The 57671-nt window shown below is 69.1% G+C and carries 49 protein-coding genes (2 of these 49 running past the window's edge); 32 read left to right on the top strand and 17 right to left on the bottom strand.

Annotated elements, in window-relative coordinates; translation table 11 throughout:
* A protein-coding gene (locus RT91_RS12290; protein ID WP_007422239.1) for a DUF1244 domain-containing protein crosses the window boundary here: on the top strand, positions 1-128 show its final stretch. It extends 187 nt beyond the left edge of the window; 128 of the gene's 315 nt are visible here — the last part of the coding sequence; its start codon lies off the left edge, out of view; the stop codon is at positions 126-128.
* Positions 129-185: 57 nt separating this feature from the next.
* A complete protein-coding gene (locus RT91_RS12285) occupies positions 186-461 on the top strand; it encodes a DUF2312 domain-containing protein (RefSeq protein WP_007422238.1) in 276 nt (91 codons plus the stop codon).
* A gap of 49 nt (positions 462-510) precedes the next feature.
* Here RT91_RS12285 and hemB read toward each other — a convergent pair whose 3' ends face one another.
* Positions 511-1506, bottom strand: coding sequence for a porphobilinogen synthase (gene hemB, locus RT91_RS12280; RefSeq protein ID WP_007422237.1), 996 nt, complete (start codon positions 1504-1506; stop codon positions 511-513).
* 81 nt (positions 1507-1587) lie between these two features.
* The gene (locus RT91_RS12275; RefSeq protein ID WP_007422236.1) at positions 1588-2661 is read right to left on the bottom strand and encodes a tartrate dehydrogenase; all 1074 of its coding nucleotides are present in this window, start codon (positions 2659-2661) and stop codon (positions 1588-1590) included.
* Between the two features lie 170 nt (positions 2662-2831).
* Between RT91_RS12275 and RT91_RS12270 the strand changes: the two genes are divergently transcribed.
* From RT91_RS12270 to RT91_RS12260, 3 genes are all read left to right on the top strand, one after another.
* A complete protein-coding gene (locus tag RT91_RS12270; protein ID WP_231295327.1) occupies positions 2832-4109 on the top strand; it encodes a DUF4010 domain-containing protein in 1278 nt (425 codons plus the stop codon).
* Between the two features lie 64 nt (positions 4110-4173).
* Positions 4174-5061: a CHAD domain-containing protein gene (locus RT91_RS12265; protein WP_035187502.1), complete on the top strand. Its 888-nt coding sequence runs from the start codon at positions 4174-4176 to the stop codon at positions 5059-5061.
* Positions 5062-5160: 99 nt separating this feature from the next.
* A complete protein-coding gene (locus RT91_RS12260; RefSeq protein ID WP_035187524.1) occupies positions 5161-7446 on the top strand; it encodes an adenosylcobalamin-dependent ribonucleoside-diphosphate reductase in 2286 nt (761 codons plus the stop codon).
* Between the two features lie 17 nt (positions 7447-7463).
* Here the strand turns inward: RT91_RS12260 and RT91_RS12255 are convergent, their stop codons facing one another.
* Entirely contained in the window at positions 7464-8471 is a 1008-nt protein-coding gene (locus RT91_RS12255; RefSeq protein WP_007422232.1) for a LacI family DNA-binding transcriptional regulator, read from the bottom strand.
* A gap of 195 nt (positions 8472-8666) precedes the next feature.
* Between RT91_RS12255 and ptsP the strand changes: the two genes are divergently transcribed.
* From ptsP to panE, 5 genes are all read left to right on the top strand, one after another.
* Entirely contained in the window at positions 8667-11180 is a 2514-nt protein-coding gene (gene ptsP, locus RT91_RS12250) for a phosphoenolpyruvate--protein phosphotransferase (RefSeq protein ID WP_035187501.1), read from the top strand.
* A complete protein-coding gene (gene pfkB / locus RT91_RS12245) occupies positions 11177-12130 on the top strand; it encodes a 1-phosphofructokinase (RefSeq protein WP_013639243.1) in 954 nt (317 codons plus the stop codon). The genes ptsP and pfkB overlap by 4 nt, the downstream gene beginning before the upstream one ends.
* A complete protein-coding gene (locus RT91_RS12240) occupies positions 12127-13821 on the top strand; it encodes a PTS fructose transporter subunit IIC (RefSeq protein ID WP_035187500.1) in 1695 nt (564 codons plus the stop codon). Before pfkB ends, RT91_RS12240 begins: the two co-directional genes overlap by 4 nt.
* A 70-nt stretch (positions 13822-13891) precedes the next feature.
* Positions 13892-14332, top strand: a complete 441-nt coding sequence (locus RT91_RS12235; RefSeq protein WP_007422228.1) for a PaaI family thioesterase — start codon at positions 13892-13894, stop codon at positions 14330-14332.
* 11 nt (positions 14333-14343) lie between these two features.
* Positions 14344-15261: a 2-dehydropantoate 2-reductase gene (gene panE, locus RT91_RS12230; protein ID WP_035187498.1), complete on the top strand. Its 918-nt coding sequence runs from the start codon at positions 14344-14346 to the stop codon at positions 15259-15261.
* Here the strand turns inward: panE and RT91_RS12225 are convergent.
* From RT91_RS12225 to RT91_RS12210, 4 genes are read right to left on the bottom strand one after another with little or no spacing between them, the layout of a single operon-like run.
* Positions 15234-15857, bottom strand: a complete 624-nt coding sequence (locus RT91_RS12225) for a TIGR04282 family arsenosugar biosynthesis glycosyltransferase (protein WP_240314280.1) — start codon at positions 15855-15857, stop codon at positions 15234-15236. The two genes, panE and RT91_RS12225, sit on opposite strands and share 28 nt — an antisense overlap.
* Positions 15854-17971: an FAD-dependent oxidoreductase gene (locus RT91_RS12220; protein ID WP_035187494.1), complete on the bottom strand. Its 2118-nt coding sequence runs from the start codon at positions 17969-17971 to the stop codon at positions 15854-15856. The genes RT91_RS12225 and RT91_RS12220 overlap by 4 nt, the downstream gene beginning before the upstream one ends.
* 7 nt (positions 17972-17978) lie before the next feature.
* Positions 17979-19718: a radical SAM protein gene (locus RT91_RS12215; protein ID WP_035187492.1), complete on the bottom strand. Its 1740-nt coding sequence runs from the start codon at positions 19716-19718 to the stop codon at positions 17979-17981.
* Between the two features lie 10 nt (positions 19719-19728).
* Positions 19729-21126 carry an MFS transporter gene (locus RT91_RS12210; protein ID WP_011941342.1) on the bottom strand — a complete coding sequence of 466 codons (1398 nt, stop codon included), beginning with the start codon at positions 21124-21126 and terminating at the stop codon, positions 19729-19731.
* Between the two features lie 319 nt (positions 21127-21445).
* Here RT91_RS12210 and RT91_RS12205 point away from each other — a divergent pair, with 319 nt between their 5' ends.
* Positions 21446-22369, top strand: a complete 924-nt coding sequence (locus RT91_RS12205) for a dihydrodipicolinate synthase family protein (protein ID WP_035187491.1) — start codon at positions 21446-21448, stop codon at positions 22367-22369.
* On the top strand, positions 22366-23934 hold the full coding sequence (locus RT91_RS12200; protein ID WP_035187489.1) for an aldehyde dehydrogenase (NADP(+)): 1569 nt from the start codon (positions 22366-22368) through the stop codon (positions 23932-23934). Before RT91_RS12205 ends, RT91_RS12200 begins: the two co-directional genes overlap by 4 nt.
* A gap of 28 nt (positions 23935-23962) precedes the next feature.
* Here the strand turns inward: RT91_RS12200 and RT91_RS12195 are convergent, their stop codons facing one another.
* Complete coding sequence (locus RT91_RS12195; protein ID WP_011941345.1) at positions 23963-24676, bottom strand: ribonuclease activity regulator RraA; 714 nt, start codon at positions 24674-24676, stop codon at positions 23963-23965.
* A 483-nt stretch (positions 24677-25159) separates the two neighbouring features.
* Here RT91_RS12195 and RT91_RS12190 point away from each other — a divergent pair, with 483 nt between their 5' ends.
* The gene (locus RT91_RS12190) at positions 25160-26023 is read left to right on the top strand and encodes a M48 family metalloprotease (protein ID WP_011941346.1); all 864 of its coding nucleotides are present in this window, start codon (positions 25160-25162) and stop codon (positions 26021-26023) included.
* Between the two features lie 81 nt (positions 26024-26104).
* On the opposite strand, the gene RT91_RS12185 is transcribed toward RT91_RS12190, so the two are convergent.
* The 3 genes from RT91_RS12185 to RT91_RS12175 all read right to left on the bottom strand — a co-directional run bounded on the left by RT91_RS12185 (position 26105) and on the right by RT91_RS12175 (position 28998).
* A complete protein-coding gene (locus RT91_RS12185) occupies positions 26105-26635 on the bottom strand; it encodes an Hsp20/alpha crystallin family protein (RefSeq protein ID WP_035187488.1) in 531 nt (176 codons plus the stop codon).
* Between the two features lie 253 nt (positions 26636-26888).
* Complete coding sequence (locus RT91_RS12180; RefSeq protein ID WP_035187486.1) at positions 26889-28178, bottom strand: DUF5666 domain-containing protein; 1290 nt, start codon at positions 28176-28178, stop codon at positions 26889-26891.
* A complete protein-coding gene (locus tag RT91_RS12175; protein WP_007422021.1) occupies positions 28165-28998 on the bottom strand; it encodes a DUF6502 family protein in 834 nt (277 codons plus the stop codon). Before RT91_RS12175 ends, RT91_RS12180 begins: the two co-directional genes overlap by 14 nt.
* 177 nt (positions 28999-29175) lie before the next feature.
* Here RT91_RS12175 and RT91_RS12170 point away from each other — a divergent pair, with 177 nt between their 5' ends.
* The 8 genes from RT91_RS12170 to RT91_RS12135 all read left to right on the top strand — a co-directional run bounded on the left by RT91_RS12170 (position 29176) and on the right by RT91_RS12135 (position 38755).
* Complete coding sequence (locus RT91_RS12170; protein ID WP_011941350.1) at positions 29176-29988, top strand: hypothetical protein; 813 nt, start codon at positions 29176-29178, stop codon at positions 29986-29988.
* A gap of 159 nt (positions 29989-30147) precedes the next feature.
* Positions 30148-31572, top strand: a complete 1425-nt coding sequence (locus RT91_RS12165) for a glycosyltransferase family protein (RefSeq protein ID WP_035187484.1) — start codon at positions 30148-30150, stop codon at positions 31570-31572.
* A complete protein-coding gene (locus RT91_RS12160) occupies positions 31572-32936 on the top strand; it encodes a glycosyltransferase (RefSeq protein WP_035187483.1) in 1365 nt (454 codons plus the stop codon). Before RT91_RS12165 ends, RT91_RS12160 begins: the two co-directional genes overlap by 1 nt.
* Entirely contained in the window at positions 32933-34132 is a 1200-nt protein-coding gene (locus RT91_RS12155; protein WP_035187482.1) for a glycosyltransferase family 4 protein, read from the top strand. Before RT91_RS12160 ends, RT91_RS12155 begins: the two co-directional genes overlap by 4 nt.
* Positions 34129-35937 carry an ABC transporter ATP-binding protein gene (locus RT91_RS12150; RefSeq protein WP_035187481.1) on the top strand — a complete coding sequence of 603 codons (1809 nt, stop codon included), beginning with the start codon at positions 34129-34131 and terminating at the stop codon, positions 35935-35937. The genes RT91_RS12155 and RT91_RS12150 overlap by 4 nt, the downstream gene beginning before the upstream one ends.
* Positions 35934-36776 (top strand): hypothetical protein, encoded by an 843-nt coding sequence (locus tag RT91_RS12145; RefSeq protein WP_035187479.1) that lies wholly within the window; start codon positions 35934-35936, stop codon positions 36774-36776. The genes RT91_RS12150 and RT91_RS12145 overlap by 4 nt, the downstream gene beginning before the upstream one ends.
* Complete coding sequence (locus RT91_RS12140) at positions 36733-37389, top strand: histidine phosphatase family protein (protein ID WP_035187478.1); 657 nt, start codon at positions 36733-36735, stop codon at positions 37387-37389. The genes RT91_RS12145 and RT91_RS12140 overlap by 44 nt, the downstream gene beginning before the upstream one ends.
* Positions 37390-37393: 4 nt before the next feature.
* Positions 37394-38755, top strand: coding sequence for a UDP-glucose/GDP-mannose dehydrogenase family protein (locus tag RT91_RS12135; protein WP_035187476.1), 1362 nt, complete (start codon positions 37394-37396; stop codon positions 38753-38755).
* Here the strand turns inward: RT91_RS12135 and RT91_RS12130 are convergent.
* Together RT91_RS12130 and acnA are read right to left on the bottom strand one after the other, a co-directional pair.
* Positions 38752-39453, bottom strand: coding sequence for an SDR family oxidoreductase (locus RT91_RS12130; RefSeq protein WP_007422012.1), 702 nt, complete (start codon positions 39451-39453; stop codon positions 38752-38754). The two genes, RT91_RS12135 and RT91_RS12130, sit on opposite strands and share 4 nt — an antisense overlap.
* 101 nt (positions 39454-39554) lie before the next feature.
* Positions 39555-42242 (bottom strand): aconitate hydratase AcnA, encoded by a 2688-nt coding sequence (acnA, locus tag RT91_RS12125; RefSeq protein ID WP_035187474.1) that lies wholly within the window; start codon positions 42240-42242, stop codon positions 39555-39557.
* A gap of 117 nt (positions 42243-42359) precedes the next feature.
* On the opposite strand from acnA, the gene ccmA reads away from it, so the two are divergent.
* Positions 42360-42965 carry a heme ABC exporter ATP-binding protein CcmA gene (ccmA, locus tag RT91_RS12120; RefSeq protein WP_138919157.1) on the top strand — a complete coding sequence of 202 codons (606 nt, stop codon included), beginning with the start codon at positions 42360-42362 and terminating at the stop codon, positions 42963-42965.
* The gene (ccmB, locus tag RT91_RS12115; protein WP_011941358.1) at positions 42962-43615 is read left to right on the top strand and encodes a heme exporter protein CcmB; all 654 of its coding nucleotides are present in this window, start codon (positions 42962-42964) and stop codon (positions 43613-43615) included. Before ccmA ends, ccmB begins: the two co-directional genes overlap by 4 nt.
* Here ccmB and RT91_RS12110 read toward each other — a convergent pair.
* Positions 43608-45377 carry an aminopeptidase P family protein gene (locus tag RT91_RS12110; protein ID WP_035187473.1) on the bottom strand — a complete coding sequence of 590 codons (1770 nt, stop codon included), beginning with the start codon at positions 45375-45377 and terminating at the stop codon, positions 43608-43610. The genes ccmB and RT91_RS12110 overlap by 8 nt on opposite strands.
* Before the next feature lie 211 nt (positions 45378-45588).
* Between RT91_RS12110 and RT91_RS12105 the strand changes: the two genes are divergently transcribed.
* Positions 45589-45810 carry a DUF1127 domain-containing protein gene (locus RT91_RS12105; RefSeq protein ID WP_007422007.1) on the top strand — a complete coding sequence of 74 codons (222 nt, stop codon included), beginning with the start codon at positions 45589-45591 and terminating at the stop codon, positions 45808-45810.
* A gap of 45 nt (positions 45811-45855) precedes the next feature.
* On the opposite strand, the gene RT91_RS12100 is transcribed toward RT91_RS12105, so the two are convergent.
* The 3 genes from RT91_RS12100 to metF are packed head-to-tail and all read right to left on the bottom strand — an operon-like array spanning position 45856 to position 49888.
* Positions 45856-46773: a 50S ribosomal protein L11 methyltransferase gene (locus RT91_RS12100; RefSeq protein WP_035187471.1), complete on the bottom strand. Its 918-nt coding sequence runs from the start codon at positions 46771-46773 to the stop codon at positions 45856-45858.
* Positions 46773-48959, bottom strand: coding sequence for an ATP-dependent helicase (locus tag RT91_RS12095; protein ID WP_035187470.1), 2187 nt, complete (start codon positions 48957-48959; stop codon positions 46773-46775). The genes RT91_RS12100 and RT91_RS12095 overlap by 1 nt, the downstream gene beginning before the upstream one ends.
* On the bottom strand, positions 48956-49888 hold the full coding sequence (gene metF / locus RT91_RS12090; RefSeq protein ID WP_007423550.1) for a methylenetetrahydrofolate reductase [NAD(P)H]: 933 nt from the start codon (positions 49886-49888) through the stop codon (positions 48956-48958). Before metF ends, RT91_RS12095 begins: the two co-directional genes overlap by 4 nt.
* A gap of 226 nt (positions 49889-50114) precedes the next feature.
* Here metF and RT91_RS12085 point away from each other — a divergent pair, with 226 nt between their 5' ends.
* The 8 genes from RT91_RS12085 to RT91_RS12050 all read left to right on the top strand — a co-directional run.
* Positions 50115-50915 carry a VacJ family lipoprotein gene (locus RT91_RS12085; RefSeq protein ID WP_007423549.1) on the top strand — a complete coding sequence of 267 codons (801 nt, stop codon included), beginning with the start codon at positions 50115-50117 and terminating at the stop codon, positions 50913-50915.
* 37 nt (positions 50916-50952) lie between these two features.
* Entirely contained in the window at positions 50953-51579 is a 627-nt protein-coding gene (locus tag RT91_RS12080) for a phospholipid-binding protein MlaC (protein ID WP_013639262.1), read from the top strand.
* Between the two features lie 137 nt (positions 51580-51716).
* Positions 51717-52241: a ribosome maturation factor RimP gene (gene rimP, locus RT91_RS12075; protein ID WP_007423547.1), complete on the top strand. Its 525-nt coding sequence runs from the start codon at positions 51717-51719 to the stop codon at positions 52239-52241.
* A gap of 31 nt (positions 52242-52272) precedes the next feature.
* On the top strand, positions 52273-53787 hold the full coding sequence (gene nusA, locus RT91_RS12070; protein WP_035187469.1) for a transcription termination factor NusA: 1515 nt from the start codon (positions 52273-52275) through the stop codon (positions 53785-53787).
* A 70-nt stretch (positions 53788-53857) separates the two neighbouring features.
* Positions 53858-54520, top strand: a complete 663-nt coding sequence (locus RT91_RS12065) for a DUF448 domain-containing protein (protein WP_240314279.1) — start codon at positions 53858-53860, stop codon at positions 54518-54520.
* Positions 54521-54536: 16 nt separating this feature from the next.
* Positions 54537-57200 (top strand): translation initiation factor IF-2, encoded by a 2664-nt coding sequence (gene infB / locus RT91_RS12060; protein ID WP_011941367.1) that lies wholly within the window; start codon positions 54537-54539, stop codon positions 57198-57200.
* Positions 57170-57592 carry a 30S ribosome-binding factor RbfA gene (gene rbfA, locus RT91_RS12055; protein WP_011941368.1) on the top strand — a complete coding sequence of 141 codons (423 nt, stop codon included), beginning with the start codon at positions 57170-57172 and terminating at the stop codon, positions 57590-57592. Before infB ends, rbfA begins: the two co-directional genes overlap by 31 nt.
* Positions 57589-57671, top strand: partial view of an L-threonylcarbamoyladenylate synthase gene (locus RT91_RS12050; protein WP_035187468.1) — the start only. It continues 886 nt past the right edge of the window; the window shows 83 of its 969 coding nt (coding positions 1-83); the start codon lies at positions 57589-57591; the stop codon falls past the right edge of the window. The genes rbfA and RT91_RS12050 overlap by 4 nt, the downstream gene beginning before the upstream one ends.

Below are 57671 nucleotides of genomic sequence, written 5' to 3'. Positions count from 1 at the left end.
TGAGCGATCCGGATGCGCGCGAAATCGTGTACGGCATGCCCTACAAGGAATGGCAGGCGCGCCACCAGACCCCGGCCAGCGACGCGCAGAAGGCGGCCTTCGAGGTCGCGAGCCGGCAGGGGCATTGACCGGCGCGGGCGCGCGCTCTATCCCGCGCGTCCGACCGATCCGACGGAGGAGCACAGATGGCGTTCGATGCGGCAGAGACCCAGGAAGACAATGCGAGCCACGGCAATATCGCGGCCGACCGGCTGCGCAGCATCGTCGAGCGCATCGAGCGGCTCGAGGAGGAGCGCAAGGCGCTGGGCTCGGACATCAAGGACATCTATGCCGAGGCGAAATCGGCCGGCTTCGATGTCAAGGTGCTGCGTCAGCTCATCCGCCTGCGCAAGCAGGAGCCGGCCGAGGTCGAGGAGCAGGAAATGCTGATCGACGTCTATCGCCGCGCGCTCGGCATGTGAGTTGAGGGGGCGGCGCGCACCTGGCGCCGCCCGACCTGTGATCGCCGGCTCAGCCCCGGCGCAGCAGGGTTGCCGCTTCCACCGCGAAATAGGTGAGCACCCCGGCGGCGCCGGCGCGGCGGAAGCCCATCAGCGTTTCGAGAATGCCGCGCTCGCGGTCGAGCAGCCCGTGTTCCATCGCGGTGGCGAGCATTGCGTATTCGCCGCTCACCTGATAGGCGAAGGTCGGCACCGCGAAGCGCTCGTGCACGCGGCGGATGATGTCGAGATAGGGCATGCCCGGCTTGACCATCACCATGTCGGCGCCCTCGTCGATGTCCATCGCCACCTCGCGCAGCGCCTCGTCGGTGTTGGCGGGGTCCATTTGGTAGGTCTTCTTGTCGCCCTTCAGCGCCGCGTTGGAGCCGAGCGCCTCGCGGAACGGGCCGTAGAAGGCGGAGGCGTATTTGGCGGCGTAGCTCATGATCCGCGTGTCGATCAGCCCCTCGGAATCGAGGGCGGCGCGGATGCTGCCGATCCGCCCGTCCATCATGTCCGAGGGCGCGATCACGTCGATCCCGGCGAGCGCCTGGTTCACCGCCTGGCGTTCGAGGATCTCGACCGATTCGTCGTTGGCGACATAGCCTTCGCGCAGCACGCCGTCATGCCCGTGATCGGTATAGGGATCGAGCGCCACATCGCCGATCAGGCCGAGCTCGGGGAATTCGCGCTTGAGCAGCCGGGCGGCCTGGCAGATCAGGTTGTCCGGGTTCAGCGCCTCGGTGCCCTCGGGGTTCTTGAGCTCGGGCGGGGTGGCGGGAAACAGGGCGATGGCCGGAATGCCGAGCCGCGCCGCCGGCTCGACATGGGCGGCGAGGCGGTCGAGCCCGACCCGCACGACACCCGGCATGGTGGCGACCGGCGTCGGCTCGCCATCGCCGGCGCGGACGAAGATCGGCCAGATCAGATTGTCCACCGACAGCGTGGTCTCGGCGACCATGCGCCGCGTCCAGCCATCGCGGCGGTTGCGGCGCAGGCGGGTGGTCGGAAAGCTGCCGGTGATCATTGCTGCTCCTCGTGCTCGTTACACACGTAGTCGAATTGCGCATGGAAGGGGCCGGCGCAAGGGGCGCAGGCTGCGCTGCGCCTATGCGTTGCCGCCCTCGATCGCGTCGATCACCGCCGCCGTTACCTCGGCCGTGGTGGCATCGCCGCCGAGATCGCGGGTGCGGATGCCGGCCGCCGTCACCCGTTCCACCGCCGCCATCAGCCGCCGCGCCGCATCCGCCTCGCCGAGATGCTCCAGCATCTGCGACGCCGTCCAGAACGCGCCGACCGGATTGGCGATGCCCTTGCCGGTGATGTCGAAGGCGGAGCCGTGGATCGGCTCGAACATCGAGGGGTAGTTCCGCTCCGGGTTGACGTTCGCCGTCGGTGCAATGCCGATCGAGCCGGCGAGTGCGGCGGCGAGGTCGGAGAGGATGTCGGCGTGCAGGTTGGTCGCCACCACCGTGTCGATGCTCGCCGGGGCGTGCACCATGCGGACGGTCATCGCATCGACCAGCATCTTGTCCCACGTCACCTCCGGGAAATCGCGCGCTGTCTCGGCGGCGACCTCGTCCCACAGCACCATGCCGTGGCGCTGCGCGTTCGACTTGGTGACGACGGTGAGGTGCCTGCGCGGGCGCGACGCGGCGAGGGCGAAGGCGAAGCGCATGATCCGCGCGACGCCGGCGCGCGTGAAGATCGCCACCTCGGTCGCGACCTCCTCGGCGTGGCCGCGATGCGAGCGGCCGCCCTGGCCGGCATATTCGCCCTCGCTGTTCTCGCGCACGATCACCCAGTCGAGATCCGCCGGGGCGCAGGCGCGCAGCGGCGAGTCGAGGCCGCGCAGCACCCGGGTCGGGCGGACATTGGCATACTGGTCGAACCCCTGGCAGATCGCGAGGCGCAGACCCCAGAGGGTGACATGGTCGGGGATGTCCGGCGCGCCGACCGCGCCGAAATAGATTGCGTCGAAGGCCTTCAGCCGTTCCAGCGCGCCGTCCGGCATCATCACCCCGTGGCGGCGGTAGTAATCCGAGCCGTAGTCGAACGCCGTGACGTCGAGCGCGAAGCCGCCGTCGCGGCGGGCGAGGGCGTCGAGCACGTCGAGCCCGGCACCGATCACTTCGGGGCCGATGCCGTCGCCGGGAATCGAGGCGATCCGGTAGGTCTTCATGGGCGCTTGCTCCTCTGCCCGTGGGTGAACCGTTGCGCGCCGGGCCGGCTTGCCCGAAGGGCGGGCGCGGCGCATCGTCGGCTGCGGTAACATGTCTCGCGCCGGGGCAAAACCGGTGGCAGCGGAGGGCGTGCGGCGATGACGCGGGCAGGATGAAGACGGATGCGGGCATGATCGCCCTCGGGCATACGGGGTTTGCCGCCTGGCTCATCCTTGTCGGGCTCGGCTTCTTCTTCGGTCTGGCCTACGAGGATTTCAACGCCCGCGCTGGCAGAAGCAGGCCGGGCGGGGTGCGCAGCTTCCCGTTGCTGGCGCTGGCTGGCGGCGTGCTCTACGCGCTCGACCCCGCGCCGCCGCTGCTGCTCGGCGTCGGGCTCGCCGTGCTCGGTCTCTGGCTTGGCCTCTATTACTGGCGCGGCATGGAGGAACTCGCCCCGGACGGCTCGCGCAATGTCGGGCTGATGGCACCGCTGTCGAACGTGCTCGCCTTCCTGATCGGCCCGCTGGCGCTGGCCGGGCCGTTCTGGATGGCGGTGGGGCTTACCGTCGCGGCGACGCTGCTGCTGACGGCGCGCGAGACGCTGCATTCGCTGGCGCGCGGGATCGACCTCGCCGAGATCGTCAATGCCGGGCGATTCCTGCTGATCACCGGCCTCGTGCTGCCGCTGCTGCCCGACCGGCCGGTGACGACGATCACCAGCGTGACCCCGTACGAGGCGTGGCTCGCGATGGTGGCGGTCTCGTCAATTTCCTATGCCAGCTATCTGCTGCGCCGCTATGTGGTGCCGCGCGGCTCGGGGCTCTTGGTCGCCTTTCTCGGCGGCATCTATTCCTCGACCGTGACCACCGTGGTGCTCGCCCGCCGCGCCGCCGCCGAGGCGGCGGCGGTGGTCGAGGCGCAGAGCGGCATCGTGCTGGCGAATGCGGTGATGTATCCGCGCCTGCTCGTGGTGATCCTGCTGTTCGATCCGGCGATGGCGCTATCGCTCGCGCCGTGGATGCTCGGGGTGGGCGCGCTCGGCGGGCTGATCGCACTCGTCTGGTATCGCCTGCGCAACCACGCGGCGACGGCGCCGCCGGCGATCGCCGATGTCTCCAACCCGCTCGGCCTCGGCACGGCGGCGACGTTCGGGGTGCTGTTCGTCGTCGTTTCCATCCTCGCCTCGGTGACGATGCGGGCCTATGGCAGTTCCGGCCTCTACACCCTGGCCGGGATCGTCGGCGTGACCGACATCAACCCGTTCATCATCAGCCTCGCGACGCATGGCGCGGGCGCGGCGCCGGACCCGGTGGAGATGGAAGCCGTGCTGATCGCGACCGGCTCGAACCACATCTTCCAGGCGATCTATGCCAGCGCCTATTCCCGCTTCAGGACCGGCGCGCCGCTGGTGGCGTTCATGGTGCTGATGGCGGCGGCGAGCCTCGGCGCGGCCATTCTGGTGCATTGACGCCGTTTATCGCCCGGGCGCAGGGTGTGGTGAGGCGTTCCAACCGCGACCGCGGAGGGATGTGATGGCTGAGAGCGGAACCCGGCATGCCGCCGCGGCGGCAAAGGCGCATCCGCCGCGGCTGCGGACGCGCACGGCCTGGCGGCGGATCATTGCCGCGCGTTGCGCCGAGCTCGGCCGGGACGATGTGGACGATGTCGAATCGGTGCACCGGCGCCGGGTGGCGATCCGTCGGCTGCGCAGCGTGCTCGCTCTTTTCGCCCCCTGTCTCGACCGCGCCGAACGGCGGCGGTTCGACGCCGCGCTGCGCGAACTCGGCCGAGCATACAGCCCGGCGCGGGACTGGGACGTGGCGTGCCTGAGATCCTTCCCCGCGGCGATGAAGGGGGAGGTGGACGTGGCGGCGGCGGCGGCGGTGCTCGCGGCGTCGGACGCGGCGCGGCGACAGGCGCATGAGCGTCTGGCAGCGAGCGGGGCGGCGTCGGAATGCGCGGATCTCGCCCGGGACATCGCGCGCTGGGCAGCCGGGCCGTCCATCATCGCGCCGGACGCGACGAGCCGGCCGATCGACGTGCTGGCGCCTGAACTGCTCCGCCGGCTCGACCGGCGGGTGCGACGGCGCGGGCGGCGGATCGCCCGCCTGTCGGACAAGGAGTTGCACGCGCTGCGCAAGGCGCTGAAGCGGGCGAACTACGCCGCCGAGGCGCTGGAGGGTGTGGCGCCCGGCCTCGCACTCGGGGATTTCCGCACCGCCGCCGCCGCGGTGCTCGACCAGCTCGGCCGGTTCAACGATGCCGGGGTCGCGCATGACCTTGCGGAAGAGCTTGCGGCTGACGATGTGCCTGTGGCGTCCCTTGTGCGGCGCTGGGCGACACGCCGCGCGCGGAAGGCGAAACGCCGTCTGGAACCGGCATGGCGGGACTATCGCGCCGCCTCCCGTCCCTGGAAGTGAGCCGCGCCGAGGTGGCGGTGGGGGGCGCAGCACTGGTATGATGCGCCGGCCCGAGTCGGCGCCGCTTGCGCGCCCGAACGCCAGATCGGAGTGATCGACATGGATATCCCGGCAGACTTTTCCGCTTCCCTTTCCTCCGTGATCGACACGATGGCGCCGATCTCGGCGCAGATCTGGGATGCGAAATACCGGCTGAAGGACGAGGCCGGCGAGCCGGTCGACCGCACCGTCGAGGACACATGGCGGCGTGTCGCCCGCGCCCTGGCGGAAACCGAGCGCGAGCCCTCAAGCTGGGAGGCGCCGTTCTACGAGGCGCTGCGCGATTTCCGCTTCGTCCCCGCCGGGCGGATCATTTCCGGCGCCGGCACGGCGCGGCGGGTAACGCTGTTCAACTGCTTCGTGATGGGCGACATCGAGGACGATCTCGGCCGGATCTTCGCCCATCTGCGCGAGGCGGCGCTGACCATGCAACAGGGCGGCGGCATCGGCTACGATTTCTCCTCGATCCGGCCCAAGGGCGCTGCGGTGCGCGGGGTCGGCGCCGATGCGTCGGGTCCGCTCTCGTTCATGGATGTGTGGGATTCGATGTGCCGCACCATCATGTCCGCCGGGGCGCGGCGCGGCGCGATGATGGCGACGATGCGCTGCGACCACCCCGATATCGAGGCCTTCATTGCCGCCAAGCGCGAGCCTGGGCGGCTGCGCAACTTCAACCTCTCGGTGCTCGTCACCGATGATTTCATGCGCGCGGTCGAGGTGGATGCGGCGTGGGATCTCGTGTTCGAGGGCAAGGTCTATCGCACGCTGCAGGCGCGGGCGCTGTGGGAGGCGATCACCCGCGCGACTTATGATTACGCCGAGCCGGGCGTGATCTTCATCGACCGGATCAACAAGCGCAACAACCTCTATTACTGCGAGACGATCCACGCGACCAATCCCTGCGGCGAGCAGCCGCTGCCGCCCTATGGCGCCTGCCTGCTCGGCTCGATCAACCTCGCGCGGCTGGTGCGCGATCCGTTCGGCCCCGGCGCGCGGATCGACGAGGCGGAGCTTGCCGAACTCGTCACCATTGCGGTCCGCATGCTGGACGACACGATCGACGCCTCCGGCTTCCCGCTGGAGGCGCAGCGCGAGGAGGCGGTGGCCAAGCGGCGCGTCGGCCTCGGCATGACCGGGCTCGCCGATGCGCTGATGATGTGCGGCCTGCGCTACGGCACGCCGGAGGCCGCCGCGCGGGCCGGCGACTGGGCGCGGCAGATCGAGCGCGCCGCCTATCTCGCCTCCGCCGCACTCGCCGCCGAGAAGGGCGCGTTCCCGCTCTACGACGCCGCGCAATACCTCGCCGGCGAGACCATCGCCGGGCTCGACGAGGATGTCCGCGCCGCCATCGCCGCGCACGGAATCCGCAACGCGCTGCTTACCTCGGTCGCGCCGACGGGGACGATCTCGCTGCTGTCGGACAACGTGTCGAGCGGGGTCGAGCCGGTCTTCGCCCTGGCCTATACCCGCAAGGTGCTGCAACGCGATGGCAGCCGGCGCGAGGAGGAGGTCACCGACTACGCGCTGCGGCTGTTCCGCGCGAAGTTCGGCGAGGGGGCGCCGCTGCCCGCGCATTTCGTCACCGCGCAGGAGCTGACCCCGGCCGAACATGTGCGGATGCAGGCGGCAGTGCAGCGCCATGTCGACAGCGCGATCTCCAAGACGGTGAACGTGCCGGAGGATATTGGCTTCGAGGCGTTCCAGGAGGTCTATCTCGACGCCTACCGCAGCGGCTGCAAGGGTTGCACCACCTATCGGCCGAACGCGGTGACCGGCTCGGTGCTGGAGGTCGCACCACCCGCGGATGCGAAGCCGGCGGTAGCCGCGCCCGCGACCACCGCCGCCGGGCTGCTGGTGCGCGCCGACAAGCTGATCGGTGCCACCTACAAGCTGCGCTGGCCGGATAGCGAGCACGCGATGTACGTCACGATCAACGACATCGAGCAGGACGGGATGCGCCGGCCGTTCGAGGTGTTCGTCAACTCGAAGAATCTCGAACATTACGCCTGGGTGGTGGCGTTGACGCGGATGATCTCGGCGGTGTTCCGCCGGGGCGGCGAGGTCGCTTTCGTGGCCGAGGAGCTGAAGCAGGTGTTCGACCCGCGCGGCGGGCAGTGGAGCGGCGGGCGCTACGTGCCCTCGCTGGTCGCGGCGATCGGCGACGTGATCGAGCGGCACATGGTCGAGACCGGGTTCCTGGTGCCGCCATCGAGCCAGCAGCGCGTGGCGGAAGCGCCGGCCACAACCCCGCTCGGCGCGCTCTGCCCGAAATGCAGCCAGCCCGGGCTGGTGCGCGAGGCGGGCTGCCTGAGCTGCCTGCATTGCGGCTGGTCGAAATGCGGCTGACGGGCCGGGCGTAAGCCTTATTCGGCGGCTTCGTCCAGAGCGCGGCGGGCGGTTGAGCCGCGGATGACGCAGCGCCCGCCGAGCACGGTCTTGCGCACCGGGGCTTCGGGCGCATCGAGCCTTTCGAGCAGAAGGCGCATCGCCTCCTCGCCGATCTGTGCCACCGGCTGTTCGATGACGGTGATGCCCGGACCGACGAGGTCGGTCCAGCTTTCATTGTCGAAACCGGCGATCGCGAGATCCTCCGGCATGCGCCGGCCGGTGGCGCGCAGGGCGCGGACCACGCCCATCAGCAGCAGGCCATTGCTGGCGATCACCGCCTCGGGCAGGTTGCCCTTTGCGAACCAGCGGGCGATTTCCTGCTCGGCAGCCTCGATGCTGGGGGCGATGAAGCGCGACGACGGCGAGAGCCCGGCGCGGAGCATCGCCGCCTCGTAGCCGTCGCGCCGTTCCACACCGGTGGTGCTGGCATTGCCGAACAGCCCGGCGATGCGCCGGTAGCCCTGGCCGGCAAGGTGTTCGACCAGCATCGAGCCGGCGGCGAAATTGTCGAGCACCACGGCATCCTGCGCGCTGGCGCGGCCGGCGCGGTCGATCAGCACCATCGGAAAGGATGGGCGCGGACCCTGGTCGAGCCGCTCCACTGAGGCGCGGGTCGGCGCGAAGATCACCCCGGTGACGCGCTCCTGCTCCATGAGCTGGAGATACATCGCTTCCTTCTCGGGGTTCTCGTCGGTATTGCAGAGGATGACGCGCAGGCCGGCGCGGTAGGCGGCGTGCTCGACGGCGCGGGCGACGGCGGTGAAGAAGGGGTTCGAGATATCGGCGACAATCAGCCCGACCGTCTGCGACTCCTGCGAGCGAAGGCGGCGGGCGGACAGGTTGGGCCGGTAGCCGGTGCGGCGCACCGCCTCCTCGACCTTGTCGCGCAGCGCCGCACTGACGGGGCCGCCGCCGAGCGTGCGCGAGACCGTGGCGGGCGAAACCCCTGCGGCACGGGCCACATCCTTGATACTGACGGCCATCGGGGCGTTGTCTTTCGTGCCTGCCAGAGAAAAAATTCTGGAAATCGTTCTCAGAAACTGAGCATGAAACTGGCTGTTTCCGCAAGGAAAAATCAGCAGGGCACTGAAAATTTTTCTGGAATATCCCAGAATTTTGTTGACATAAAAACATGAAAACGTTTTCAGTCCGGCGCGCAGCAAACGAGGAAGCCGTCAATGCCAGTCTCCACGCAGGATGATCTGCTCCGCCGCGACCGGGTCAGGCTCGGCGCCTCGCCCGCCTCGAAGGCAGCGGCGATCGAGGAGGCCGCGCAGTTGCTGATCGCGTCCGGCTGCGTCGAGCCGGGATATGCGCAGAGCATGTTGCGCCGTGAAGCGGTCGCCAACACGTTCCTTGGTCACGGTGTCGTCATTCCGCACGGGATGGGCGAGGACCGGCACATGGTCCGGCGCGACGGCATCGCGGTGGTGCAGGTACCGGGCGGTGTGGAATGGGGGACGGGGCAGATGGCATGGCTCATCGTCGCCATCGCTGCGCGGGGCGACGCGCATATCGCCATCCTGCGCCGCCTTACCGCGCTGATGCAGGACGGAGAAAAACTCGCCGCGCTGGCAGTCGCGGAGGACGTGGACGAGATCGTCGCCGCCCTCGCGGGCGAGGCACCGCGCGCCGCTCCGGCCGCGCCGGCGGCCGATCTGGCGCACCGGTTCGACTTCGTGGTGGACTATCCCGCCGGGCTCCACGCGCGGCCGGCGACTGCCTGGGTGGAGGCGGTGCGGCAGAGCGGCCTCAGAGTACAGGTGCGGCATGGCGACGAGGTGGCGGACGGGCGCAACCTGGTGGCGCTGCTGCAGCTTGGCCTGCGCGCCGGCGACCGTGTGGTGGTTTCCGCCGAGGGGGATGACGCCGCAGCCGGGCTGGCGCGGCTACGCGCGCGGATGGACAGCCTCACCGCGCAGGAAGTGGCGGATGCGGCGAAGGTGGCGGCGCGCGGCACGGACGCGACGCGGGGTTGGACGCCACCCGGCCCTCTCGCGGCAATCGAGGGTATCGGCGCCAGTCCGGGCATCGCCATCGGCCGGCTGCATGTCGTCGCCGGCGGCGCGGTGGAGATTGCCGATGTGCCGGTGTCGCTGGCCGAGGGCGGGGCGCGGCTGGAGGCGGCACTCGCGGCGACGCGCCAGCAGCTTGCCGCCCTGGTCGACGATACCGCCCGCCGGCTCGGCGCCGCGGATGCGGCGATTTTCCGCGCCCAGGCGGAACTGCTGAACGACGGCGACCTGATCACTCTGGCCTGCCAGCTGATGGTCGAGGGGCATGGCCCGGCTTGGGCGTGGAACCAGGCGATCGAGCGGATGGCGGCGAGCCTGTCGGCGCTGGGCAACCCGGTGCTGGCTGGGCGGGCCGCCGATCTGCGGGATGTCGGCCGGCGTGTGCTGGCCTTGCTTGATCCGTCGGCCGTGCCCGGCTCGCTGCGGGATCTGCCGGCGGCCCCGTGCATCGTCGTCGCCGAGGAACTGTCGCCCTCGGACACTGCGGGGCTCGATCTGACGCTTGTGGTCGGGCTGGCGACGGCGCAGGGCGGGCCAACCTCACACACCGCCATCCTCGCCCGCACGCTCGGCCTGCCGGCGCTGGTTGCCGGCGGCGGCGCGCTGCTGGCAGCAGCCTCCGGCCAGATGGCGATTCTCGATGGCGCGGCGGGGCGGCTTTATCTCGATCCGCCGGAGCCGGCGATTGCCTCGGCGATCGCCTGGCGCGAGGCGATGCGCGCCCGGCAGGCGGAGGCGGCGCAGCAGCGCGGCGCGCCGGCGGTGACGCGGGATGGGCACCGCATCGAGATTGCCGCCAATGTCAACCGGCCCGACCAGGTGCGGACAGCCCTCGAGGCCGGCGGCGAGGGCGTCGGGCTGATGCGCACCGAGTTCCTGTTCCTCGAACGCGGCGCGACGCCGGACGAGGACGAGCAGGAGGCGGTCTACCGCGCGATGATCGCGGCGTTGGAAGGACGGCCCCTGATCATCCGCGCGCTCGATATCGGCGGCGACAAGCAGGTGGCGCATCTCGGCCTGCCGCGCGAGGAGAACCCCTTTCTCGGCGTGCGCGGGGCGCGGCTGCTGCTGCGCCGGCCTGACCTTCTGGAGCCGCAGCTGCGGGCGATCTATCGCGCTGCGATGGCGGGCGGGGATGTGTCCGTCATGTTCCCGATGGTGACGTCGGCGAGCGAGATTGTCCGGCTTCGCGCCGCCTGTGAGCGGATCCGCGCCGAGCTTGGCGCGCCGGTGCTGCCGGTGGGGATCATGATCGAGGTGCCCGCGGCGGCGGTCGCGGCGGACCGGCTCGCCGCACAGTGCGATTTCCTTTCGATCGGCACCAACGACCTGACGCAGTACGCGCTCGCAATCGACCGGCAGAACCCCGCGCTCGCCGCCGAGGCGGACAGCCTGCATCCCGCCGTGCTGCGCCTGATCGCGCAGACGGTGGCGGGGGCGGCGAAGCACGGTCGCTGGGTCGGCGTGTGCGGCGGCATTGCAGGTGATCCGTTCGGTGCGGCGCTGCTCGCTGGACTCGGGGTGAACGAGCTGTCGATGACGCCGCGCGACATCGCTGCCGTCAAGGCGCGATTGCGGGGCTCGCGCTTCGACGAGCTGCGGGCGCTGGCGGCGCGCGCGCTCGATGCCGCGACGGCGGACGAGGTGCGCGCGCTGGATGCGGGAGCGCAGCGATGAGCCCGGTGATCACGCTGACGCTGAACCCGGCGATCGATGAGACGATCCTGCTCGACCGGCTGTCCCCCGGCACGGTCCACCGGGCGCGGTCGGTTGCCTTCCATGCCGGGGGCAAGGGCGTGAATGTCGCGAGCTGCCTGGCCGACTGGGGCGGGATTCCGGTCATCGCCGCCGGGCTGCTCGGCCGCGCCAACGAGGCGCCGTTCGCCCGGCTGTTCGCGTTGAAGGCGATCCGCGACGAATGCCTTCGCGTGCCGGGCGAGACGCGCACCAACGTCAAGCTCGCGCATGCAGGCGAGACCACCGACATCAACCTGCCGGGGCTTGAGGTGACGGCGGAGTCGGTGCGCGCGGTCAGGGAACGGCTGCTCGGTCTCGCGGCGCCGGGATCGGTCGTGCTTCTCGCCGGCAGCCTGCCGGCGGGGGTCGACGAGGGGCTTTACGCCGAGTTGACCGCTTCCCTCGCGGCGCGCGGCGCGCGCGTGCTGCTGGACAGTTCCGGCCCGCCACTCGCCCGCGCGCTGGCGGGCGGCACGCCGCCCTGGTGCATCAAGCCGAACCGCGCCGAGCTCGAGGCGCTGGCCGGGCGGCGCCTGCCGGATGCGGTAACGGTGCGCGATGCGGCGCGCGGGCTGCTCGGGCGAGGGGTGGCGCTGGTCGCTGTCTCGCTCGGTGCCGAGGGAGCGCTGTTCGTCACCGGCGAGGACTGCCTGCACGCGGCACTGCCGCCGATGCGGGCCGCCAGCACCGTCGGCGCCGGGGATGCGATGGTCGCCGGGATCATCGCCGGAATTCACGCGGGCGAGGGGATCGAAGGGATCGCCCGGCTGGGGACGGCCTTTGCCGCCGCCAAGCTGCGCGCACCGGGGGCGAACCTGCCGGAGCGCGCCGTGGTCGAGGCGCTGGCCGGCGCGGTGATCATTCAATACGAGGGAGTGAACGCAGCATGAGCGACATCGTCGCGATCATCGCCGGCGGGGAGGGCACCGTCACCCGCGTCCTCGCGGCCGAGGCGCTGCGCCGGGCGGCGCGGGAGGCGGGACACGATATCGAGATCGAGGTGCGGACCGGCGAGGGTGTGCTCGATCCGCTCGCCGCGAGCCGGATCGCTGTGGCAGGGGTAGCGATAGAGGTCGGCGGGAGTGAAGCGGGCGATCCGCGCTTCGCCGGAAAGGCAACGATCCGCGCGACGCTGGTCGACGTGCTGGCGGATGCCGCCGCCGTGCTCGGCCGCGCGGCGGGGACGACGCCGCCCGGCGGGCGGAGGATCGTCGCGATCACCTCCTGCCCGACCGGCATCGCCCATACGTTCATGGCGGCCGAGGGGCTGTTGCAGGCAGCGAAGGCGCTCGGCCACGAGATCCGCGTCGAGACCCAGGGGTCGGTCGGGGCGGGAACGCCATTGACGGAAGACGAGATCGCGGCGGCGGATATCGTTCTGATCGCCGCCGATCGGCAGGTCGATCTCGGGCGGTTCGGCGGCAAGCGCGTGTTCCAGAGCGGCACCAAGCCGGCGATCAACGACGGCAAGGCGCTGATCGCCCGCGCGCTGGACGAGGCGGAATTGCAGGGTGGCACGGCTCGGCCGGCGGCCCGCACCGGCGCGCGGAAGCCGAGGACCGGGCCCTACAAGCACCTGATGACGGGCGTGTCGTTCATGATTCCGTTCGTCACCGCGGGCGGGCTGCTGATCGCGCTGGCCTTCGCCTTCGGCGGCATTCATGCGACCGATGCCGCCCAGGCGCACAGTTTCGCCGGCGCCTTGTTCGAGATCGGTGCGAAATCGGCCTTCACGCTGTTCGTGCCGGTGCTCGGCGGTTACATCGCCTATTCGATCGCCGACCGTCCGGGCCTCGCGCCGGGGATGATTGGCGGGCTGCTCGCCTCGCTGACCGGGGCGGGGTTTCTTGGCGCGATCCTGGCCGGCTTCATCGGCGGCTATGCGACGCGCTGGCTGAACGAGATTCTGCGCCTGCCGCGCGGCCTGCAGGGGCTGAAACCGGTGCTGCTGCTGCCGGTGCTCGGCACGCTCTTCACCGGGCTGCTGATGATCTACGTCATCGGCCGTCCGGTGGCCGAATTGCTCCACCTGATGACGCATGTCCTGCGCTCGATGCAGGGATCGAGCGCGTTGGCGCTCGGCCTGCTTCTTGGCGCGATGATGGCGTTCGACATGGGCGGGCCCGTGAACAAGGCGGCCTATACGTTCTCGGTCGGCCTGCTGTCGGCGCAGGTCTACACGCCGATGGCCGCGGTGATGGCGGCGGGGATGACGCCGCCGCTCGGCATCGCGCTGGCGACCCGGCTGTTCGCCAGCCGGTTCAACACGCTCGAACGTGAGTCGGGACTGTCGACCGGCGTGCTGGGCCTTTCCTTCATCACCGAGGGGGCGATCCCCTACGCGGCCGAGGATCCGTTCCGGGTCATTCCCTGCACCATGACCGGATCGGCGATCGCCGGGGCGATTTCCATGGTGGCCGATGTGAAGCTCCGCGTGCCGCATGGCGGGGTATTCGTGCTGCCGATCCCGAACGCGGTGACGCATCTCGGGCTCTATGTGGTCGCCATCGTCGCCGGATCGATGGTGACGGCGGTGATGCTCGGGCTGGTCAAGAAGCCGGCGGGCGAGGCCGACGGGTAAGCCGCGCGGGATTGCCGCATGCGGCAGCGCGGGGTAGGCATGGCGCTGCCCGCCGAAGACAGGACCGCCCATGCCCGATACGACACCGCCGCTTCCCGGCATCGACCAGCTTCGCGCCCTCATGGAGTCGGACGTCACGCTCGCGATGGGGCGGACGCTCGGGTTCCACCTGGTCGAGATCGGCGAGGGGCGGGTGGTGTTCGAGGGCACGCCGGGGCGCGAGGTATATAATCCGCTCGGCACGGTGCATGGCGGCTATGCCGCGACGTTGCTCGACTCCGCCTGCGGCTGCGCGGTCCATACCATGCTCACCGCCGAGCAGGCCTATTCGACGCTGGAACTCAAGGTGTCCTACCACCGCGCGATGACGGCGGAGACCGGCACGGTGCGGGCGGTCGGCACGGTGATCTCGCTCGGCCGCCGCGCTGGCTTCTCGGAGGCGAGACTGACCGATGCGAGCGGCCGGCTGTACGCCTCGGCCACCTCGACCCTCATCATCATGCAGCGCTGAGGAGCAGCATCATGCGCATTCTCGTTGTCGGCGCCGGAAGCATCGGCGGATATTTCGGCGGGCGGCTGATCGAGGCGGGGGCGGATGTGACGTTTCTCGTCCGCCCGGCGCGGGCCGCGGCGCTGGCGGAGACCGGCCTCGCGATCCGCAGCGCGAAGGGAGATTTCCACGAACCGGCGCCGAAGCTCGTCACCGCCGACCGGCTGGGACCCGCGTTCGACCTCGTGCTGCTGAGCTGCAAGGCCTATGACCTCAAGGAGGCGGTGGCCGCGCTCGCGCCGGCGGTGAGCCAGCGGACGCTGATCCTGCCCCTGCTCAACGGCATGCGGCACCTCGATGTACTGGACGCGCGGTTCGGCGCCGAATCCGTGCTCGGCGGGCAATGCGTGATTTCCTCGGTGCTGGATGCCGCCGGCCGCGTGCTGCACCTGAACGACGCCCATATGCTGACCTTCGGGCCGCGGTCCGCCGGGCAGGAGGCGCGGGCGCGGGCGATCGCCGAGCTGTTCGGCCGGGCGGCCTTCACCACCCGGCTGAGCGACGCGATTATGCAGGACATGTGGGAGAAATGGGTGTTCATTGCCTCGCTCGCCGGCATCACCTGCCTGATGCGCGCCTCGGTCGGCGCCATCGTCGCGGCGGGCGGCGCCGGGATCGCGCTGGACCTGGCCGCCGAATGCGCCGGCATTGCCGCGCGCCACGGGTTCGAACTGCGGCCGGCCGCCGCGGCGCGGCTGAAGGAATGGCTGGCGACAGCGGGATCGCCGATGACCGCCTCGATGCTGCGGGACATGGAGCAGGGCGGGCGGATCGAGGGCGAGCACATCATCGGCGACCTGCTGCGGCGGGGCGAGACGGCGTCGTGCCCGTTGCTGGCGGTCGCCAACACCCATCTGCGCGCCTACGAGATTCGCCGCGCCGGCGCCTGACGGATAGCCCGGCTTGCGGCCGGGCGGGCGTGGACGCCGAACGAATCTGCATCGTCGAGATCGGTGAGCGGGCGCAGCAGGGCGACTCGGTGGCGGGGAAAGTTGCGCAGCGTGTCTGCCAGGGCGTGCGGCGAGGACCAGCGAACGTCGCGGAACAGCGCGGCGGGACGCCGTCCGGCGAGTCCGATCAGCCAGTAGCCGCCATCGGTCGCCGGGCCGAACACGGCCTGCGCGCCGCGGAGCCGGCGCAGCGCGCTCCGCAGGTCGGCGGCGGTGATGCCCGGAATGTCGCTGCCGATGATGATGACGGGCCGGCGCGGGTGGCGGCGGAACACGCGCAGCATCCGCGCGCCGAGATCACCCCGTCCCTGCCCGGTGCGAATGAAGCCGGGGGCGGCGAGGCGCGCGTGGTGGTCCGGGGTGACGGCGAGATGGCGGACGACACCGCGAAGACGCCGCATTTCGCGCAGCAGGCCGGACAGCATGATTCGCGACAGGCGCCAGGCCGCGCGGTCCCCCACCGTGCGGGCGAGCCGCCGCTTGCCGACGCCGAGGCGGGGGATGCGGCTGAAAACGACGATGACGGGGAGGCTCACCCGCGTCGCCATCGGTGGAACCGCTCGAGGATCGCAAGCCCGCGCGCCGAGGCATGCGCCTGCCGCCACTGCCCGGCGACGGCGCGAATCGCCTCCGAACGGGTGGGATAGGGGAAGATCGTGCCCATCAGCTTCTTCAGCCCGAGCCCGTGCTGCATCGCGAGGGTGAAGCCCGTGAGCAGTTCGCCGGCCTGGGGGCCGACGATGGTCGCGCCGAGGATGCGGTCGCTGCCCTTCCTTGTCAGCACGGTGACGAAGCCTTCGGTATCGCCCTCGGCGATGGCGCGGTCGAGCTCGGCGAAATCGTAGCGGGTGATCTCGGCTTCGATGCCCCGCGCCGCCGCCTCGCGCGCGTTCAGCCCGACGCGGGCGATCTCCGGGCTGGTATAGGTCACCGCCGGCACCGCCCGGTAGCTCGGGCGAAACCGCCAGAACGGGGCAAACAGCGCGCCCAGCGCGGCATATCCGCCCTGATACCCGGCCATATGGGTGAACTGGTAGGGCCCGGCGACGTCGCCGCAGGCAAAGATGTTGGGATAGAGCGTGCGCAGCCCGTCATCGGTCTCGATCGTCCTCGCCGGGGTGAGCGGAATGCCGAGTGCCTCCAGCCCGTAGCCGCTCACCCGCGGGCGGCGACCGATGGCAACCAGCAGCCGGTCGAACGGCAGCTCGATGGTCTGGACCCCGCTGGCCGCGACGAGCGCGAACCCCGCCTCCGTGCGCGTCACCGCCTCGGCCCTGTCGCCGGTGCGGATCGCGACGCCATCGCGCGCCAGCGCCGCCGCCATTGCCGCCGAAACCTCGTCGTCCTCGCGCACCAGCAGCCGCTCCGCCATCTCCACCAGCGTCACCGCGCTGCCGAGGCGGGCAAAGGCCTGCGCCATCTCGCAGCCGATCGGCCCGCCGCCGAGAATGACGAGCCGCCGCGGTAGGTCCTCGATATCCCACAGCGTCTCCGAAGTGGCATAGGGCGCCTCGGCAAGGCCGGGAATGGGCGGCACGAAGGGTTCTGCTCCGGCCGCAATCACGATGGCGCGTGTCGTGATCGGCACCCCGTCGACGGCGACGCACCAGGGCGATTCGATCACGGCCCGTCCCCGCCTGACCTCGACGCCGAGCCCCTCGTAGCGGGCGACCGAATCATGCGGCGCGATCCCCGCGATCGCGGCGCGGACATCGGCGATCGCGGCGCGAAAATCCTTGCCCGCGCGCGCGGCGTGGAGCAGCGCCTTGGACGGCACGCAGCCGGAATTGAGGCAGTCCCCGCCCATCTCGCCGGCCTCGACCAGCGTCACCTTTGCCTTCACCGCGCTGGCGACATAGGCGGCGACGAGCCCGCCGGCGCCGGCGCCGATCACCACGAGGTTGCGGTCGAACCGCTTCGGCCGGCGAAACCGCGCATAGAGCCTGCGGGTGGCGAGCGCGTCGCGCAGGCGCGGGGCCGCGGGCGGCAGGGCGGCGAGCAGCAGCAGGCCGATGACGAGGCGCTGCGTGAGGATCGGACCGTGCCCGCCCAGTGTCGCGAGCGAGGCGCCGGCATTCACATAGATCAATGTCGCCGGCAGCATGCCGATCTGGCTCGCGAGGTAGAAGCTGCGCAGCCGCAGGCTTGTCAGCCCCGCAAGCAGGTTGACCGCGAAGAACGGCACCACCGGCGCCAGCCTGAGCGAGACGAGATAGAACGCCCCGTCGCGGGCAATGCCCCGCTCGATCCGCTCGAACAGCGCGGGGAAGCGGGCGAGGGCGAAATCCCGCAGCAGGAAGCGGGCGGCGAGAAACGCAAGACTCGCGCCGATCGACGAGGCGAAGGAGACCAGCACCGCCCCCTCCGCCACGCCGAACAACGCGCCGGCGCCGAGCGTCAGCACCGCCGCCCCCGGCACCGAGAGCGAAGTCGCCGCCACGTAGAGCCCGAAATAGAGGAGGAACCCGGCGAGCGGATGCGCCGCCACCATGCCGCGCAGCCCGGCGAGATCGCCCTCCAGCCGTGCGATGCCCAGTCCCTGGCGCTGCAACGCCACCACCAATGCGACCAGCGCCAGCGCCAGTGCTGCGAAGCCGAGCGCCCGCGCAGTGCCCCGCCGCCCCGCGCGACCGACCGTCGTCGTGCTCATGTCCGTCTTACCTCGCACTCATGCAGGAGGATGCGCCAAACACGCAGAACCGCGCGCAATGCGGATGATCGAGCGTGACCGCCCGCGATGCGTCCTCCAGCGTGGCGCCGAGATCGAAGCGCGCTTCATAGGGCAGCAGCGTGCAGGCGACGATGGAGAGCGCCTCCGCCCCCTTGCGCTGCACCACCATGCGCGCGGTGCGGCACATCGCATCCGCCCCGCGCGGCCGCAGCGCCGCCCAGGCGGAAGCGCTCACGCCCGCCGCCGCCGCCGGCACGTCCATCTCCGGGAACAGCACGAGATGTTCGGGGTCGAACGCGTCGATCTCCCAGCCTTGCGCCGCGAACAGCCGGGCGAACCCCGCCCGCGTCGCCGCCTCGTCCTCCACCGCCGGGTCGAACCGTGCCGCGATCGAGGGCTGGAACCCGGAAGCGAACAGCGCGCCGATCCCCTCCAGCGCCGGCCCCCAGGCGCGTTCGCCGCGCAGCGCCGCGTGGCCGGCCTCGGTATGATGATCGAGCGAGACGCGCAGATGCAAATCCCGCCCCCGCCACCCCGCGATCGCCGCAATGTGGTGGCGCATCGGCGTCATCGCGTTGGTCAGCACCAGCACCCGATAGCCGCGGTCGAGTGCCATGCCGATCAGCGCCTCGATATCCGGGTTCATGAACGGCTCGCCGCCGGTCAACCCGATCTCGCGCAGCTCGGGATGACGGTCCGCCGCCTCGTCCAGCACCCGGCGAAACCCGTCGAGCCGCAGCCAGGCGAGGCGGTCATTGCGCGGCGAGCTTTCGATGTAGCAGCCCTCGCAGGCGAGGTTGCAGAGCGTGCCGGTGTTGAACCAGAGCGTCTCCAGCGCGTCCAGCGCGACCGTGGCATCCGCTGCCGGCGCGCATTCCAGCCGCGTCGCCGTCGCCGCCCGCTCGGCATGCGGCAGGATGTCGAGATTGGGCCAGATCCCGCTCTCCAGCGTGTCGGCATACTCCTCCGGCAGCTTGGCCCGACGCATCGCCGCCGCCGCCGCGTGATGATCGTAGTCGAGCGGATGCAGCACGATCTCCAGCCCGGCGTCGGTGGGGGTAATGATCGAATACCAGCAGCGCGGCGTGCCGTCATTCGCCGGCATGCCGATCGCCCCGGCATTGTGCCAGACCAGATCGCCGATCCGCCGGGTGAAGCCGATGCCGCAATGCCCAGCGATCACCCCGTCGCAGCCGGTGATGCCGATTTCCCCGGCCATCACGAGATCGGGGTCGGAGGCGAAGAGGAAGCGGTTGATCCGGCTCGGCGCGCCATGCACCACCGCCAGACGCCGCCCGCCGATCACGAGGTCGATCCGCCGGGGCAGGGCGGCCATCCAGCGCCGCGTCGCGTCGTCGATCCGCGCATCGGCATAGGCGAACCAGGCGGCGGCGAGCCGGTCACAGGACGAGCCCTCGGTAAAGCCGCAGCCGCAATCGGCAGCCCCCGCGCCGAGCTGCTCCTCGCAATTGCCCATCACCGTCGCGATCCCGTGGTCGCGGATCAGCGCGGCGCAGGCCTGCGGATCGGCGCCATAGGCGACGACGTCGCCGGTGCAGATCATCCGCTCCGGCGGAATCCCGTGCGCCTTTGCCGCCTCCAGCAGCGCCCGCGTCGCCTGCAGATTGCTGTAGCAGCCGCCAAACACCAGCACCGGCCCATCCGCCTCGATCACCGGTACGGTCTCTGGCCCAATCGCCGGCGCGCTTCCCGCCATGTCGAGCATTGCCCGCCCCCTACACGCCGCGCGCCGATGCGGCGCTGAGCTGCTCAAGGGCGAGCCCCCGCGCCTCGATCCCCCCGCGCAGCCGCCAGATCAGGATGGCAACCGCCCCCAGCGCCCAGAAGCCAGCGAGCATGACGAGTGCCGCCGGCATCGAGCGCGCGCCGACATAGCCGACCAGGAAGGGCGAGAGCGCCGCGCCCACCCGCCCCACCGCGACCGAGGCGCCGATCCCCGTCGCCCGCAGCGCGGTCGGGAACAGTTCCGAGAAGGTCGGATAGGCGGCGATCCAGCTTCCCGTCGCCAGCAGGTTCACCAGCGCGAAGCCGAGCATGATCGGCCCGGCACCGAGCCCGGTCACCAGGGCGAACAGCACGAGGCCGAGTGCGGTGGCAAGATAGAACCCGCCGACCGTCCAGCTCCGCCCGATCCGGTCGAGCAGCGACGCCGCGGCGAGCCCGCCCACGGCGGCGCCGACACTGCCGGCGAGGTAGAACAGTGGCAGCCGGTCCGCCGGCAGATGCAGCACCGGCAGCACCACGATCGGCAGGAAGGCGAACAACCCGTAATATCCCGCGGCTTCGGCGAAATCGAGCGCCGCCCCCAGCAGCAACCGGCCCGGATATTGCCGCACCAGCCGGCCGAACTGCCCCGCCTCGCGGCGGATCCGGTGCACGACCGGCACCGCGGACGCCGGCGGCAGCGTCGTCAGCCCCGCCTCGATCCCGGCGACGATGGCGCGCGCATCCTCCGCCCGGTCGGCATCGATCAGCCAGCGCGGGCTCTCGGGCAGATGCCGGCGGAACCATGCCGCCGAAAGGGCGACCACGCCGCCCAGGCCAAACACAACCCGCCAGCCCAGATCCGGCGGCAGGGAAGACAGCACCAGCCAGGCCAGCAAGGCGGCGATGAAACTGCCCAGCGGCCAGAAATTCAGCACGATCGCCGCCGCCCGCCCGCGCGAGCGGCTCGGCACCAGCTCGGCGATCGCTGCGTTGATCGCCGAATATTCCGCGCCGACGCCGATGCCGCCGAGCAGCCGCAGCACCAGCAGGGCGGCGAGATTGGGCGCGAAGGCGGTGGCCAGCGTCGCCACGCCATACAAAACGAGGCTGGCCAGAAACACACGCCGCCGCCCAAGGCGGTCGGACAGCGCGCCAAACCCCGCCGCCCCGATCATCAGCCCGACGAACCATGCCGCGAGAATCACCGACATCGCGTTGCTGCCGAGCCCGAAATGCTGCCGCAACGCCCCCAGCACATTGCCGATCAGCGTCACCTCGAACGCATCCAGCGCCCAGCCGAGGCCGAACAGCAGCACCGCCGTCGTGTGGAAACGGTTCCAGCTCAGCTCCGACAGCGTGTGCAGGAGATGACTGTCCGAGGGAGGGGCGGAAGGGCGCCTGGTCATGAACGATCCTCTGTGCTGACGGGTTCCGGCATCGAGATATCCCGCTTCCGGAGGACGGAATGCCTTCCGGTAAGGTGCCTTACGTCCGCCAGAACACAATGGTTACAGCCTCACGCCTTCATTCTGCCATCCGGCCCTCGGGCCGATGGGCGGAGGGATCGATTCGTAAAATATAAAGATCAATTTGTTGCCTCCCGGAAGGGGCGGGACTAAGGTCTGGCCCGCTTGCCGGGGGATCCGACTGCCGACTTCAGTCCGTTCGTCAACCGGACCGGCGGGGCCGCGGATGGCCCTTGACGCGCCAATGACAGGAGCGCCCATGACATTCGACCGCGATACCTTCCGTGCCCGGCTTGCGGGCATTTCAGGGATTCTGGCCACGCCCTTCGACGGAAATGACCGTCTCGACACCGCCCGGCTCAGGCCGGTGGTGGAACGGGTGGTGGCCGCCGGGGTGCATATCCTCACCGCAAACGGAAATACCGGCGAATTCTACGCGCTAACGACCGATGAGGCCGAGCGCGCGGTGCATGCGGCGGCGGAACTGGTCGCCGGCCGGGTGCCGCTGATCGCGGGCATCGGGCGATCGATCGGCGACGCGCTGGCGCTGACCCGCGCTTCCCGCGCCGCCGGTGCCTCGGCGCTGATGGTTCACCAGCCGCCCGATCCGTTCGTCGCGCCGCGCGGCGTGGTCGAGTATGTGCGCCGGGTTGCCGAGGCCGGGCAGGGGCTGCCGGTGGTGATCTATCTGCGCAATGACGGGATCGGCCTAGATGCGATCGGCGATCTCTGCGCCATCCCCGAGGTCGTCGGCGTGAAATGGGCGACGCCGGCGCCGATGCGCCTGGCCGCGGCGATGAAGCGGGCCGATCCGGCGCTGGTCTGGGTCGGCGGACTAGCGGAGACCTGGGCACCCGCGTTCTACGCGGTCGGCGCGCGGGGCTTCACCTCGGGGCTGATCAATGTCTGGCCGGCGCATTCGCTTGCCATTCATGCCGCGCTGGAAGATGGCGACTATGCGAAGGCGCGCGCGCTAATCGAGGTGATGGAGCCGTTCGAGGCGCTGCGCGCCGAGGAGGGCAACGGCACCAACGTGTCGGTAGTCAAGGCGGCGCTGGCGCTGATGGGTGAGGATTGCGGGGCGGTGCGCCCGCCGGGCGCCTGGCCGCTTGCCGAGCGGCAGCAGGCGGAACTGCATCGGAATCTTGTGACCTGGGGTTTGCTGAAGGAGCACGCGGCATGACAGCGGAAATCGATATTGCGGAAGGGATCACCCTTCTCGGCGCGGGCCTCGTGAAGACGGGGGGTGTCGCGTTTCACGGCAGGACGGCGGCGACCGGCGAGCCACGCGCGCCCGGTTTCGGCGAGGCTGGCGCTGCCGAGGTGGCACTGGCCTGCGCGCGGGCCGAAGCGGCGTCGGTCGCGTTCGCGGACAGCACACCGGAGGCCCGCGCCGCCTTTCTCGAGGCGGCTGCGGCCAACATCATGGCGCTGGGCGACCGGCTGGTGGAGGCGGCCTGTGCCGAAAGCGGGCTGCCGCGCGGGCGGATCGAGGGGGAGCGTGGCCGCACCTGCGGGCAGTTGCGGATGTTCGCCGGCGTGCTGCGCGCCGGGCGCTTCGCCGACCTGCGGATCGATACCGCGCAGCCGGCGCGCCAGCCCCTGCCGCGGCCGGATCTGCGGCTGCGGAACATTCCGCTCGGCCCGGTCGCGGTGTTCGGGGCCAGCAATTTCCCGCTGGCGTTCTCCGTGGCTGGCGGGGATACGGCATCTGCCCTCGCGGCGGGATGCCCGGTGGTGGTGAAGGCGCATCCGGCGCATCCGCTGACCTCGGCGCTGGTGGGGCATGCTGTGGCGGACGCCGTCGCGTCCTGCGGATTGCCGGAGGGCGTGTTCACGGTGCTGTTCGGCGCGGGCAACGAGCTTGGCGGGGCGCTTGTAGCCGATCCACGCATCAAGGCGGTCGGGTTCACCGGCTCGCGCGGCGGCGGGCTCGCTCTCGCGGCGATCGCAGCGCGGCGGAAGGAACCGATTCCGGTGTACGCCGAGATGAGCAGCATCAATCCCGTCCTGCTCATGCCTGGCGCGCTGGCACGGCGCGGTGCAGGGCTCGGCACCGCTTTCGTGGGGTCGCTCACGCTCGGTGCCGGCCAGTTCTGCACCAATCCTGGCCTGCTGCTCGCCATCGAGGGCGAGGGATTGCAGGCCTTTCTCGACGCGGCACGCGCGGGTCTTGCGGCGGCGGCGGCGCAGACCATGCTCACATGCGCCATTCGCAGTGCCTGTGAACGGGGGATCGAGGCGAGGGCCGCTGAGCGCGGCGTGGAAGAGGTGGCGCGCGGGCCGGGCGGGGCGCTGTTCGCCACGGATGCCGCGACATTCCTGGCTACACCCTCGCTCGCCGAGGAGATCTTCGGCGCAGCCGGGATACTCGTCCGCTGCCGCGACGCGGCCGAGCTGCGGCAGGTCATCGTCGGTCTCGAAGGGCAGCTGACCGCGACGCTGCATCTCGAACCCGAGGATCATGCCGCGGCGCGCGACCTGCTGCCGCTGCTGGAGCGCAAGGCCGGGCGCATCCTGGCCAATGGATGGCCGACCGGCGTCGAGGTCTGCGAGGCCATGGTGCATGGCGGACCGTTCCCGGCGACGACCGATTCGCGGACGACATCGGTGGGCTCCAAGGCGATCGAGCGGTTCCTGCGCCCGGTCTGCTACCAGGACCTGCCGGCGGACCTGCTGCCGACGGCGCTGGCGGACGGCAATCCGCTCGCCATGCCGCGGCTTGTCGACGGCGTGATGCGGGATTGAGGCATACCTACCGTCCGCCGGGCCGCGGTCAGCGGCCCGTGCGGGCGCGCCAGGCGGCGAAACGGGTTTCGGTTTCCGGATCGGTCGGCGGATAGAGGCCGAGGATCGTCGCGCCGGCCTTCACCTGCTCGGTCACGAAATCCTCGAAGACCGTCATCTCCGTAGCCTCGTCGGCGAGTTCGTCGGCGAGGTGGGCGGGAATCACGATGGCGCCGTCGGCGTCGCCCACGATCACGTCGCCAGGGAAGACCGGCGCGTCGCCGCAGCTGATCGGGTCGTTGATGGCGATGGCCTGGTGCAGGGTGAGATTGGTCGGCGCGCTGGGACGCACGTGATAGGCAGGGAAGCCGAGCGCGGCGATTTCGGCGCTGTCGCGAAAGCCGCCATCGGTGACGATGCCGGCAGCGCCCCGCTGCATCAGCCTGGTGACGAGAATGCCGCCGGCCGAGGCGGCGCGGGCATCCTTGCGGCTGTCGATCACCATCACCGCGCCGGGCGGGCAGGTCTCGATCGCCTGGCGCTGCTTGTGATCGCGATCGCGGAAGACGGTGATCGGGTTGAGGTCTTCGCGCGCTGGAATGTAGCGCAGGGTAAAGGCCTCTCCGACCATGCTCCGTTCCGGCGGGCTCAGCGGCAGCGCGCCCTGGATGAACTGCTGGCGCAGGCCGCGCTTGTAAAGCGCGGTGGCCAGGGTCGCCGTGCTGACACGGGTGAGTTTTTCGCGCGTATCCGGCTTGAGCATCGGTTCCTCGCTGCCGGCCGGAAGGTGCAGGTTTCCCGGCCCATGTTGCTGGACGACAGCGCCGGCTGGCGGGATTGCCGCCCGCGTGTCGTGGTGGTGGGTGCATAAGACAGTCCGGGATTGACCATGCATGGCGCTGTCGGGTCAATGCGCCGACCGGGAGACCTGATGCGACCATGGCGCGGGCTGCGGTCGATCGTTCGCACTGCCGATCAACGGCAATTGACTCATCTCAATGCCGTGATCCCCTTTGCGGCCTATTATCCCGAATCTGAAATCCATCGGATTTCAGATTCAAAGTGGACACTGGAAAAAACAATAGTTTAGTGGCCTGCTTGTCCCTGAAATTCACCCACGAATTTCAGGGGCAGGACACTAAAGCATCATCCGATCGGATAGAGTCATCTGATCAAATAAAGATGCCATGATTATCAACTTGATAGAGCACTGCTTCGGATTCCCCTGGATGAAAGGCGGCCCGCGATGCCGAACCTGATCCGTACCGGCCTTCTGATGGCGGCATTGACCGCGCTGTTCGTGGCGATCGGCTACTGGATCGGGCGAGGAGCGGGGGCGGCCATCGCGCTCGCATTCGCCGCGGCAGGGAACTTCGTGGCATATTGGGTGTCCGACCGGGCGGTGCTGGCGATGTACGGTGCGCAGCCGGCGAATCAGGCCGCGTTTCCGCGCCTCGTTGCGCAGGTGGATCGGCTGGCGAGCAAGGCGGGACTGCCGCCGCCGCGCGTTTATGTCATCGACAACGATCAGCCGAACGCCTTCGCCACGGGGCGGAACCCGCAACATGCCGCCATAGCCGTCACGACCGGACTGCTCGGGGCGCTGGATGAGGCCGAACTTGCCGGCGTGATCGCCCATGAACTGTCACATATCCGGCACCGCGACACGCTGACGATGACGGTCACGGCGACGCTGGCCGGCGCGATCGGGATGATTTCGAACCTTGCCATTTTCTTCGGCGGCAGCGACGAGCGACGGAGTTCACCCTTCGCCGGCATTGCCGGACTGCTGCTTTTGCTTCTTGCGCCGCTGACAGCCACGCTGGTGCAGCTTGCCATTTCCCGCACCCGCGAATATGCGGCGGATGCCCGCGCCGCTTCTCTCACGGGCCAGCCGCTGGCTCTTGCCCGCGCGCTGATGCGCATCGACGAGATGGCGCGCTGGGTTCCGAATGACGATGCCGAACGCAACCCCGCGACCGCTTCGCTGTTCATCGTCAACCCGCTCTCCGGCACCACGTTCGACACGTTGTTTGCCACCCATCCACCCATCCGCGAGCGCGTGGCCAGGCTGCGGCACATGGCGCAGTTCGACGTTTCGAAGAACTAACGAAGCGTCAATTTGTTGGGGTGAGGGAATTGGTACACGAGGAAGGCGGGCGTGCCGAGCGAGCGGCACGCCCGTGCGGGATCAGCCCGCCTTGATCTCGATCTTGCGCTCGGCGCGGATGGCCTCGGGGCGCTTGGGCAGCGTGATCGTGAGCACGCCGTTCGCAAAGCGTGCCTCGATCTTCGATGCGTCGGCGCCGGCAGGTAGGCTGAAGCGACGCTCGAACTTGCCGTAACGCCGTTCGCAGAGTTGGTAGTCCGCTTCTGAGGTTTCCTGCTCGGTCCGTTTTTCGCCGGTGATCGCGAGCGTGTCGTCGGTGGCCTTGATCTCGACATCCTTTTCCGTCAGTCCGGGCAACTCTGCCGTGATGACGAAGGCTTTTTCCTGTTCGACGATATCCACCGCGGGAGCGCCAAGGCCGCGCGAGAGGAACGGTTCGAAGGGCAGGCTGGTGGGCAGGGCGCGACGCAACAGGCCACCGTCGAAATCTTCGAAGAGCCGGTTCACTTCGCGGCGCAGGGACTCGAACGGGCGCCAGAACTCGGGCGCCGCCTGCGGGCGGCGTTCGGGTTCCGCCGCTTTCGGCCGGGGTTCGACCTGAATACTCGGCATGGCGATTCTCCTTTCCTGAAGACGATTTTTCAAAAACCGTCGACGGCTTGAGACGTTAGCTTTGGCTGGTGCGCCGGCATTGATCTGGGTCAACGATGACGGCGGTGATACCAGGCGCAATGTCTCGTTCGGTCCGATCGGATCGTGGATTTTGCAGCAGATTTCGGAACGTGCGGGACGGGTTCCGGCAAGCTTCTGGCGGCATCGGCCTTTCGGGCGATGCCGCAGGGCTTATCGGATGAACCGCCGTCGCCTACTGGTCGGCCGGCGGTTCGACTTCCGGTGCGTCGATATCCGGCTCGGGTGTTTGCGGGCTTGGCACCTCGATTTCCGGCGCCTCGACCTCCGCGGCTTCGGTATCGGGCGTTTCACCCACCTCTGGGGGTTCGACGTCGCCCGAAGCGTGGGCGGTGCCGGGATTTCCGGCCGGGCCCTCATTCGTGCGGACCTCTGCGGCGGCGGAGGATTTCGTGGTGCTGCCGCTTGGGCCCGCCTTGGTCGCGGGCGGTTCGGATTGCGGCAGCGACGGGACTTCGGGCGTGACTTCCGTGGCCGAGATCTCGCCGTTTTCCGCGATCTCGCCGACGACTTCGACGGGGTAGAGGCCGGAGAGTCGTTGCCGGCCGGCCCGCTCGGTCGCTTCCATTCCGTCGGCGGCCAGCAGCCGGCCGTTGCCGGTCGAGCGGAAATAGTTCCGGACCTCGACCCGCGTTCCCGGCGCGCCGAGCTGGATCGGTCGCGGTTCGAGCGTGGTCAGTACAGGGTGGCCGTTGACGATGATGCCAGAGGCAACGACACGCTCGCCGGCATGGAGCCCAGCGATTTGTGCCGGGTCGGCGCGCAGGGTGAGGCGGCCTATCGTTACGTGGCCTGCCCCGGCAGTGTTCACCGCGGCTTCGAGCCGGAAGGCGTGCGTCGGCGGCAGGACCGTAACCCGGTGTGCAACCCATTCGCCATTCGCCAGGCGCTGTGCCGAGAGTCCGACCACCTGCCCGGGGCGAAGCCGCGGCGGCCGCACGCTGGCGCCGAGGGTGACCGTCTGCCGCAGCACGGTGATGACATGCCCGCCATCCGCCACGTGCGAGACCGGCCCGATGATCGCCTGCCAGGTGGCGATGCTGCGGGCGAACCCGCCATGCGCTCCGATGGCGACGCCGCGCACGAGGGCGATGTCGCCGACCCGCAGGCTCGCCACGGTTGCCGGATGACCGTCGATCGTCACCAGCGTGTCCGCGTCGATCCGGTATTCGCGGCCATTGACGAAGACGCTGCCGAATCGCTGGATGGGGCCATAGCCGACGATCGGGGCGCCGGTGCCGCCGATGCCGCCGGGGGCGCGCTGGATGCCGGTGCCGCCGATGCCGCCGGTCTCCTCGCCGATCCCGGTGCCGCCGATGCCGCCGGTTTCCTGTTCAATGCCGGTGCCGCCGATGCCGCCCGCGCCCTGGGCCCTGGCGACGGGCAGGCCAAGAGAGAGAAGTGCTGCGATCAGCAGGGCGACGACGCGGGGCGCGCGCGCAGTGTGGCTGTCAGGGGCGGTCATCGGCGTCGGTCTCGTAATAATAGACGCCGAGGCGGAGGCGGCGCAGGGCTTCGCGTTCCGGATCACCGCCTGCGGCGTCCGTGCTGGCGAGATTGCCTTCGAGCAGTTGCTCGTTGCACTGGCGCAGCAGCCGGTCCGCCATGTCGGACAACACCGGACGGGCGGCGTTCAGGCGGCTGGCGCCGATGCCGTTATGAAACAGGGCGCGCTCGATGAAGACCGGCGTTTCACCGGCGAGATTATGGAAGGCGCTGCGCATGTGGTCGCCGACATTGGCGCCGAGGAAGAGAAGCTTTTCTCGCGGTTCGGTGGGGGTGAAGGCGGTGCGCAGGAGGCGCAGCCGGTCGTCCGCCAGGCGTTCGACGACGCCGGCGCGTTCAAGTTCCTCGATGACGGTGCGGGCCCGCACATCGACCTTGGCCGCCCGCAGGAGGGCGTCGAAACCGGGGTCGTCCCCCTCGCCGCGGGTCGTCAGGGGCAGGGGCGCGCCGTCCGGGCCGCGGAAGGCGGCGGCCGAGACCCAAGTGCCGACCACACGCGCGGCGGCGTTGACCCCGGCCATCCGGTCGCGCGGTTCGGCCGTGTCGGGGTGCGTGGCGATTTCGCGGAGCCGCTTGACCTCGCGGCGGTTGATACCGGTGACGACGCTGATCTGGCTGTCGGTCGGGGCTTCATCGCCCTCGTGCCCGCGCAGCGCCTCGTCCACATAGACGCGCTTGAGCAGGTCGCGGAACGCGATGTAACCCAGCCCCCGCCGCATGAGATAGGCGACGAGGGGGCGCAGCAGCCGGCGCAGCATGTGTTCGATATCAGATTCCATTCCTGCACGTCCGTCGCATGCCTGTCGGTCAGCGGATCCGGCACCCTGACCCATCAAACTGTGTGATAATATCCCACATAATGCAAGATATGAAAATTGCAATTCCATGACAGCGGCATGGCGCCTTGGATCGCCATATTCCGCTATGTTAATGGAACCGCGTGACAGGGGGGTAGGATGACCACCGGAGCCGGCGTGCGAGCGAAGGGCAGGGGCAGGGGTAGGGGTGTTCTGCTGCCCGCGCTGGCCGCTCTCGCTACGGCACAATGGCCGGTGCTGGTGCATGCGGCATCACCGGCGGGATTCACCATTGGACTCGAGCCGTCCTATTTCACCGGACGTTTCGGCACCAGGCACACGATTCACATCTACGATCTGCCGCTTTCGATCACCTATCGCCATCGGAACCTTCGATTACGGGTCGAGCTTCCCTACATTGCGGTCACCGGCGCCGGTATCGTTGCCGGGCAATCGATCATCGCCAGCACCGGGTCCGGCGCGGTGCGCAGCGGGCCCGGCGACATGTGGCTCAAGGCGGAGTACCGGCTCGATCGGGCGCGGGGTGTCCGGCCATCGTTCGAGCCTTATGTGAAGGTCAAGGTGCCGGTGGCCTCTTATGCCAAGGGGCTCGGCACCGGCCGCTTCGACGAGGAGGCCGGGCTGCGGATGGTCTGGCGGGCGGGTACGCGGGTGTTTCCCTACCTGCAACTGGGGTACCGCATTGTCGGCCGGTTGCCGGCACTTCACCTGCAGAACGTGGTGACGTTCGAGCCTGGCGTGGCCGTGGCGGTGGCGCCGCGCCAGTTCCTCAGCGTGATCGTGATCGGCCACACGCCGATCCAGAAGCGGCGGACTGCGGTGGCTTCTGCCATACTGGCATATAACCTGCGGATGAATTTCCGTTGGGAATTGCAGGTTTATGCGACCCGCGGGCTGACTTCGCAAAGCGCGGCGTTCGGCGCCGGCTTCGGCGTGATGGCGCATTTCTGACGCGTTTTCAATAGCTTGTAAAAGTTCATCGAACGAGGGGCGGAGCTGACGCCTGCACTCGGCGCGACTGGCTGCGCACGATCACGCTTGCTTTACTTCTTGACCGTGGAACTTTCTCCCACAATAATCCGCGCCGAGGCCGTCAGAAAGGAGCCCGAAATGCGTGACGTTCAGGTTGTCGAACTGGACAATGGTCCGGGAGGCGCAGGGGCGGTCTGGCGGCAGGGGTGGATGCCGGGGCGTGATCCGCGGGACGCCGAGGCGGGAGACCGGGATCCGGCGCCTTCCGAGCGCCGTCATCAGGGCAATGCCCGCAGGGCCAGGCTGCGCCCGCTCATTCCGTGTGCCGGACGGGTCGGGCCGGCGGTGGTTTTCCTGTATTCTCACGACACGTTCGGCCTCGGGCATCTGCGGCGGAACCTCGCGATCGCCGAGCGCCTGCTGGAGGCCGGTCAATTCTCGGTCCATCTGCTGACCGGCTCGCCGGTCATCGCCCAGTGGCGGCTGCCCTCGGGACTGCATGTGCATCCGCTGCCGCCGGTGGTGAAGACCGGCGCGGAAACCTATGCGGCCCGCGAAGCCGGGCATAGTTTCGGTCTGGTCAAGGGGTATCGCGCCGCGCTGATCCTCACGCTCGCGCTGCGCTACCGGCCGGATATCTTCCTTGTCGACCACGCGCCGGCGGGGATGAACGGGGAAATCCTGCCCACGCTCGCGATGATGCGCCGCGACCTGCCGGACACGCGGGTGATGCTCGGGCTGCGCGACATTCTCGACAGTCCGGACACGGTGCGCGCCACCTGGGCCGAGCAGGAGATCCTGCCGCTGCTCGAGCAGGCGTATGACGACATCCTCGTCTATGGGTCGCGCAAGCTGTTCGACGTGGTCGATGCCTACGGAATCGCGGGCGAGACGGCTGCGCGGGTGCGCTATTGCGGCCATGTCGTTGCTGCCGATCTGCTGCGGCCGGATGCCGAGGAAGGCACGCCGTGCTGGTCCGCCGCGCGAGCCGCGGGGCGCAAGGTCGTGCTGGTGACGGCGGGTGGCGGCGGCGACGGGTTCGCGCTGATGGAGGCCTATCTGCACGGCCTGTCGCGAATGGCGCCGGGAGCCTGCCATTCGGTGATCGTCACCGGTCCGCTGATGTCGGTCGACCAGCGTGCGGCGCTCACCGCCACGGCGGCGGGGCGGGAGGACATCGATCTCGTCGATTACATCACCGACCCGCTGCCGAGCCTGCGTGCCGCCGATCTCGTGATCGCGATGGCGGGCTACAATACCAGCGCAGAGCCGATCGCCGCGCGCAAGCGGACGATCCTGGTTCCGCGGCCAGCGCCGCGGGCGGAACAACGTCTACGGGCGCATCTGCTGGCCCGTCTCGGCCTTGTGCGCGCCATCGAGCAGGGGCCGGATCTCGCCGACCGTCTCGCGCGGGAGATTCCGGCCGCCCTCGCCGCGCCGCCGCCTTCGTCCGTCGCCTGGGCGCAACTCGACCTCAACGGCGCCGAACGCGTCGCCGCCCATCTTGCAACCGCCATCGAGGCGCGTTCGGCCGCCTCCGGCATTGCCGGGGAGTTTGCCTGATGCCTGCCTTTGCCTATCTCGATATCGCCGGAGAGCCGGACCTCGCGGATGCGCCGATCGCCTATGTCATGAAGCGTTATCCGCGCCTGACCGAGACCTTCATCCTCAACGAGATCCGCGCGATGGAGCGGCTCGGGACGAAGCTGCACATCGTCTCGCTGCTGCCGCCGGAACCACCGCCGCATCATCCGATGGTCGCCGAGGTGGAGGCGCCGCTGCATCCGGTGCCGGCGGCGAGCGACCGGGCAGGACGGCGGGAGATTGCCCACGCCCATGCCCGCGCTATCGCTGCCGCGCCGCTGCGCTATCTCGGCGCCGTCGCCCGTGCCGCGCTGTGGTGCACGCGGTCGCCTACGCCGCTTTCGGTCTGGAAGCAGTTCCTGCGCGGCGGCGTGATCGCGACCTTGTGCCGGACCCACGGCATCCGCCATATCCACGCCCATTTCGCCAATGCGCCGGCAGCCTCGGCCTGGTTCGCCAGCATGATGACCGGGCTGCCGTTCAGCTTCACGGCGCATGCCAAGGATCTCTATCTCACGCCGCCGGAGGTGATCCGCAAGCGCGGCCAGGCCGCGCGCTTCGTGGCCACCTGCACGGGCTACAATGTGCGGTATCTGGCTTCGCTGCTCGGTGATCAGGCCGACAAGATCCATCTTGTCTATCACGGTATCGATCTCGGCCTGTTCGGCGCCCGCAAGGTGGCCGAGGCGAAGCCGGCGGAAGGCCGGCTGATTCTCTCGGTGGGCCGGCTCGTGCCCAAGAAGGGCCATGATGACCTGGTCGCCGCCTGCGCCCTGCTGCGTGATCGCGGGATTGCGTTCCGCTGCCGGATCGTCGGCGAGGGGCCGCTGCGGGCGGAACTGCAGGCGCAGATCACGGCGAGCGGGCTGGAGGGTATCGTGACGCTCGACGGCGCGATGACCCATGCCGACCTGATCACGCTCTATGGCACCGCCGATGCCTTCGCGCTGGCGCCGCGCGTCACCGAGGATGGTGACCGGGACGGGATTCCGAATGTGATTGCCGAAGCGATGGCGATCGGCGTGCCGGTGGTCTCGACCAGCGTATCGGGGATTCCCGAACTGGTGCGCGACGGCGAGACCGGGCGGCTGGTGCCACCGCGCGACCCCGCGGCGCTGGCCACGGCGATCGAGGCGACGCTGGCCGATCGCGCGCAGGCGCGGCGCCTGGCGGCGGCAGGTCGGGCGCGGCTCGAGGGCGAGTTCGACCTGTGGAAGACGACGCGCCGGCTGCACGCGCTCTTCGGCTGCGCCGAGTGCGAGGGGGCGCCGCCGAAAGGCGGTTCGCGGTTCCGCGCCGAGGGTCTGGCGGCGCAGCCCTCCCTGGCGGAGGTCGCGCCATGAAGATCCTGTATCTCAATCTCGACCGCGGCATTCCGGTCGAGGGTGACAAGGGTGCTTCGGTGCATGTGCGCGAATTCGTCACGGCCGCGGCGGCGCTCGGCCATGAGGTGACGCTCGCCTGCACCACGCGCGGCGCCGGTAACCCGCCGCCGCCGGCGCGGATCCTGCAATTCGGCGCGCCGCCGACCGACATGTCGATCGGCAACGAGATCGAGCGGCGCGAGCGTGTGCGTCTCGATCATGACGGGTTGGTCGCGGACCGGATCTGCTCGACGCTTGCCCGCCTCGGCATCGAGCCGGATCTGGTCTACGAGCGGCACGCGCTGTTCCATCGCGCTGGCGTTTCCATCGCTGCGCGGCTCGGCGTGCCGCGGATTCTCGAGGTCAATGCGCCGCTGGTCGAGGAGCAGCGGCGATTCCGTGGCCTGTATCTCGTCGATGAGGCGCTGGAGGCCGAGGAAGCCTCGTATCGCGGGGCGGATGCAATCATCGCCGTCTCGCGGCAGGTGGCGGCGCACGTCGCCGGCGTGATCGGCCGGACGGATCGCATTCATGTCGTGCCGAACGGTGTCGATCTGGCGCGGTTCGCCAATGTTGATGCCATCGGGGCGGTGATACGTGCCCGGCTCGGGCTCGCCGGCCGGCGGATTGCCGGCTTCATCGGCAGTTTCAAGACCTGGCATGGCGTGCCGTTCCTGATTGAGGCGATTGCGGCCGCTGCGGCGTGGCATCCTGACCTGCACCTTCTTGCGGTCGGTGACGGGCCGGAGCGCGAGGCCGTGGCGGCACTTGTGGCGAAACTCGGCCTCGCCGACCGGGTGACGCTGCCGGGACGCATCCCGCATGGCGAGATTCCAGGCAGGCTCGGGGCGATGGACTTCACCGTTGCCCCCTATCTGCCGCAGCCGGATTTCTATTTCTCGCCGCTGAAGATTTTTGAGTCGCTGGCGGCCGGGCGCGCGGTGGTCGCGCCGGAGATCGGCGAGATCGATGGCATCGTCGCCCATGGCGAAACGGGGCTGCTCTATCCGGCCGGCGATGGTATTGCGCTGCAGGCGGCGCTGTCGCGCCTGCTTGCCGATCAGGCCGCCTGCCAGACGATGGGTTGGCGTGGCCGGCAACGGTTGGCCGGGCGCGACTGGCGTGACGTGGTGCGGCTCTGCCTCGCCCTCGCACCGGTCCGGCTGCCCGCATGACCGGGCCGGGCGGCGCCTGGCTCCGCGCCTATCTCCGCTCGGAATGGCGGGCCCTTTCGGCTGGTGCCGCGGTGATGGCGGCGCGGGCCGGCGTTTTGCTGATGCTGCCCTGGCCGCTGAAATTCATCATCGACAACGTGATCTTCCAGCGCCGGCTGGCGCCCTGGCTGCACGGGGTGCTGCCCGATCCGCTCACCCAGCGGATGGCGCTGCTCGACACGCTCGGCCTCGCCATGCTCGGGCTCGGCATCGCCGACGCGCTGCTGGTCTATCTCGGCAACCGGCTGTTTCTCGATGCCGGGCAGCGGATCGTCTTCGCCATCCGCGCCGACCTGTTCGCGCATCTGCAACGCCTGTCGCTCGCCTTTCACCGCCGCCAGCGCGCCGGCGAGCTGATGGCGCGGCTGACCGGCGATGTGCGGCAGTTGCAGGATTTCATCGCCGCGGTGGGGATCGACCTGCTGCCGCACGGGCTGACCATTCTCGGCATGGCGACGGTGATGCTGCTGATCGACTGGCGGTATGCGCTGATCGCGCTGTCGGTGGCACCGCTGCTGTTCTGGATCGCGCGGGTTTATGCGGGGCGGCTGCGCCACGCGCTGCGCCAGGTGCGACGGCACGAGACGACGCTGAGCGGGGTGATGCAGGAAATCCTCGGCAGCGTGCAGGTGGTGCAGGCCTTCGGCCGCGAACCGCACGAGGACGGGCGGTTCGGCGCCCATGCCGGCCGCAGCCTCGAAGCCGGGCTGCACGCCAATGCGGTGCAGGCGCAGTTCAGCCCGGTGATGAACCTCGCCATCGCGGTCGCGACCGGGGCAATCGCCTGGTATGGGGCGGCGACGGTGATTCGCGGCACGCTGACGCCGGGGGAATTGCTGATCTTCCTCGCCTATCTGCGCGGCATCGCCACCCCGGCGCGGCAGCTCGCCAAGACCGGGCGGGTGTTCGGCCGGGCGTCCGTCGCGATCGAGCGGATCGGCGAATACCGGGCCGAGCGGTCGAGTGTCGCGGAGGCGCCGGAGGCGCTGCCCTTCGCCGGGCGGGCGTCGCGGATCGAATTCCGCGAGGTCGGCTTCGGCTACCGCGACGATCACGAGGTGCTGCACGGCGTTTCCTTCGTGCTGGAGGCCGGGCGCACCATCGCACTGGTGGGCGCGACCGGCTCGGGCAAGAGCACGATCGCGAGCCTGATCCCGCGCTTCTACGACGCGACATCCGGTGCCGTGCTGCTCGATGGGCAGGATATTCGCGGGTTGCGCCTCGCGGATCTGCGCCGGCAGGTGGCCCTCGTGCTGCAGGACCCGGTGCTGTTCCAGGCGAGTGTGTGGGAGAACATCGCCTATGGGCGCGAGGGCACGGGGCGGGACGAGGCGATCGCGGCGGCGCGTGCGGTCGGGATCGATGCGATGGTCGAGGGCCTGCCCGATGGGTTCGACACCATGGTCGCCGAGCGCGGGCAGAGCCTGTCCGGCGGGCAGCGCCAGTGCATCGCCATCGCCCGCGCCATGCTGTGCGACGCGCCGATCGTCATTCTCGACGAGCCGAGCAGCAGCCTCGATGCCGGCACCGAGCGGCGGGTGATGGCGGCGCTCGACCGGCTGGCGGCGAACCGCGCCGCCCTGGTGATCGCGCACCGGCTTTCCACCGTCCGCGCCGCCGACGAAATCCTGGTGCTCGACGATGGCCGCATCGTCCAGCGCGGCACGCATGAGGCGCTGCTGGCCGAGGGCGGCCGATATAAAGCGCTCTGGCAGGCGCTGCGCGACGATTCTCCTTCTCCCCAACTTCGCCTGGTGGCTCAATGACCCGTTCCGTGCCCGCCGTTCCGCACCTGCTCGCCGCCCTTGCCGCCGGTGTGGCCCTTGCCGCGCCGCTGCGCGCCGCCCGCGCCGATCCCTGGATTCCGGCGTCGGGGGATGGCGTCGTCAAGCCGATGGTGCGGCTGTTTCACGGCAACCAGGCGTTTCCCGCCGGCGGCTTCACCACCAATGCGCTGCGCGGATCGAGCGAGAGTTCGACGCAATATCGCGTCACCGGCGTGCAGGGGATCGGGGATGGCCTGTCGATCGAATACGATCTGCGTGGCGGCCGGGTGCGCAGCTTCGCCGACCGTCACCACCGGCCGGTGGCCAGCGTTTCATCCGGTCTGCAGGACGAGGAGATCGGCCTGAATTACGGGCTGGTCCAGACGCCGCGCTTCGCGGACTCCATCACGCTGAACGTCATCGTCCCGGCGGGGCGGACGAAGCCATCGCCCGCGCTCGGCACCGGGCGTTGGTCGGTGGAGCCGGATTTCCAGGCCGGGATCTCGCGGCCCTGGGGCAGCCTGACGATGGTCGCGGGGGCGCGCATGTTCCTCGATGGGGCGGCGACGCAGCTGCGCGCGACGATCGATCTCTCGCTCCATCTCACCCGCCGGCTCGCGCTGACCGGCGAGGTGTTCGCGGTGAAGACGATCCGGCAGAGCGGCACGATTCCGCCCGGCGCGCAGGGCGAGATTTACAATCTGGTGCGGCCGGCAGTCGGCCTGACCTGGCGGTTGACCAAGGCGATACGGCCGTTCCTGCTCTACGAGGTGAACGTGGCGGGGGAGGGAATTCATGCCGGCAGCCGGCTGGAGCTGGGCGTTGCGGTGCATTACTGACCCGCGCGCCGGCGGCCGGGCGCTGCTGCTCGCACGGCATGGACGGACGGCGTGGACCGGCGAGGGCCGCTATCAGGGCCGCAGCGACCTGCCGCTCTCGCCCGAGGGCTGGGCGGATGCCGCCGGCCTTGCCGCCGCGCTGAGCGACGAGCCGCTCGTTTCGATCTATACCAGCCCGCTGCTGCGGGCGCGGCAGACGGCCGGCTGCATCGCCGCGCGGCGTCGCGGAGTCGCGGTGATCGTCGATGACCGGCTGGCCGAGATCGCTTTCGGCGACTGGGAGGGACGCACCCAGGCCGAGATTCGCGCTGCGACACCCGAGGCGTTGCGGCGCTGGAAGCGCGATCCCGGCGGGATGCGCTTTCCCGGTGGCGAAACGCTGGCCGAGGCGCGGGCGCGGTTGCATGGATTTTTCGCCGATCTGCCGGAGCAGGGCGGGGCCGTTCTGGCCGTGACCCATGCCGGGATGATCCGCCTCGCCTGTCTCGACGCCGAAGGGCGCGGCGATGACGGGTTTCGCGGAATCAGGATCGCCCCCGGCGCGGTGCGGCGCTTTTCCCTTGGCGGCGCGGCTGTTGTGGCGCCGCCTTTCCAACATGAAACCGTGGAGTGAACCGATGCGCATCGTCATGATCGGCGCCGGCTATGTGGGGCTCGTCTCCGGCGCCTGCTTCGCTAGCATGGGCACCGAGGTGATCGTCGTGGAAAAGGACCCGTGCCGCGTCGCGGCGCTGCAGGCGGGGCGGATTCCGATCTATGAGCCCGGGCTGGACCGGCTGGTCGCCGACTCCGTGCGGGCGGGGCGGCTGCGCTTCGAGGCCGCGCTCGACCGCGCGCTGCCCGGCGCCGACGCCGTGTTTCTCGCCGTCGGCACGCCGTCGCGCCGGGGCGATGGCCATGCCGATCTGTCCCATGTGTTCGCCGCCGCCGCCGAGCTGGCCGCAGCCTTGCCGGCGCCGACCGTGCTGGTGACGAAATCGACCGTGCCGGTGGGCACCGGGCGGCGGCTCGCCGCGCTGATGCGCGAGATCCGGCCGGATCTCGACGTGCCTGTGGCCTCGAACCCGGAATTCCTGCGCGAGGGCAGCGCGATCGAGGATTTCATGCGGCCGGACCGGATCGTCGTCGGCACCGACAGCGCGCAGGCCGAGGCGGTGCTGCGCGCGCTCTACCGACCGCTCAACCCGGCCGGGGTGACGCTGCTCTGCACCGGGCTGGAGACGGCGGAGCTGATCAAATACGCGACCAACGCCTTCCTCGCGATGAAGATCACCTTCATCAACGAGATGGCGGATCTGTGCGAGCAGGTCGGGGCGGATGTTCACGAACTTGCCCGCGGCATGGGGCTCGACCGGCGGATCGGCCCGAAATTCCTGCATCCCGGCCCCGGTTTCGGCGGCTCGTGCTTCCCGAAGGACACCCAGGCTCTGATGCGGATCGCCCAGGATGCGCATGCGCCGGCGCGGCTGGTCGAGACCGTGGTGAGCGTGAACGAGGCGCGCAAGGCCGCGATGGCTGGGCGGATCCTCGCAGCCTTCGGCGGCACGGTGCGGCGGCGGCGGATCGCCGTGCTCGGCCTGACCTTCAAGCCGGAGACCGACGATATGCGCGACTCCCCGGCGATCCCGATCGTGCATCGGCTGGTCGAGCTTGGCGCCGAGGTGGTGGCCTACGATCCGGCCGGGATGGAGCAGGCGCGGCGGGACCTGCCGGCGGAGGTGGTCTATGCGTCGGGTGCCGCTTCGGCGCTTGCCGGGGCGGATGGCGCGGTGCTGGTGACCGAATGGAACGAGTTCCGCGCCCTGGCGCCGGACTGGCTGCGCGCGACGATGCGCGGGCGCGTCGTCGTCGATCTGCGCAACGTATTCGACCCGGCGGCGATGCGCGCGGCGGGGCTCGACCATCACGCGATCGGCCGGCCGGCGCCGCATCGAGCACTTGCCGGCGAGGCGGAGCTGGCGCTCGCCGCTGCGGATTAGGCCCCGGCGGCGCCGACGGTCATGCCGCCGCAGACATAGAGCACCTGGCCGGTGACGAAGCCGCTGCGCTGGTCGAGCAGATAGGCGATTGCGTGCGCCACGTCCGCCGGGGTGCCGATCCGGCGGACCGGGATGCCCTCGATGATCGCCGTGGTGCGCGGATCGTCCGGCGGGTTTACCCGGTCGAACAGCTCGGTGCGGATCGGGCCGGGGCCGATGGCGTTGGCGGTGATGCCGAAGCGGCCGAGTTCCAGCGCCCAGACCTTCGCCATGCCGATCAGCCCGGCCTTGGTCGCGGCGTAGGCGGTGCGGTCTTCCTTGCCGAGGGCGGCGCGCGAGGCGATGTTGACGATGCGGCCGAACCCGGCCGCCTTCATGCCGGGCAGCAGCGCCTGCACGCATTGCAGGCTGCAGCGCAGGTTGAGCGAGACCACGGCGTCGAGATCGGCCACGGTCTGCGCCTCGACCGGGGCGGGGCGGACAGTGCCGACATTGTTGACCAGCCGGGTGATCGGCCCGCCGCGCAGCGCCTCGGCTAGGGCGGCCTCGGTCGCCGCCGGGTCCGACAGGTCGGCGACGATGCCATCGCCGATCCGGTCGATCACCACGACCTCGTAGCCCTCCTCGCTGCAGCGCGCGACGCTCGCCGCCCCGATGCCCGCAGCCCCGCCCGTGACCAGCACCCGTTCCTTGGCCATTGTTCCTCCCGACAGACAAAAGGCCGGCGCCGTGGATCCGGCGCCGGCCTCTCTTCAAGCCGTCATGCCGCCGCCCCCGTCAAGGGGAGGCGCGGGTGTGCTCAGGCGGCCTTCGCCATGTTGCGCAGCACGAAGTGCAGGATGCCGCCGTTCTGGTAGTAGAGCACCTCGTCGCGGGTATCGACGCGGCAGAGCAGCGAGACCTTGTCGGTCGTGCCGTTGGCGCGGCGGATCACCATGTCGAGATCCATGCGCGGCGAGAGGTTTTCGAGGCCGACGATGTCGATCGTCTCGTCGCCCTTCAGCGCCAGCGTCTTGCGGGTCATGCCGTCCTTGAAGACCAGCGGCAGCACGCCCATGCCGACCAGGTTCGAGCGGTGGATGCGCTCGAAGCTCTCGGCGATGACCGCCTTGACGCCGAGCAGCACAGTGCCCTTCGCCGCCCAGTCGCGCGAGGAGCCGGTGCCGTATTCGCGGCCGGCGAAGACCACCAGCGGCACGCCCTCCTTCTTGTAGCGCATCGCCGCGTCGTAGATCGACAGCTGCTCGCCCGAGGGGAAGTGCTTCGAGTAGCCGCCCTCGACATTGTCCAGCATCTCGTTGCGGATGCGGATGTTGGCGAAGGTGCCGCGCATCATGATTTCATGATTGCCGCGGCGCGAGCCGTAGGAGTTGAAGTCCTTCTGCTGGATCTGGCGCTCGAGCAGGTATTCGCCGGCCGGCGTCGTCTTGCGGAAGGAACCGGCCGGGGAGATGTGGTCGGTGGTGATCGAGTCGCCGAGCAGGGCGAGGATGCGCGCGCCCGTGATGTCCTTTACCGGCGCCGGCTCCTTCGTCATGCCCTCGAAATAGGGCGGGTTCTTGACGTAGGTCGAACTGTCCGACCAGCGATAGGTGTCCGACTCGCCCTCGACGGCGATCGCCTGCCACTGCTTCGGCCCCTTGAACACGTCGCCATAGCGATCGAGGAACATCTCGCGGGTGAGCGAGGACTGCACCATCGCCGCGATCTCGGCGGTGGTCGGCCAGATGTCCTTCAGGAAGACGTCGTTGCCGTTCTTGTCCTTGCCGATCGGGTCCTTGGTGATGTCCTTGCGCATGGTGCCGAGCAGCGCGTAGGCGACGACCAGCGGCGGCGAAGCGAGGTAGTTCGCCCGCACGTTCGGATGCACGCGGCCCTCGAAATTGCGGTTGCCCGACAGCACCGAGACGGCGACCAGCTTGTTGTCCTCGATCGCATCGGCGATCGCGTCATCCAGCGGGCCGGAATTGCCGATGCAGGTGGTGCAGCCATAGCCCACCGTCTCGAAGCCCAGCGCGTCGAGATCGTCCTGCAGGCCGGCGCGGTTGAGATATTCGGTGACGACCTGCGAGCCGGGGGCGAGGGAGGTCTTGACCCAGGGCTTCGGCGTGAGGCCGAGGGCGCGGGCCTTGCGGGCGACGAGGCCGGCGGCGATCAGCACCGAGGGGTTGGACGTGTTGGTGCAGGAGGTGATCGCGGCGATCACAACGTCGCCATGGGTGAGCGAGAAATTCTTCCCCTTTACCTCGGCGGTGACGCCGGCCTTGTCCGCCGGGACGCCGAGACCTTTGGTCAGCTCGACCTCGAAGGCGGAGGACGCCTGCGACAGCGCGACCCGGTCCTGCGGGCGCTTCGGCCCGGCGAGCGAGGGCTCGACGGTGGAGAGATCGAGTTCCAGCGTGTCGGAGAACACTGGATCGGCGCCCTCGCGCCACAGGCCCTGGGCCTTGGCGTAGGCCTCGACCAGCTTGATGCGGTGCTCGTCGCGGCCGGAGAGGCGCATGTAGTCGAGCGTGATGCCATCGACCGGGAAGAAGCCGCAGGTCGCCCCGTATTCCGGCGCCATGTTGGCGATCGTCGCGCGGTCGGCCAGCGGCAGGTGGTCGAGCCCCTCGCCGTAGAATTCGACGAACTTGCCGACGACGCCCTTCTTGCGCAGCATCTGGGTGACGGTCAGCACCAGGTCGGTCGCGGTGATGCCCTCGCGCAGGCTGCCGGTGAGGCGGAAGCCGATCACGTCCGGGATCAGCATGGCGATCGGCTGGCCGAGCATGGCTGCCTCGGCCTCGATGCCGCCGACGCCCCAGCCGAGCACGCCGAGGCCGTTGACCATCGTGGTGTGGCTGTCTGTGCCGAACAGCGTGTCCGGATAGGCATAGTTCTTGCCGTTGGCCGCGGACGTCCAGACGGTCTGGGCGAGATATTCGAGGTTGACCTGGTGGCAGATGCCGGTGCCGGGCGGGACGACGCGGAAATTGTCGAACGCCTCCTGGCCCCAGCGGAGGAATTCATAGCGCTCGCCGTTGCGCTCGAACTCGATGTCGACGTTCTTTTCCAGGGCGTCCTTGCGGCCGTACACGTCGACCATCACCGAGTGGTCGATGACGAGATCCACGGGGACCAGCGGGTTGACCTTCTCGGCCTTGCCGCCGAGGCGAAGAATGCCGTCGCGCATCGCCGCGAGGTCGACCACCGCGGGCACGCCGGTGAAGTCCTGCATCAGGATGCGGGCTGGGCGGAACGGCACGTCCTTGTCGGAATGGGCCTGGGCGGTCCACTCGACCAGCGCCTTCGCGTCATCGACCGTGCAGGCCGAACCGTCCTCGAAGCGCAGGACGTTCTCCAGCAGGATTTTCAGTGTCCGCGGCAGGCGGGAAATGTCGCCGAGCTTTTCAGCGGCGGCATTGAGTGCGAAATAGGCGTAGTCCTTTCCATCGACGCTCAGCGTCTTTTCCACTTGCAGACTGTCCCGTCCGATCATGCTCATCGCGTTCGCTCCTCTTCGCGCGCCACTGCGGTGCGTTGCGCCGCAGCAAAACCCGGTTTCGCGCCGCTTAAATCACGGTGCGGCGCCCGCGTCCATGTCCCGCGCCGGTCGCTAGCCATGTTGGAAGCGAAGGGCCTCGCTGCGATACGCGGTGAACGTCTCGTGTTCCGGGACATCTCGTTCCGGCTGGAACGGGGCGGGGCGCTGGTGCTGGTCGGGCCGAACGGGGCGGGGAAGTCCTCGCTCATCCGCCTGCTCGCCGGGTTGACGCCGCCGGCGGCCGGCGAATTCGTCTGGGATGGCGAAAACGCGCTCGACGATCCGCCTCTGCACGCGACCAGGCTATGCTTCGTCGGCCATATGGACGCGATCAAGCCGGGGCTGAGCGTGGCGGAAAATCTTGGCCTCGATCGGAAGCGCCAGCGCGAGAACGTGCTGACGGCGCTGGCCAGCGTCGATCTCGAGCGGTTCGCCGATTTGCCGGCCCGGCTGCTCTCCTCGGGGCAGCGCCGCCGGCTGGCGCTGGCGCGGCTCGCTTTGTCCGATGCGCCGCTCTGGCTGCTCGACGAGCCGACCACCGGGCTCGATGCCGCCTCGGTTCGGCGGCTCGAGGCCAATATCGCCGCACATCGTGACCGTGGCGGCATGGTCATCGCGGCAACGCATCTTCCCCTCGACCTGCCGGGGGCCATACCGTTCGATCTGGCGAAAGCAGCGGCATGACACACTTCTTCTCCCTGATCCGCCGGGAGCTGATTCTCGCTCTCCGCCATGCGGGCGACTCGGTGGCCTCGCTCCTGTTCTTCGTGATCGCCGCCAGCCTGTTCGCCTTCGCGATCGGGCCGTCGGCCAATGTGCTGTCCGGCATCGCGCCGGGGGTGGTCTGGGTGATTGCGCTGCTGGCGGCGCTGCTGCCGCTCAACCGGCTGTTCGCCGCCGATTTCGAGGATGGTTCGCTCGACCAGCTGATGCTCTCCGGCCTTCCGGCCAGCGCCGTGGCGCTCGGCAAGATCGTCGGGCACTGGCTGACGACGGGGCTGCCGCTGCTGGTCATCGCCGGGCCGGTCGCGATCATGCTGCGTCTCGACGGCGGCGCAGTGCCACAGTTGCTGGCGACGCTGCTGCCCGGGACGATGCTGTTGTCGCTCGTGGGTGGCATGAGCGCCGCCGTGACGCTCGGCGCCCGCGGCGGAACGGTGCTGCTCCCGTTGATCGCCCTGCCGCTGATGATTCCGGCGGTGATCTTCGGCGCGGCGGGGGCGGTGGCGCAGTCGCCCTTCGCCGAATTCGCCATGCTCGGCGGACTGCTTGCGCTGTTCCTGCCGATCGCTCCGCTGGCCGCCGGGGCGGCGCTGAGGGCGTCGGTCAGTTGACCTCCTGTAGTGGCGCGCAAGCGGCTTCGAGCCAGGTGCGCGCCGCTCCGTCCAGATGTGGGCCGATCATTGTCAGCACGCGGGCGTGGTAGGCGTCGAGCCAGGCGCGGGCGGCGGGACCGAGCAGGGCAGGGTCGATCAGCCGGCGGTCGAACGGGGCGAGGGTGAGCGGCTCGAATTCGAGGAAGGGCCTTGCCGCCCCGACCGGCGACGGGACGACCAGCAGCAGGTTTTCCAGCCGGATTCCGTAGCCGCCGGGTTCGTAATAGCCGGGTTCGTCGGACAGGATCATGCCCGGCGCGAGCGGGATCGGCTTCGCCAGCCGGTGAAAGCTCGCCGGCCCCTCATGCACCGAGAGATAGGAGCCGACGCCGTGGCCGGTGCCGTGATCGAAATCGAGGCCGGCGTTCCAGAGCGGCGCGCGGGCGAGAGCGTCGAGCTGCGGGCCGGACGTGCCCTGCGGGAAGCGCGCGCGGGCCAGGGCGATATGGCCCGCGAGCACGCGGGTGAAGCGGTCGCGCAACGTGGGCGGCGGTTCGCCCGGCCCGGTCCAGAGCGTGCGGGTCACATCCGTCGTGCCGTCGGGGTATTGGCCGCCGCTGTCGATCAGGTAGACCTCGTCGCGGCGGATCGGGCGGTCCGAAGCGGCGGTGACGCTGTAATGGATGATGGCGCCGTGCTCGCCGGCGCCGGAAATGGCAGGGAAGCTTTCGCCATGGAACTCGGGGGCGGTGCTGCGGAAGGCGAACAACTGCGCCGCGGCGCTTCGCTCGGTCTGGCCGCTCGCGGGCGAAGCTTCGGCGAACCAGGCGAGGAAGCGGCACAGCGCCACGCCGTCGCGCCGGTGCGCGGCGCGAGCGCCTTCCTGCTCGGTGGGGTTCTTGATCGCGCGCGGCAACACGCAGGGATCTTCGCCCGAGACGGTGATCGCCCCGGCATCCCCCAGCAACTGGCTGAAGCGGATCGGCGCCGTTGCCGGATCGAGGAGGACCCGCTTGCCGCGCAGCGTGGCGAGGCTCCGTTCCATCGCCGCGCGGGGGACGATCTCGACGCCGGCGCCGAGATGCGCGCGCGTTGCCGGCGGAACCCGCGCCGGGTCAATGAAGATGATTGCCGAACCGTCGCGCCGGAGCAGGGCGAAGCAGAGCACGATCGGCGTATGCGGCAGGTCCGCTCCGCGCAGGTTGAACAGCCAGGCAACGGCGTGCGGATCGGTCAGCATCACCGCGTCCGCTCCGTCCCGCGCGATGGCTTCGGCGATGCGGGAGCGCTTGGATTCGGCGGATTCCCCGGCAAATTCCGGCGGATGCGCAAGGGCCGGCGAGGCCGGCGGCGCCGGACGGTCGGCCCAGAGCTTGTCGATCGGGTTGTCCACCGGGACCATGGTGAACCCGGCATCGGCATAGGTGGCGACGGCGTTGGCTGTCATTAGCCAGGGGTCGTAGCCGATCCGCGCGCCGGGCGCGGCCGATTTCAGCCATTCGACCGGCGGGGTCTCGACGATGTGACGCCGTTCCCAGGTCGCCGGGTCGGTCTGTTCGGCGAGTTGCAGCGTGTAGCGGCCATCGGAGAAGACGGCGGCGCGGTCGGCGAGCACGATGGCAAGGCCGGCGCTGCCGGTGAAGCCGGTGAGCCAGGCAAGACGGGACGCCGATTCGGGCACGTATTCGCCGAGAAACTCGTCATTCCGGGGCTGGATGAAGCCATCCAACCCCTGATCGTGAAGCGCATTTCTCAGGGAGTCGAATTGCGTTTTCATCATATCTTAACCAAAAACCCATCCGTTTTTTGCATGTCTGACAGAGAAATGTCTCGCTCCCCAAACCTTCGTTGCGGGATTATGTTGCACTGCGAAAAGACGATGATGGATGGCACTAAAGGACCAGCCGCATCGGGTTTCGCTCCTTAAACGATGGTGAAGTATCATGTCTTCCACGACCCATAACAAACATTCCCTCCCGGTTGCCAACTCCATGGCGGCTCACGCCGCGGCAATCGATGCGGCTCTCGCCGACAGCGCCCGTCGGGCGGCAAACAGCTTCGCCCGCGTTAGCGCCTGGTTCGCCGAGCGCCGTGCGGCGCGTGAGGCCTACCGCGAACTGCAGAGCCTGAGCGATCGCGAACTCGCCGATCTCGGCATCAGCCGGGCCGATATTCGCGCCGTGGTGAACGGAACCTATCAGCGTCCGATCTGACGTCTGACGGTGGATGGCAAGAAGAACCCGGGCTGACGATCATCGTCAGCCCGGGTTTTTGCCATCCGGGGTCGCGCGCCCCTTGCCGAGGATGAGGGTGGTCCATTCGCCATCGTCGATCCGGCCCTTGAGGACGAGGCCGTGGCGGCGATGCGCCGACATCACCCAGCGCGCCTGGCGGCCGAGCAGGCCGGCGAGAATGGCGGTGCCGCCGGGGGCAAGATGCGCTGACAGTTCATGCGCCATGGCGACCAGCGGCCGGGCGAGGATGTTGGCGAAGACGAGATCGTACGGGGCGCGGCGGGCGAGCATCGGCGCCGACCAGCCATCCGAGCCGATCACTCGCAGCAGCGGGGCGACGCCGTTGAGCGCCGCGTTGGCGCTGGCTACCCGCACCGCCCGCTGGTCGATATCGGTGGCGAGGACCGGCTTTCCCCAGATTTTCGCTGCCGTGATGGCGAGAATGCCCGAGCCGGTGCCGAGATCGAGAATGCGGCCAGGCGCGCGCCGTTTCGCGAGGCGTTCCAACGCCAGCAGGCAGCCGCGCGTCGAGCCGTGTTCGCCGGTGCCGAAGGCGAGGCCGGCATCGAGCAGGACGGTGATGCGCCCCGCCGCCAGCGGTGTAGTGACATGGGTACCGCGTATGGCGAAGCGGTGACCGATCAGCTGCTCGGGGAAGCCCTCGTAGCTGCGGGCGAGCCAGCCGCCGGCGGGCACCAGCGCCCGCTCGACCGCGGGGCTGACGCCGCTCGCGGCCTCGGCCAGCAGCAGGGCGGCGGCGAGGTCGCCATCCGCGCTGCCGGGCTCGCGCAGCCCCTCGACGATCCAGGTGCCGTTCGCCTCGTCGAGAAAGAAGCCGACGCTGCGGCAGCACGCCGCCAGCGCCGCCTCGAAGGATTCGAGCGCTTCCTCCGGCACCGTCACGGTGACGCGCTCGAGCATTTCCACGCCGCCCCGCGCCATCACGCCCGCTCCACGAAACGGTCGAGCACGCGTTTTTCGCCGGCATTGTCGAAACGGATGTCGAGCCGGTCGTCTTCCGCGTCGATCACGACGCCGTAGCCGAATTTCTGGTGAAACACGCGGGTTCCTTCGGTGATCCTGTCGGTGCGGGGCGGGCGCGGGGTGGCGGCCCAGGCATCGGCGTGTTCGCCGCTCGCCCGCCGGGCGGCGACCAGCGGGCGCGCGGTGGCGAAGACGGGCGGTGCGTTGCGCTGCTCAAGCGCCGCGGAGCCGCCGGTACGGATCGCATCCTCCGGCAGTTCCTCGATGAAGCGGGACGGCACGCTGCTTTGCCAGTTGGCGTAGATCCGGCGGTTGGCGCAGTGTGAGATGATGGCGCGCTGCTTCGCCCTGGTGATGCCGACATAGGCGAGGCGGCGTTCCTCCTCCAGCGCGCGGCCGCCGCCCTCGTCGAGCGCGCGCTGGTTGGGGAACACGCCCTCTTCCCAGCCGGGGAGGAACACGGTGTCGAACTCCAGCCCCTTCGCCGCGTGCAGCGTCATCAGCACGACCTTGTCGTCGTCCGGTTCATTGTCGTTGTCCATCACGAGGGCGACATGTTCGAGAAAGCCGCCGAGCGTCTCGAACTCGGCGACGGCGCGGACCAACTCCTTCAGGTTCTCGATCCGGCCGGCCGCCTCGGGGGTTTTCTGCTCCTGCCACATCGCGATGTAGCCGCTGGCATCGAGCAGGGTGGAAAGGGCGACGACATGGCCATCGAGCCGCAGGGTCTCGCGCCATTCGGCGAACTGGGCGAGCAGGGTGCGCAGCCCGTCCCGCGCCTTGCCGCGCAGCCCGCCTTCGGCGACCACGCGGCTCGCGGCCTCGGCGAGCGGGACGCCATCGGCGCGGGCGCGCTCGTGCAGGGTGCGCAGCGCGGTGTCGCCCAGGCCGCGTTTCGGCGTGTTGACGATGCGCTCGAAAGCGAGGTCGTCCGCCGGCTGGGCCAGCAGCCGCAGATAGGCGATGGCGTCGCGGATTTCCGCCCGCTCGTAGAAGCGCAGGCCGCCGACAATGCGATAGGGCAGGCCGATGGTGATGAAGCGCTCCTCGAAGCCGCGGGTCTGGAAGCCGGCGCGGACCAGCACCGCGCATTCGGCGAGCTTGTGGCCGTCGGCGCGCAGCCCTTCGATCCGGCTGGCGACGGCGCGGCTTTCCTCGTCCGAATCCCAGAAGGCGAGAACCTCGACCTTCTCGCCCTCGGCATCGTTCCGCCCGGCATGCAGCGTCTTGCCGAGCCGGCCTTCATTATGCGCGATCAGCGCCGAGGCGGCGCGCAGGATCGGCGCCGTCGAGCGGTAATTCGCCTCCAGCCTGACGATTTTCGCACCCGGGAAATCCTGCTCGAAGCGCAGGATGTTCTCGATCTCCGCACCGCGCCAGGAATAGATGCTCTGGTCGTCGTCGCCCACGCAGCAGATGTTCTTCGAGGCCTGGGCGAGCAGGCGCAGCCAGTAATACTGGACGAGGTTGGTGTCCTGGTATTCGTCGACCAGGATGTAGCGGAAGCGGCGGTGATACTGCGCGAGGATCTCGGGCTCGCGCTTAAGCAGGTCGGTCGCGAGCATCAGCAGGTCGCCGAAATCCATCGCGTTTAGCGCATGCAGCCGTTCCTGGTAGGCGGCATAGAGGTCGCGCGCGGATTCGGCCCCCCAGTCGATATCGAGCTCGCGCGGCACCTGGTCCGGCAGCAGGCCGCGATCCTTCCAGCGCTGGATCGTGCCCATCAGCCCCTGCGGGGTGAAGCGCTTCACGTCCATCCGTCGCGCTTCCATCACCTGCTTGAGCAGGCGGAGCTGGTCGTCCGGGTCGAGGATCGAGAAATTCGACGTGCGGCCGACGAGTTCGGCATGGCGGCGGAGCATCCGCGCCGCGAGGGCGTGGAAGGTGCCGAGCCAGAGCCCCTCCGCCGGCTCGCCGAGCAGGGCGGAGACGCGCTCGCGCATCTCCCGCGCCGCCTTGTTGGTGAAGGTGACGGCGAGCACCTGGTTGGGAAAGGCGCGGCGCGTCAGCAGGATATGGGCGAAGCGGGTGGTCAGCACGCGGGTCTTGCCGGTGCCGGCACCGGCAAGCACCAGCACCGGCCCGTCCACCGCCTCGACGGCTTCGCGCTGGGCGGGGTTCAGCCTGTCGAGATAGTCGCTCACCTGGCCGGCTTCACGCCCAGGATGCGCGCGATGGCGTAGGTGAGGTCGGCGCGGTTGAGGGTGTAGAAATGGAACTCGTCGATACCGTTGGCCTGCAGCGTGCGGACCTGCTCGGCGGCGATGCTCGCGGCGACCATCTTGCGGGTTTCGGCATCGTCGTCCAGCCCGTCGAACATCTCGCCCATCCAGGCGGGGACATGGGTGCCGGCCATCTCGCTGATCCGCTTCGCCTGCCCGAAATTGGAGACCGGCATGATGCCGGGGATGATCGGCGCGGTGATGCCGGCGGCCAGCGCGCGGTCGAGAAAGTCGAGGAAATGGCCGGTCTCGAAGAAGACCTGGCTGATCGCCCGCGTCGCCCCGGCATCGAGCTTGCGCTTCAGATTGTCGAGATCGGCCTGCGGGCTTGGTGCCTGGGTGTGGGTTTCGGGATAGGCGGCGACCGAGATCTCGAAATCGGCGACGCGGCGCAGCCCGGCGACGAGATCGGCCGCATAGGCGTAGCCCTCGGGATGCGGCGCATAGGCGGTGCCGCCCGGCGGGTCGCCGCGCAGGGCGACGATGTGGCGCACGCCGGCATCCCAGTAGCGGCGGGCGACATCATCGACCTCGCCGCGCGAGGCGCCGACGCAGGTCAGGTGCGCTGCCGGAACAAGGGTGGTCTCCCGCACCAGGCGGGTGACGGTGGCGTGGGTGCGCTCCTGGGTCGAGCCGCCGGCGCCGTAGGTGATCGAGACGAAGCGCGGCGCCAGCGGTTCGAGCCGGCGAATGCAGGCCCAGAGCTGGGCTTCCAGTGTTTCGGTCTTGGGCGGAAAGAATTCGAACGAGATCGCCGGGGCCGGGGCGCGCAGCGCAGGCGTTGGCAGCGGATCGACGCGCGGACCGGACAGCCAGCGTTCCAGGACGGCGCGGGGCGGGGTGTGACTCATCGGAAACTCCTCGGGCGTCTCGTGGCAGCAAGCGCCGCCGGTGGCAAGGCCGGCAGCCTCCGGTGGGCCGTGCTGTTGATCGCTCCGGATGCTGCGCTACATACCGCTTGATATAGGGGGTGTGCTCCGTTCGGACACGCCCTGCCGGAGCGTCGTGCGCGCCGTTGCGGCAAAAGACAACGCGGCATCCATAAGAGGATGCCGAAAAAGGAGGCCTGTAGGCAACGTGAAGACATCGATCCTGCCGTTGGTTGCGGCGTCCGTTCTGCTTGCAGGCTGCGCGACGCCGCCGCCGCGCTCCAACAAGGCCGCGTTCGAGGCCTATCAGCAGCAGAACGACCCGCTGAAGCCCGCCAACAAGGTCTTCTATCATTTCGACAACGTGCTCGACACTTACGTGCTGCGCCCGGTAGCTGTCGGATACAGCCACATCACGACTCCGGCGATTCGGGAGCATGTGAGCGATTTCATGCAAAACATGGACGGCCCAGCCGAACTGCTTGAGTTCATGGCCGCCGGCAAGCCGCGCGACGCCGGCACCACGCTTGTCCGCTTCATCGTCAATTCGACGGTCGGGATCGGCGGCATTTTCGACCCGGCGAGCGCCATAGGTTACAAGCGGGTCTACACCGATCTCGGCCTGACCCTCGCCGGGTATGGCGTGCCCGAGGGGCCCTATCTCTATCTGCCATTCGCCGGCCCCTCGGATGTGCGCGATGCCTCCGTCCTTCCTGCGGGCTTCTTTCTCACGCCCACGGTCGCGGCCCCGCCCTCGACCGGCCTGACCATCTTCAATTACAGCTCGGATGCGCTCGACGTTGTGAACAAACGGGCAAACCTGCTGGGCACGATCAGCAATATCAAAAAGTCGTCGCTCGATCCCTATGCCACATTCCGGAGCCTTTATCGCCAACATCGTGCCGCACAGTTGAGGACAATCAACGAGCGCGATATCGCGACGCCGCCGGCCTGGTATCCGGCGAAGGAACGGGAAGCGATGAAACCGCGCCCCTATGGCTCGCCGTAGGGCATTCGAGACGACGCACTGCAGAAAGGATTTTTTGATGGCTTCTTCCGTTCGCCGGGTTCTGCTCGGCGCGTTCGCCGTATTGCCGGTTCTGGGCGCGCTGCCTGCAACCGCCCTCGCTGCCGCGCCGGCCGCCTCGGTGGCGCAGAATTTCATCAAGCAATCCGGTGACCATCTGGTCGCGATCGTCAATGGTCCCGACTCGACCAAGGTGAAGGCGGACAAGCTGCGCGAGCTTGTCGACCGTATCGTCGCCGTCGACCAGATCGGCCGATTCGTGCTCGGCCGCTACTGGCGGGTGGCGACACCGGCACAACAACAGGAATACCTCAGACTTTTCCACCAGACGCTGGCCTACAACATCACCAACCAGATCCGCGCCTACAAGGGCGTCCAGTTCGCTGTCGACGGCACGAAGCCTGGGCCCGAGGGCGAGATGGTGTCGACCACGGTCACCCGGCCCGGCCAGTCGCCGGCGGATGTGCAGTGGGTGGTTGATACGGTCGGCGGCAAGCCGCGGATCGTCGATGTCGTGGTCGAGGGAACCTCGCTCAGGATTACCGAACGATCGGATTATTCGAGCGTGATCAACGACAATGGCGGCCAGGTGAGCGCCCTGCTCGACGCCATGAAGAAGCAGATCGCCCGGATGGAAGCTGGCTGACCCACACGGGGCGCGGACGCCGCTCTTGCCCGGGAGCGGCGTCCGTCCTATATATCGTGCAAATAAATCTCCAGACTGATGGAGGTGGCCCTAACCGGCCGCCTTTTTTGTTGCCAGGATACCCCGAGAGTTTCCCCGTGAACGATACCCGCCCCCAGCATACCGGCCTTGAAGGCCGCATCGCCGAACTGATCGCCCCCGGGCTCGAGTCGATCGGCTACGAGCTCGTGCGTGTCGCCATCATGGGCAAGCAGACGCCGACGGTGCAGATCATGGCCGATCGCGCCGACCAGACGCCGCTCTCGCTCGACGACTGCGAGCGTATCAGCCATCTCGTCTCCGCCGTGCTCGACGTGGACGATCCAATCAGCTCGGCCTGGACGCTGGAAGTCAGTTCCGCCGGGATCGACCGGCCGCTGACCCGGGTGAAGGACTGGAACCGCTATGCCGGCCATCTTGCCCGCATCGATCTCGACGTTCCGACCGCCTCGGGCCGCAAGCGCCTGACCGGCACGGTGCTTGGCGCCGACGAGGCCCAGGCGCGCGTCAAGCTCGATTCCGGCGAGACGGTCGACTTGCCGCATGCCCATATCCGGCGCGCCAAGCTGGTGCTGACCGAGGAACTGATCAAGGCGACGGAAACGCCGCCGGCCGCCAACTGACAAACCCATCCGTGAACAGAGCGAGATGACCATGGACACCGCCATAGCCCGCCCCGAACTCCTTCTTGTCGCCGATGCGGTGGCCCGCGAAAAGCAGATCGATCGCGAGGAAGTGCTTGAGGCGATGGAGCAGGCCATCCAGAAGGCCGGTCGCGCCAAATATGGCCACGAGAAGGACATTCGGGCGACGATCGACCGCAAGACCGGCGATGTCCGCCTTTCGCGCTGGACCGAAGCGGTCGAGACCGTGGAGAACGAGGAAACCCAGATCCCGATCCATATCGCCCGCAAGTTCAAGCCCGATATCGAAGTCGGCGGGCATCTGGTCGATCCTTTGCCGCCGATCGATTTCGGCCGCATCGCGGCGCAGACGGCGAAGCAGGTGATCGTCCAGCGCGTCCGCGAATACGAGCGCAAGCGCCAGTACGACGAATACAAGGACCGTGTCGGCGAGATCATCACCGGCGTGGTCAAGCGCACCGAATACGGCAACCTCATGGTCGATCTCGGCCGCTCGGAAGCCCTGCTCCGGCGCGACGAGACGATTCCCCGCGAGAACCTGCACAATGGCGACCGGGTGCGTGCCTTCATCTACGACGTGCGCGAGGAACCGCGCGGCCCGCAGATCTTTCTCTCACGCACCCATCCGGGCTTCCTCGCCAAGCTCTTCGCCCAGGAAGTGCCGGAAATCTACGAGGGGATCATCGAGATCAAGGCGGTGGCCCGCGATCCTGGCTCGCGCGCCAAGATGGCGGTGATCAGCCGCGATTCCTCCATCGACCCGGTCGGGGCCTGCGTCGGCATGCGCGGCTCGCGCGTGCAGGCGGTGGTGGCCGAACTGCAGGGCGAAAAGATCGACATCATTCCGTGGAGCCCCAATCCGGCGACCTTCGTGGTCAACGCGCTCGCCCCGGCCGAGGTCTCGAAGGTGGTGCTCGACGAGGAGGCCGGCAAGGTCGAGGTCGTCGTGCCCGACACCCAGCTCTCGCTCGCGATCGGCCGGCGCGGCCAGAATGTCCGCCTTGCCAGCCAGCTTACCCGCTGGGATATCGACATCTTGACCGAGGCCGAGGAAAGCGAACGGCGCCAGGAAGAGTTCCGCCGCCGCTCCGGCCTGTTCGTCGAGGCGCTCGATGTCGATGACGTGATCGCCGGCCTGCTGGTCACCGAAGGGTTCGAGGGCGTCGAGGATCTCGCCGCGACGCCGGTCGAGGAACTTGCGGCGATCGAGGGATTCGATGAGGGGATCGCCGCCGAGCTGCAGCGCCGCGCCGAGGTGGCGCTCGAGCGCAAGGCCACCGAACTTGAGGACAAGCGGCGCGCGCTGGGTGTCGCCGATGATCTTGCCGGGCTGGAGGGGCTATCGCCTGCCATGCTGGTGGCGCTCGGCGAGAAGGGTGTGAAGACGCTGGACGATCTTGCCGATCTTGCCTCTGACGAACTGATCGAGATCGTCGGCGCCGATGCGATGGACGAGGACGCGGCGAATGCCATCATCATGGCGGCGCGCGCTCACTGGTTCGAGGGAGAGGAAGACGCTGGCTGATCCGGATTTCTCCGCCGATCTCGCCGACGATGACGCGGCGGCCGAAAGCGGCCCGCTGCGCCGGTGTCTCGTGACGCGCGAGCGCCAGCAGCGCGAGGCGATGCTGCGCTTCGTCGTCGCGCCGGAGGCGGTGGCGGCCGAAGCGCTCGTCTTCGATGTCGCTGCAACCCTGCCCGGTCGCGGCATGTGGTTGAGTGCGCGGCGGGATGTGATAGAAAAGGCGATGAAGGCCAATATCTTTTCCCGCGCTGCCGGTCGGCGGATTGCTCTGCCTTCCGGTCTCGTGGAGCTTGCAGGCAGGGCGCTGGAAAAGCGGATTGTGGAACTTCTCGGCCTGGCGCGCCGCGCTGGCGATGCCGTTTGCGGGTTCGAGAAGGTGAAGGAAAGAATAGCCGCCGGGCAATGCGCTCTGCTGGTCGAGGCGGCGGATGGTAGCCTGGCCGAGCAGGATCGGTTGATCCAGCACCGCAAGACAAATGTGGTGAGGCCGATTTCGGCGGCTCGGCTGGGAGCCGTGTTCGGCCGTGACCGTGTGGTGCATGTGGCTATCGGGCCTGGGCGCCTGGCCGGCATGATCGAGGCCGATTCCCTCCGCCTCGCAGGGGTGCTGGGCGCAGAACCTTCGGCCAGACGATTGCAAGCTCCGCAGGGAGCGGGCAGAGAGAACGCCGACCTGGGTGGTCGCGAGGCTCGACCGCCCGCAGATATGACTCAGACGAAGACACAGAATTGATTACGGACCGGATTGAATGAGCGACGAGCAGGATCAAGGCGAAACCAAAGGGCGGCTCTCGCTGCGGCCGGTGAACCGGGGCGAACTGGGGCGGACCGTCGATGCCGGTTCGGTCCGGCAGAGCTTCAGTCATGGGCGCTCGAAGGTTGTCCAGGTCGAGGTGCGGAAGAAGCGGGGTGGCGCCGCTGGTGCCGAGACGGGACGCCCGTCGGCGCCGTCGCGCGCCTCCGGCGGTGCAGCTGCGCCTCGTGGCCTGACCGCAGCCGAGCAGGCCGCGCGCCAGCGGGCGGTGGTCGAGCAGCAGCGTGAGGCCGCGCGCCTCGAGGCCGAGCGGCGTGAGCAGGAGAAGATCTCGATCCTGTCCGCGGCTGAAGAGGCACGGCGCAAGGCCGAAGAAGAGGCTCGCGCCGCCGAGGAGGCCGAGCGCCTGCGCGCCGAGGAAGAGGCGCGCCGCCGCGAGGAGGAGGAAGCCGAGCGCCGCAGGGCCGCGGAGGCCTCGCAGGCAACGGCCGCTCCGCCGGCGCCAGCGGCTGCTGCGTCCCCTCGGGCCGCGATGCCTGCCCCGACCGCGGCTCCGGCTCGTCCGGGCGCAGCTCCGGCCCGTCGCACGGCGCCTGTACCCCCCGCCACCTCGGCATCGGAAACGCTGCGCCTGCGTGCCGCCCGCACCGGGCGCGACGAGGAAGAGGAAGCGTCCCGCCCCGCGCGCCGTCCCGGCAGCGGTGCCGCGCCCAGTCGCAAGCCCTCCGTGCCCGCGCCCAAGAAGGTGGGGGACGATCGCCGCCGCGGCGCCCGCATCGATGTCCAGGCCGCCCTGTCGGGAGATGACGAGCGGGTTCGCTCGCTGGCGTCGGTTCGCCGGCAGCGCGACCGCGAGCGCCGCCAGGCGGAACTCGAACGCCTGCGCTCGGATCAGGTCCGTGTCGTTCGCGAGGTGGTCCTGCCGGAGACGATTACCGTGCAGGAACTGGCGAACCGCATGGCCGCCCGCGTGCCCGAGGTCGTCAAGTCGCTGATGAAACTCGGCGTGATGGCCACGGCCACCCAGACCATCGATGCCGATACCGCGGAACTTGTGGTCGAGGAATTCGGGCACCGGTCGAAGCGCGTCTCCGAATCCGATGTGGAACTCGGGCTCGAGGGGCAGGAAGATTCCGAGACGGATCTGAAGGTGAGGCCGCCGGTCGTCACCATCATGGGCCATGTCGACCACGGCAAGACCAGCCTGCTCGACGCCCTTCGCTCGACCGACGTTGCCGCCCGTGAGGCGGGCGGCATTACCCAGCATATCGGCGCCTATCAGGTGACGCTCGAATCCGGCGCGAAGATGACGTTCATCGACACGCCGGGCCACGAAGCCTTCACCGCGATGCGCGCCCGCGGCGCGTCGGTCACCGATATCGTCATCCTCGTGGTTGCCGCGGATGACGGCGTGATGCCGCAGACCGTCGAGGCGATCCGCCACGCCAAGGCGGCGAACGTGCCCATCATTGTCGCCATCAACAAGATCGACCGGCCGGACGCCAACCCCAATCGTGTGCGCAGCGAATTGTTGCAATACGATATCGCCGTCGAGGCGATGGGCGGCGAGACGCAGGATGTCGAGGTTTCGGCGCTGAAGCGGCAGGGGCTCGACGCGCTGCAGGAGGCAATCCTGCTGCAGGCCGAACTGCTTGATCTCAAGGCCAATCCGAACCGCTCGGCAGAAGGTGCCGTGATCGAGTCGAGTCTGGATCGCGGCCGCGGGCCGGTAGCGACCGTGCTCGTCCAGAAAGGCACGTTGCGCCAGGGCGACATCGTCGTGGCCGGCACAGAGCAGGGCCGTGTGCGCGCCATGCTCGACGATCATGGACAACCCCTCAAGGACGCGGGCCCCTCGACGCCGGTCGAGATCCTCGGCCTCTCCGGCGTGCCGGGAGCGGGCGAGGTGTTCGTGGTCGTCGAGAACGAAGGGCGTGCCCGCGAAATCGCCGAGTTCCGCCAGCGCAAGCTGCGCGAGCACGCGGCGGCGGCGGGTGCCGCGGCCCGTGGCACGCTCGACCAGATGCTCGCCCGCATCCAGGCCGGCGAGCAGAAGGAAGTGGCGCTTGTCATCAAGGCCGACGTGCAGGGTAGTGCCGAGGCCATCCAGGCGACCGTGCAGAAGCTCGGCAATGACGAGGTGCGCGTGCGCGTGCTGCTCGCCGGCGTCGGTCAGATCACGGAGAGCGATGTTCAGCTTGCAAAGGCATCGGATGCGATCATCGTCGCGTTCAACGTGCGCGCCAATGCCCAGGCCCGCACGCTGGCCAGCCGCGACGGCGTGGATATCCGCTACTACAGCATCATCTATCAGGTGTCGGATGACATCGAGACGATGGTGAAGGGCAAGCTCGCGCCGATCGAGCGCGAGAAGTTCCTTGGCTATGCCGAGATCCGCCAGGTGTTCAACATCACCAAGGTCGGCAAGGTGGCCGGGTGCTATGTCACGGAAGGCCTGGTCAAGCGCGGCGCCGGCGTCCGCCTGCTGCGGGAAGGTGTCGTCATCCACCAGGGCGAGCTGTCGCAGTTGAAGCGGTTCAAGGACGACGTCCGCGAGGTTGCGCGCGGCTATGAGTGCGGCCTGTCCTTCGCCGGCTTCTCGGATCTTCGTGAAGGCGACGTGGTCGAATGCTACGAGACCGAAACCGTTCCGGCGTAAGGGGCGGCGCGGAAGGCCCCTCGCAGCGGCAGCGCCGGGTGGCGGAGGATCTCCGCCACCGGCTCGCCGAACTCTTCGCCCGCACCGAATTCCGTGATCCCGAGCTTGCCGGTGTGCATATCACGGTGGCCGAGGTCCGGATGAGCCCAGATCTCAAGCACGCCACGGTGTTTGTCTCGCGACTCGGCGCGACCGATATCGATCGGTATCTTCCGGCCTTGAAACGGATCGCACCGTTCCTGCGCGGCGAGATCGGCCATGGGCTACGGATGAAGTTCGTGCCGGATCTGCATTTCCAGCCAGACCATGCCCTCGATGAAGCGACGCGGATCAACGAGCTTCTGCATCGGCCCGAAGTAATGCGGGATCTTCTGAAGCCGGACGAGGAATGACCGAGCGGCTTGCCGCAGACGCGGCCGGAATCGCGCACGCCGCCGAACTGCTCCGGGCCGGCGAACTGGTGGCCTTCGC

Source organism: Acidiphilium sp. JA12-A1 (assembly GCF_000724705.2).
Taxonomy (GTDB): Bacteria; Pseudomonadota; Alphaproteobacteria; order Acetobacterales; family Acetobacteraceae; genus Acidiphilium; species Acidiphilium multivorum.
This window is presented reverse-complemented; position numbering and strand designations above follow the sequence as displayed.

Coding starts and splice junctions, on each gene's coding strand:
- RT91_RS12285 (WP_007422238.1), top strand. CDS start 186: ATGGCGTTCGATGCGGCAGAGACCCAGGAAGACAATGCGAGCCACGGC.
- hemB (WP_007422237.1), bottom strand. CDS start 1,506: ATGATCACCGGCAGCTTTCCGACCACCCGCCTGCGCCGCAACCGCCGC.
- RT91_RS12275 (WP_007422236.1), bottom strand. CDS start 2,661: ATGAAGACCTACCGGATCGCCTCGATTCCCGGCGACGGCATCGGCCCC.
- RT91_RS12270 (WP_231295327.1), top strand. CDS start 2,832: ATGATCGCCCTCGGGCATACGGGGTTTGCCGCCTGGCTCATCCTTGTC.
- RT91_RS12265 (WP_035187502.1), top strand. CDS start 4,174: ATGGCTGAGAGCGGAACCCGGCATGCCGCCGCGGCGGCAAAGGCGCAT.
- RT91_RS12260 (WP_035187524.1), top strand. CDS start 5,161: ATGGATATCCCGGCAGACTTTTCCGCTTCCCTTTCCTCCGTGATCGAC.
- RT91_RS12255 (WP_007422232.1), bottom strand. CDS start 8,471: ATGGCCGTCAGTATCAAGGATGTGGCCCGTGCCGCAGGGGTTTCGCCC.
- ptsP (WP_035187501.1), top strand. CDS start 8,667: ATGCCAGTCTCCACGCAGGATGATCTGCTCCGCCGCGACCGGGTCAGG.
- pfkB (WP_013639243.1), top strand. CDS start 11,177: ATGAGCCCGGTGATCACGCTGACGCTGAACCCGGCGATCGATGAGACG.
- RT91_RS12240 (WP_035187500.1), top strand. CDS start 12,127: ATGAGCGACATCGTCGCGATCATCGCCGGCGGGGAGGGCACCGTCACC.
- RT91_RS12235 (WP_007422228.1), top strand. CDS start 13,892: ATGCCCGATACGACACCGCCGCTTCCCGGCATCGACCAGCTTCGCGCC.
- panE (WP_035187498.1), top strand. CDS start 14,344: ATGCGCATTCTCGTTGTCGGCGCCGGAAGCATCGGCGGATATTTCGGC.
- RT91_RS12220 (WP_035187494.1), bottom strand. CDS start 17,971: ATGAGCACGACGACGGTCGGTCGCGCGGGGCGGCGGGGCACTGCGCGG.
- RT91_RS12215 (WP_035187492.1), bottom strand. CDS start 19,718: ATGCTCGACATGGCGGGAAGCGCGCCGGCGATTGGGCCAGAGACCGTA.
- RT91_RS12210 (WP_011941342.1), bottom strand. CDS start 21,126: ATGACCAGGCGCCCTTCCGCCCCTCCCTCGGACAGTCATCTCCTGCAC.
- RT91_RS12205 (WP_035187491.1), top strand. CDS start 21,446: ATGACATTCGACCGCGATACCTTCCGTGCCCGGCTTGCGGGCATTTCA.
- RT91_RS12200 (WP_035187489.1), top strand. CDS start 22,366: ATGACAGCGGAAATCGATATTGCGGAAGGGATCACCCTTCTCGGCGCG.
- RT91_RS12195 (WP_011941345.1), bottom strand. CDS start 24,676: ATGCTCAAGCCGGATACGCGCGAAAAACTCACCCGTGTCAGCACGGCG.
- RT91_RS12190 (WP_011941346.1), top strand. CDS start 25,160: ATGCCGAACCTGATCCGTACCGGCCTTCTGATGGCGGCATTGACCGCG.
- RT91_RS12185 (WP_035187488.1), bottom strand. CDS start 26,635: ATGCCGAGTATTCAGGTCGAACCCCGGCCGAAAGCGGCGGAACCCGAA.
- RT91_RS12180 (WP_035187486.1), bottom strand. CDS start 28,178: ATGACCGCCCCTGACAGCCACACTGCGCGCGCGCCCCGCGTCGTCGCC.
- RT91_RS12175 (WP_007422021.1), bottom strand. CDS start 28,998: ATGGAATCTGATATCGAACACATGCTGCGCCGGCTGCTGCGCCCCCTC.
- RT91_RS12170 (WP_011941350.1), top strand. CDS start 29,176: ATGACCACCGGAGCCGGCGTGCGAGCGAAGGGCAGGGGCAGGGGTAGG.
- RT91_RS12165 (WP_035187484.1), top strand. CDS start 30,148: ATGCGTGACGTTCAGGTTGTCGAACTGGACAATGGTCCGGGAGGCGCA.
- RT91_RS12160 (WP_035187483.1), top strand. CDS start 31,572: ATGCCTGCCTTTGCCTATCTCGATATCGCCGGAGAGCCGGACCTCGCG.
- RT91_RS12155 (WP_035187482.1), top strand. CDS start 32,933: ATGAAGATCCTGTATCTCAATCTCGACCGCGGCATTCCGGTCGAGGGT.
- RT91_RS12150 (WP_035187481.1), top strand. CDS start 34,129: ATGACCGGGCCGGGCGGCGCCTGGCTCCGCGCCTATCTCCGCTCGGAA.
- RT91_RS12145 (WP_035187479.1), top strand. CDS start 35,934: ATGACCCGTTCCGTGCCCGCCGTTCCGCACCTGCTCGCCGCCCTTGCC.
- RT91_RS12140 (WP_035187478.1), top strand. CDS start 36,733: ATGCCGGCAGCCGGCTGGAGCTGGGCGTTGCGGTGCATTACTGACCCG.
- RT91_RS12135 (WP_035187476.1), top strand. CDS start 37,394: ATGCGCATCGTCATGATCGGCGCCGGCTATGTGGGGCTCGTCTCCGGC.
- RT91_RS12130 (WP_007422012.1), bottom strand. CDS start 39,453: ATGGCCAAGGAACGGGTGCTGGTCACGGGCGGGGCTGCGGGCATCGGG.
- acnA (WP_035187474.1), bottom strand. CDS start 42,242: ATGAGCATGATCGGACGGGACAGTCTGCAAGTGGAAAAGACGCTGAGC.
- ccmA (WP_138919157.1), top strand. CDS start 42,360: ATGTTGGAAGCGAAGGGCCTCGCTGCGATACGCGGTGAACGTCTCGTG.
- ccmB (WP_011941358.1), top strand. CDS start 42,962: ATGACACACTTCTTCTCCCTGATCCGCCGGGAGCTGATTCTCGCTCTC.
- RT91_RS12110 (WP_035187473.1), bottom strand. CDS start 45,377: ATGATGAAAACGCAATTCGACTCCCTGAGAAATGCGCTTCACGATCAG.
- RT91_RS12105 (WP_007422007.1), top strand. CDS start 45,589: ATGGCGGCTCACGCCGCGGCAATCGATGCGGCTCTCGCCGACAGCGCC.
- RT91_RS12100 (WP_035187471.1), bottom strand. CDS start 46,773: ATGGCGCGGGGCGGCGTGGAAATGCTCGAGCGCGTCACCGTGACGGTG.
- metF (WP_007423550.1), bottom strand. CDS start 49,888: ATGAGTCACACCCCGCCCCGCGCCGTCCTGGAACGCTGGCTGTCCGGT.
- RT91_RS12080 (WP_013639262.1), top strand. CDS start 50,953: ATGGCTTCTTCCGTTCGCCGGGTTCTGCTCGGCGCGTTCGCCGTATTG.
- nusA (WP_035187469.1), top strand. CDS start 52,273: ATGGACACCGCCATAGCCCGCCCCGAACTCCTTCTTGTCGCCGATGCG.
- infB (WP_011941367.1), top strand. CDS start 54,537: ATGAGCGACGAGCAGGATCAAGGCGAAACCAAAGGGCGGCTCTCGCTG.
- rbfA (WP_011941368.1), top strand. CDS start 57,170: ATGCTACGAGACCGAAACCGTTCCGGCGTAAGGGGCGGCGCGGAAGGC.